Source organism: Paenibacillus sp. FSL P2-0136 (assembly GCF_037975325.1).
Taxonomy (GTDB): Bacteria; Bacillota; Bacilli; order Paenibacillales; family Paenibacillaceae; genus Paenibacillus_AQ; species Paenibacillus_AQ silagei.
Map to the genome: position 1 here is coordinate 5648881 of NZ_CP150244.1, position 57671 is coordinate 5706551.

A 57671-nucleotide genomic window follows, 5' to 3' on the forward strand; every position below is an offset into this window, starting at 1 on the left:
ATTTAAAGAGCTTATCTGTTCAAGAAAACTCCCTACAATATAATCGCTATCCATTTCAGGCATACATTTTATTACTTCCTCAAATGTAATTTTTTTCCCTTTATTTTCAACAATAAATTTTCTGCAATTTTCTATTTCTTTTTCAATATCCAAACTTTTTTCATTTACTATAAAAAGCAATGGATATTTTTTCAGATACTTAATTGAAGGATCGTTTTGGATTTTACTGAAGTGAATTATTGGTTTTCCCATAGACATATATTCAAATATTTTACCTGGTGTTTGAAAAACTACTGTGTTGCCTATATTCACCAATATGTCTGAATCTAACATAGTAGCATGTGCAATTTCTTTGTTTTGGCCTGAATAAAAATTTAAAGAAGACATTTTTTTTATTTCTTTTTTCAAAAACCTTACTCTAGAATTCGACATAATTGTAACATTAACAATATCATTTAATTCTTGTAAAAAACTCATCATAAATACTGGGTTCCGTATTGTTTTTAACAATGCTCCTCCGTAAACTGCATCATATTTCCCTTCCTGCTTTTTAAGTAGAGATTTTTCACTTTCAAAAGAAATTTCATTCATATTTGGAAAATTAAACTCATGAAATTTCTCAGAAAATTTATTCAGTGGTGTATCTTTATAAAATTCAAATAGTTCGGGCGTCAGGAACACTTTATCACATTGCTTAAACAACTCACTTTCTTGCAAGACTCTTTTCTTTCTATTAAATCTCCCGTACTCATCATCATTGTATGCAAATGGATCGAATTCGAAGATAGCCCATTTAGAAGTTTTAAATTCCTTTTTTAACCCATAGGCTATCCTATGAGTAATAATTGGATGAGATATTGACAAAATAAAATTGTATTTTTGGGTTTCATTTAAATTAATACAAGTATTCATAACCTCCTTAATATCCCAACCTGCATATCTTTGTTCACCATATAAGTCCCTATAGTTGATACTGAAGAATACCTTAGAAATAAAGGATAAAGAATTATTAATAATTTTTAAATATTTATTTGTTTTATTTTTCAACAACTTACTAAATGCAACTGTATTCATAGTCTTATAATCATCAACCCTGATAATATTAAGCCCATTATAAGATTCTTGAGTTGGTAAACTAATGTCATGTCTTCTTGTGACAACATCAACTTCGTAACCTTCATTCAGCAAACCATATAAAAAAGGTTCTACACAATTTGTATTTGAAGAAGGATATGGATAAAATTCCGCTAGAATTACTAAAACACTTTTCATAACTCCTCCAGTAAAAAGATTAATTTATATTTTCTTCCAACTCATTTTAGCTTTTGCAAAAAGATAACAAACAAAAACACAAATCCAAAAGTATGGACTAAAAATTGGAGCTATCATATAGATAGCATCTGATCTCGGTGTATAAAATAGTTGTAACAGTGCATATATAACCAAAGTTGTTAAAACCCACTTATTTTCGTTATATAATCCAAACCAATCCACCATTTTGACCATACCTGCACCTAGAATCAAATTATAAAAGATCAATCCAATCCAACCAATATCATGTATAACTTCTAGTATATGAACAACTCCTACACCGGCGCCTTGCAGATAATTATTTCCCATAAGGACAAATGAAAGATGCGCCTTCATATCATGCCCTAATGCTAATGCATCCAAAGATTGATTATTAATAGAAACTGTATCAAATAAAAGTCTACCAATTAAACTATTATGAATGACGTTGTCATATATGGGACCGAACATATATCCAGGGAATTTGTTTTCAGGCAATAAGTTCATAACATCAAAACCCTGAACCAACACATCGAAAGAAATCCCTTGTTGATACAAAAAATTAGTAATTAAGTTTCCTTCAAATAATTCGACTGCACGTCCAGTCCTCCAGTAATTATACCCATATAAGAATGCCATTAATAAAGGGATACTTATTACAATAACTAATTTTTCAATCTTCCCAATCCATCTTTTCGATTCTTTAAATTTATAAACATCGCGTAAGAAAAAATAAGAAAATATGAACGCAAAGGCAAGCATTGTTGGTGATCTCATACCAACAAATAATTGGGGTAATGTAGAAATTAAAAATAAAGAAAGTGGGAGTAATGCTTTGTTTTTATTAGGCATAGTTGCTAAAAAAATACAAAGAGATGGTTTCATTAGTTGAATTAGGCCCTTAACAATAAAATTCTGTGAAGTCTGGTAACTAATATAATATTGAGTATACGTATGAGACTGCATGAAAATTATTTTTTCCCATCCCTCAATAAAAGAGGCCAGAACCGCAATATAAAATATTATCATTGATATATTCTGTAAATTTTTCATAAATGGATGTTCTAACTCTATAGGTTGCAAATCTTTAACCATCGAATAATCATTAGTTTTAATTAAGATAATTTTATCAAGACAAAAAGCTCCAATATACATAAAAAATAATGATAAATATAAACTAATTAGAGCACTTAAAGTAGCATGTTCACTCCCAACCTGCCACCACTCGCCCCCTCTCATCATTGATACAAAAGGTCTACTTATTAAAAAAACAAACATACAAATATTAAAAATAAAAAACAAGATATATCTTACATTTGTTAAGCCAAAAAAAAGATTTCCCACTAAAAGGAGTAGTATGCTTAATAAAAGCAAATCATAATCAATGAGTAGTAACCCCAAAAGAAATATATTAATCGAAATTAATGCGGAAATAATATGTATTACTTTTTTCATAATATCCACCTAATAGTATTTATTTCTTTGAATTAAAAATAGAAGCTTCCAATAAATCTAACTTAACTTAAAATAATAATCTTCTAAAAATTGCGCGCTTTCTTTAATACTAAATTGTTTTTCAACAATATCCTCCCATGCATTTTGTCTATTTTTATTATTATCAAGTAACTTCAAAACATTATGAGCCCAGTCAGAAGGAGACAACTGTAAATCGAATTGTTCTATTCTTTGAGATAATATTGCCTCTTCTACAATTTCGTTAGATACTATACATTCTAATCCAGCGCATTGAGCTTCAACCAAAACAATACCTAACCCCTCATAAAGCGAAGGGAAAATAAAGCCATCCATTGCTTGCATATAATTGTTTACATTATCTTGACTACCTAAAAAAAGAACTTTATCTGATATATCAAGTTTATCAACTTTGTTTCTACAAAAATCAAACAGTTCACCTTCACCAATTAACAAAAGAACTGAATTTTTTTTTATTTTTGTAATTTCATAAAAAACATCAATAACAAATGAGTGGTTTTTTTGTTCATTGAACCTCCCAACATGCCCTAATACAAGTTTTTCTGATAAATTGTGTTTATCCCTTATTTCCTCACGAATTGTTTTGTTAAATTTAAATTTTTCAATATCAATTCCATTTTTAACAACTACAACTTTACCCATTAAATCATCACCAAACATTACTGATCCAGCCTTTTTTGAACAGGCAAAAAAAGCTGTAGCGTATCTTTTCAAAAAGAACTTTGAGGATCTTTGAAGCAATCTTTTTATAAATGAATTTGAGAATGAATTGGTATTATGACTATGAATTATTCTATGTCTTACACAAAAATACTTAGCTATGACAAGTGCTAAAAAATCAAATGCAACACTTGTGTGCACATGAACTATGTCATACTTTTTCAATCTAAATAATTTAGTCATAAAAGCAAGTTTTTTTACCATTTGCCTTTGTCTAAAAGGCATATCAATCACATTACACCCCAGTAATTCTAAATAGCTTTTTGCTTTTTTATTTTTTATTCCTTGAGTTACAATATCAACCTGAACCTTATTTTTATCTATATTCTCAATCCAGGAAATCACCATTTTTTCTATCCCACCAGTCCCTAAAGATGGAATAAAATATACTACTTTTTTCATATTTCCTCCTGATGTAATTCTATAGTTCATAAGCAGATTTTTTTGGAAGGATAGTATTAAAGCTAGCTTTCACCAAATCCCTAGAGGTTATAAATGTTTCTTCGTCCATATCGACATCATTTAGACATAACATGGAACCTTGTTGTTTAGAAATAAATTCACAAGCTGCTTTTATATCATAAGCAGCGATAGACTTCCCGATATTATATTTTCTTGGATAAAACTGTCCGCTTGCATTTTGCCATCCCTTTATGAGCCATTGATTGACATCTAACATATGTCTAAATTTATTTTTACATGTTTCATGGAGTACTTCAAACTCCTTGTTCCAAAGTATACTAAAAACTTCTTTTGAAAACGAAGTTGGCAAATGTTGCTGTAATAGTCCTGGAAATCTAGGACATGGTAGGAGATAAAAATTCCGAAGTACATTTAAACCATATTTAAAATTAAACCATTTTGTAGGACTCTTTTTTAAAACTTCTTTCATTTTAAAATGTTTATTAATTATCCCAATATTCCTAAAGGGTGTCATTATAAACATTTCCTCTATATTGTAGCAATGAACATTCATTATTGCTGAATCACATGGAAGATTATTTTTAAAAAACACATTTTCGTTTACATCTTTAATTAAAAACATATCATCATTAAAATATACAAAATTGTTAGATAGACCATCAATCCTATGAAGGTTAAGTTCAATTGGATTGGCACTAAATGTTGGAAGATACTCTTTTGGAATAAAATCCTCATGCTTTACAATTTTAAGCTTGGGATGTTTAATATTTAACCATGAGGGCAGATGCCCCCATGTAACAAAATAAATATTATTCACCCATGGAGCAAATTTTTCAACTCCCCTAAACCAATATTGCAAATTATCCCAATCTCTATATCTATGTACATTAGTATCATTAGTAAAATCAGATTTGTAATTTGATCTAACTTCTCTCCACTTATCATCATTTCCATCTACCCAAATAATCACAAAATCTATTTTATCATTCACACTAAATCTCTCACTTTCTCCAAACCAACTTATTTATGATGCCTGTATAACTTTGAATTAACTTAACTATCTTTGTGCTAACATTTTCATCAATATAATCTGGTACAGAAACTCCAAAATCTCCATTATTACTCATAGTAACTGACATATTTACGGCTTGTAGTACTTGTTCGACTGAGATACTCCCAATAACAAAATTCCCCTTATCAAGAGCTTCCGGTCTTTCTGTGCTCGTCCTTACAGATACTGCTGGGAATTGAAAAAATGAAGCTTCCTCAGGAAGTGTACCACTATCAGAAACTACACAAAACGAGTGTTTTTGGAGGTAATTGTAGTCCCAAAAACCAAACGGTTCAAGTGTTCTAACTAATGGATGGAATTTAAATCCTCTTTGATTTATTATGTTTTTGCTCCTTGGATGTGTACTATAAACAACTGGAATTTCATATGTCTTAGCCATTTTATTGATAGCATTCATTAATGCAAAGAAATTTTGTTCATTATCTATATTTTCTTCTCTATGTGCTGAAAGTAAAATATATTTTTTCTTTTCCAATTTCAAAATATCAAGAACATTACTTTTATTAATATTTGCAATATTAGCTGATAAAACTTCTGCCATAGGCGAACCCACTACATAAGTACGTTCCTTTGGTACTCCAGAAGAATTAAGATATCTTCTTGCATGTTCCGAATAACATAGATTAACATCACTTGTAACATCAACAATTCTCCGATTAATTTCTTCAGGAAGATTCTCATCAAAACACCTATTCCCAGCCTCCATATGAAAAATAGGGATTTTGAGTCTTTTAGCTGAAATGACACTTAAACAGGAATTAGTATCTCCCAAAACTAATAGTGCATCTGGAGCCTGATCAACCATTATTTCATAAGATTTTGAGAGAACATTTCCCATAGTTTGGCCTAGATTATCTCCAACAACTCCCAAATAAAAATCAGGCTCTCTTAAGCCTAATTCTTTGAAAAAAATCTCATTAAGAGTAAAATCATAATTTTGACCTGTATGTACTAATATATGTTCAAAGTATTTATCACATTTCTTTATGATTTCAGAAAGTTTAATGATTTCAGGTCGTGTACCCACAATTGTCATTAATTTTAATTTTTTCATTTTGTGTCTCCTTCTTTTCAGAAATAATGTGCATATAAATCTTTATGGTCTTCAATCCATACTTTCATCTCAGAAACCATTTGTTCGTAACTGGGGACCACAAATGAAAAATCGTTTCTATTATTGATAAGAGATTTATCAACTGAAATTGCATCGCTTTGCAAAATAGTTAATCTATCATTTTTGAAATATTGGTTGAACAGTTTAAGTAATTCAAATTTATTAATGTTGCAATTATTAACTAAATTATATATACCAGTTAAATTTTCTTCGAGAGCTCTCTCCATTGCTTTAGCTAAAGTTAACGTTGTTACTCCAGTCCATATGGCTTTAGTAAACCCATTAACTTCTCCCTCTTGCTTCATAAACCAATTAAATAGACCAATTCCATTCATATTTCGATCTGGTCCAATTATTGAATTTCTAAAAGTTAGATCCTTATTATTCTCAAGCTCACCTAATGCCTTTGATCTATCGTAGAAAGTTTCACCGTCTCTAAAAGAATTTTCTATATACCCACCCTTTTTTCCGGAAAACACACAATCAGTACTCATTTGAATAACTTTAGTGCTCATATTTTTTGTTGCATTCACCAAATAATGCGGCAAATAACTATTTATAAGAACTGCCAAATCTTTGTTGTCTTCGGCATCTTTATTTAAGATACCAATAGCATTTATAATTGCATCGTAGTTCCCTTCCTCTACTACCCTATTGAGATAACTAAAATCAGTTATATCACCATTAATATTTTCATCACAATATCCAATTTCATTTCTACTAAAACCAGTTACCACATGCCCTTTTTCTTTGAAAAAGAGCGAAATTGTATGTCCTGCCATACCGGCTGCTCCAAGAACAAGTACTTTCATTAGAATTTCCCTTTCCAAGTTCTTAATTCATTTTGAATATATTCAAGTTCCATTAATTTATTTTTGATCTCAGTAACTCCAAGCCTTTCAGTGTTATGTGAGTTGTAATCCTCAACTTGATGAATTTGCTTATTCCCTTCAACAAAATACTTATCATAATTAAGATCCCTTTTGTCCGCGGGAACTCTATAAAATCCTCCAAGATCTTCTGCCACTACATGCTCTTCCTTAGTAAGAAGAGTTTCGTATAATTTTTCTCCATGACGTGTGCCTATAATCTTTATTTCATTATTCACATTAAACAATTCAACTAGTGCTTGTGCTAGATCTCTAATAGTTGAAGCCGGAGATTTTTGCACCATTATGTCCCCTGTTTCTGCGTTCTGAAAAGCAAATACAACGAGTTCAACAGCTTCCTCTAGACTCATGAGGAATCTAGTCATATTAGGATCAGTAATAGTTAACGGTTCACCACTCTTAATTTGATCGACAAAAAGTGGAATCACTGAACCTCTAGACGCCATTACATTACCATAACGCGTTCCACAGATTAATGTTTTATCAGGGCTAACAGTATTAGATTTAGCCACAAACACTTTCTCCATCATTGCTTTTGAAATCCCCATTGCATTTATTGGGTAGGCTGCTTTATCAGTTGATAAACATATGACTTTCCTTACCCCCATCTCAATGGCACCAGTTATAACATTATCTGTTCCAATTACATTAGTTTTCACAGCTTCTAGCGGAAAAAATTCACACGATGGTACTTGCTTTAGAGCTGCTGCATGAAATACATAATCTACATCATGCATAGCATTTTTAACGCTCGCTAAATCTCGAACATCACCAATATAAAACTTCAACTTTTCATTTCTATATAGTTTCCGCATATCATCCTGTTTTTTTTCATCTCGTGAAAATATTCTAATTTCTTGAACATTTGTATCTAAAAATCTTCTCATAACTGCATTTCCGAATGATCCAGTACCACCAGTTATTAATAAAGTTTTATCCGTAAACATTCACATTATCTCCAATCAACTTTAATTAGTTTAACCAAAAATCCATTCGATTCAAAAGCTTTTCTTTGTTAAAGTGAGTATGATAATATCGTAGAGCATTTTGAGCCATATCCTCACGATCACCCTTTGTAGACGATACCATCCTTAATATGTTTTCAGCTAAACCACCAGCGTCTCCAGCATTGCTACAAAAACCTGCCTCGGCTTCACTTATAACTTTTTGAATTTCTCCATCTGCAGAAACTAATATCGGAATTCCACAAGCGAGACAAGATTGAGTTTTAGCGGGCAACGTTATAGAGAATACTTTACTTCTGGAAAGACATATCAAAGTGGCATCACAAACGGACATAAAATCAGGTATAAGTAAACTAGGTTGTTTGTCAATAAAATTGAACATATTATCGACACCATACTCTTTTACCAAATTAATTAAAGTTTCTTTGTATCGTCCTTCACCCACAATATTAAATCTAACTTTTGCACCTACCTCTTTAAGTTTTAGAGCAGTATCAGCCAATACATCTAACCCCTGAGCAACACCAATATTCCCAGCAAAGATTATATTAAATTTTCCATCCTGTGGTATTTCACTTACATGAACATTTCCATTATTTATTGGGACATAAAAATCCTCAGCGTACTGAGGCCAAAATTCTATTTTATTATTTTCTATACCTCGTTCGGATATAGCCTCTATAAAACTTTCAGAAGAGGTGAAAATTCTATTGCAACGTTTATATATATAATCAACCATAATACCTATACTTTTTAGAATACGTTGATTTTTAATCCCAGCCACAATCTCAACATTCTCTGGCCATAAATCTGTAACGTACAAATAACAGGGTATTTTTATTCTTTTCGCATACCAAACACCAGGTAATGCTTGAGTCATTGGCGATACTTCATAAATAAAAACATAATCTGCTTTAATTCTAGTAAAAACACTCCAAAAGAAGCCTGATATAACAAAAGAGAGATAGTTCATCATTAACATAATCGAACTTTTACCACGGGGAATCAGTGGAATCCTCAGAATATTTATACCGTTATATATTTCTTTTCTTTTTTTGAAAATTCCATAACCTTTATAATATTCACCTTGAGGATAATTAGGAATACCAGTAACTACTGTGACTTCATAACCCTTTTTCACCCATTCCGAGCAAATATCATTTATCCTAAATTGTTCTGGAAAGAAGTATTGTGCAATAACTAGAATTTTCTTTTTCAATTTCATGTCTCATTCCTGTTTATAATTTCTGATAACTTGATTGACTCCTTTAAAGTTCTAATTTGATAATTCTCTTTGTAAACACTAATCTTCTGATCATAAATTAGATCTCCAAATATCTTTCGAAATATGCTTATTTTTTTTACTGTTATTTTCATAACCGGATTAAACATCTTTGTGAAATGAATTTTGTTTCCATGGACAAGAGATATTAGCCTAACCATTTCTGTTGTTGAAGAATACTCTTTATTTTGGGGATAAAAGAACCCTTTATCTTCATTATTTATGATAAGTCTCAATAACTCACACAAATTATCAATATGTAGCATACTTCTTTTATTATAGAAATCAGGGAAAACTCGAATTTTTCTTGATATTCGAGCCATTTTCCTATAGTTGCCCTTAGAATCTTTTCCATATATCATTGGGGGCCTTAATATTGCTATTTTAAACTTCTCTTCCTCAAGTCCTCGTATACCCTTTTCAGCTTGTAGTTTACTCCTCCCATAAAAATTACTAGGATTCGCTGGGGTATCACTATCGATAAGTGTAACCCTACCATTATCTTCATACACAATAATACTACTCATAAAAATAAACTGCTTTACCTTCTCTTGCTTTGCCTTTCTAGCAACTTCTATCGTTAAATCACGATTAACTCTATAGTACTCCTGCTCCATACTTGGATCAGTCGACACATGCGCTATACCAGCTACGTGCAGCACAACATCATAAACTGAGAAATCATGCTCTCTCCAGGCTTCACCTCGTACTGACAACTCTTCAACTTCGTATTGCTCGGGCCATTGCTTTACCCAGTTGATGAAGCTTGTACCTACATAACTCCCCTTACCTGTGATAAGAATTCTTTTTTTCTCCATTTATAACGAGGCTCCTTTGGTGTTGGGGGGGGCTTCTGTGCTCACTGCGCCTTCTCTAACCCCATCTGACTTCAGCACACTGAGGATCGTCATACAGAATACTTTAAGATCCAATCCTAGAGAGATTCTCTGTGTGTACTCTCCATCAAGCTTAGCCTTCACTTCATTCGGTAGTTCATCCCGCCCATTAATCTGCGCCCATCCCGTAAGCCCAGGCTTAATCTCATTCGCTCCATACTTATCTCGCTCCGCGATCAGGTCATATTGATTCCACAGCGCAGGGCGCGGGCCTACTATGCTCATGTCGCCTTTGAGAATATTTATAATCTGAGGAAGCTCATCCAAGCTTGTCTTCCTAAGGAATTTGCCCACTTTGGTAATGAAAAAGTCTGGGTCTTGCAACAGATGTGTAGGCATATCGCTTGGTGTATCTGTACGCATGGTTCTGAACTTGAGAATATAAAACTCTTTCTTGTTCCTGCCTAACCGCTTTTGCCGGAATAGAACAGGTCCTTTAGATGTGGACTTGATCACCACGGCAATAATCAAGAAAAAAGGCCATAACAGGAGCATTCCAATTAGAGCCAATATGAAATCTAAAGTTTGTTTGACGATAATATAAGGCTTCATACGCTCACCTTGTCCTTGAGATACTATGGTTTACAGCTACGGTTGAATAGAATGCATCCTACAACTGTAAACCATGTTTGTTCTGATATTGATACTTTTTTTAAATCTATTATTTCCCCAAACCCTCAGCTGCAGCTCTTCCATTATCCAGTTCAGCCTCAAAGGCAGCTCTATATTGAGCAATAATAGCTGTGCTATATCCATTAGTGTTTAGTTTTTGTTCAGCGTCAGCGATTATACTGTTAAATGAAGCTTTAAAAGAAGCTAGTTGCTCTATCCCTTTGGCCTTAATACTTTGCTTAGTTGCAGCATCTGTAGCATTCACATATTCCAAAGCAATTCCAAACAAAGTAGAAGTACTTTGTGATTTTAGCGCATTTAACTTCGCCTCAGTCTCACTAGTGATACTCTCATAAGAAACCTTACCGGACCCTGTTCCTGCCGATCCTGAACCGCCTGCTGCTCCACCTGATTCAGCTGTTGGAGTTGCTGCTGGTGCCGGTGTTGCACTTGCAGATGGGCTAGGACCCTTGTCGGTTGGTTTCGCAGAAGCCGTATTTTCTTCGTAGTTCTTGGAATTTGCTGTAATGGTCTTTGTTTTCGGATTCCAGCTAATGGAATTTCCTACAGATTCCGATAAGAATCTTAGAGGGACATAGATCGAGCCGTTCAGCAGATAACTGGACTGGCCTTGGGGCAATGCCTTCGTACTCCCGTTAAATACATAACTTGCCTTAACGTTGTTCAGCGTAATATTCTTGGCTGTAAAAGAAGGACTGGAAGTCGCATTCATCAGGTATTCCTTAATGACTACCATCTCTGAGCTGCTTGGCTCCGCTACGGTTACCTTTAGGTTTTTGGCATCCCAGCTTACGCTCTTCTGCAGGGCATACGACATGAAGCGCAAAGGGACATAAGTGGTGTTATTGTACATGAACACATGTTGTCCGGCTGGCGGCTGCAGTGCTACACCATCGAATAGCATCGTCACATCCACATTCTGTACTTTGATGGAATTGGATGCTTTGATAGGTGCTGCTGTTGCAGTGGCTACAGGAATAGGTGCTGCTGTTGCAGTGGCTACAGGAGTAGCCGCCGCTACAGTAACTGGAGCCGATGCCGTCAGGGGCTCACAGCCCATTAAGGCTACGCTCAGAAGTGCTGCTGCTGGAATCTTGATCTTGAACATGCCTATTCACTTCCTTTTTCTTGGGCTTTGAGTTTCTCTTCTTCAGCCAGAATCTGATCCCGGGTCTTGCCTTGGCTAACGCCGTACTTCTTGGCAATCTGAGCTAATTCGTTATATTGCTCCTCTGTGACCTTGCCGAGGATAATGCTGCGGGCTTCCCGCTTCTCTTCTGTTGTTAGTCCGCCTTGGGCTAACTCTTGCAATCTCTTGATATCTGAGACACTGAGCTGCTTAGCTACGATTGCTGCCACATTCGCTTTATCTGTGATCGTTACGTTCTCTTGAACTTCCTTGGCCTTGTCCGTTGAGATATGGGCTAATCCATCCACACCCGCAGGTGTTGGAGCAGGAGTGCTTGCAGGCTTGTCCGTGCTGGCAGCTGCCGGCTCACCGGCATTACTGGAAGCAGGCGTACTATCTGGTGTAGCGGTTGAAGAAGGATCAACGGAAGCTGCTGGCTCTGCAGACGGGTCGCTATCTGCTACCACAGGCTCAATCACTTGTCCCTGAGGAACACTAGGCGTATTGCCAGCTTCCACATCGAAGCCGCCAGCCATAGAATTCATCAGCTTGTCGACAGCATAATTGGCTGCGAATAGTCCGCCAACCCCTAACACCACGATGACCGACAGCGTCCAGATCAATACTTTTTTCCATCTTTTCACTTCAGGTACCTCCACATCTCTAATTAGCTAATGGCTGCCTGGATCACTGGCTGCATCGGTACGATCTGGTTAATCACTTCGCGGATGGCTTCTGCATCTTCGGTGATCACCCGTTCTAACCGTTTGAATTCCAGCTCCATCTGGCTCCGGGTGATGACATTAGGTCTGCCGATGAAAATCCGGTCATGCTGAGTGGAACCCAGGTTCTCCTCATCGGTCAGCAGTTCTTCATACAGCTTCTCGCCTTCACGGACGCCTGAGAAGGTGATGTCGATGTCCTTGTAAGGCTCGTAACCCGACAGTGTTATAAGATCCTCCGCAAGCGTCAGGATCTTAACCGGTTCACCCATATCCAGAACAAAGACTTCTCCGCCATTCGCGAAGGAACCGGACTGGATCACCAGTTGAACAGCCTCGGGAATAGTCATGAAGTAACGGACCATCTCGGGATGCGTTACGGTGACAGGTCCACCGGCTGCAATCTGCTGCTTGAAGGCGGGAATGACGCTGCCCCGGCTGCCCAATACGTTACCGAAGCGTACCGCAGAGAACTTGGTAGGACTTGTTACATTAAGACTCTGTACATACATCTCCGCAATCCGCTTCGTAGCCCCCATGACGCTGGTCGGGTTCACGGCCTTGTCGGAAGAGATCATCACGAAGCGCTCTGCACCATACATGTCAGCACAGTCGGCTACATTGCGGGTCCCGAAGACATTATTCTTGATGGCCTCGGAAGGGTTGCGCTCCATCAGAGGAACGTGCTTATGTGCTGCTGCATGAAAGACCACCTGCGGCTTGTAGCTCTGGAATACATCCATTAACCGGGTGCGGTCCTGAATATCAGCAATTACGGTCACGATCTCCAGGTAAGGGAAGCTCTTGCGCAGCTCCATCTCAATCGTATAGATACTGTTCTCGCCGTGTCCCAGAATCAGCAGCTTGTCCGGTGCAAAAGGGGATATCTGGCGGCATAGCTCGGATCCGATCGAACCGCCTGCCCCCGTAACCAGTACGGTCTTGTTATGAACATAGCCCAGAATACTGTTCATGTCTGCAACAATCGGCTCACGGCCCAGAAGGTCTTCTACGCTGACATCGCGGAGCTTCTTGACAGAGATCTTGCCAGCGATCAGGTCATTCAGTGCCGGAATAATCTTCAGCTTCGCACCTGTAGCCTTGGCCAGATTAATAATCTCGGATATTTGGGTTCTGGAGACCGAGGGCATCGCGATAATAATCTCGTGAATCTCCTTCTCCTTCACAATCCGCGGAATATCATAACGGTTACCCAGTACAGGTACACCCAGTATGGACAAGTGATATTTATCGGCGCTGTCATCAATGAATCCAACCAGCCGGGTGTCCGCGAAAGAAGGTCCCGTCAGTTCTTTGGCAATCAGGATTCCGCAATCTCCGGCCCCGACAATAAGTGTATGAAGCTCTGTATTCTTATTATTGCTCCGGTCACTTCGGAAGACTCTCCAGAAGAAGCGGACGCCTCCCACCAGCAGCAGAACCGTCTCCATCGACCGGACTTCTATGCTGAATGGCACGCGCTCGGGCAGGATCAGATATGCGGCAGCGTAAGATAACACCGCTCCTACTACAATAGCTTTGAGAACCGATATAATCTCGTTAATACTGGCATATTGCCACATTCTGCGGTAGAGTCCGAAATAGACCAGGCTTCCCCCGATGGCCACCGTGGAGATTACGCCGAACACGATCATCTGTACCACATATTCCGGCGGAATCTCATTGTAGAACCGGAACAGGTAGGACGTCACGATGCTGAACCATATGATCGCAACATCGATCATGAATAATACCAACACTCTGGTTTTCGCTGTCATTTTCAGTGCCTCCAAAAACAACATTTTATCTATTAAACAATTCAATTGCCATAGTAGTAATAGTAGTAGCCTTCACTGGCCTTGCGCTTCACATTGTTAAGGACCACGCCCAGCATCTTGGCCCCGACCCGGTCCAGATTGGCCTTCGCCTTAGCTGCAATATCGCGCTTCACCTTACCGTAGCTGACCACCATAATTACGCCATCACTCTTGGAGGCAACAATCTGTGCATCTGTAACGGCCAATAGCGGCGGAGTATCAATCAGAATCACATCATATAATTGACGCAGCTCCTGCAGCACCGCACTCATCCGGTTGGAGGCCATCATCTCAGCGGGATTCGGAGGAATCGGGCCAGATGTCATCAGATACAGGTTGTTCACACCGGATTCCTGAATCACATCGGACAGATTCGCCTGCTGCGAGAGCAAGGAGGACAACCCATACCGGTTACTCAGTGTAAAAGTCTTATGCGCTGTAGGCTTACGCAAGTCACCGTCGATCAGCAGCACCTTCTTATCCGCTTGCGCGTACGCAGCGGCCAGGTTGGCAGTAACGGTTGATTTTCCTTCCTCCGGTCCGGAAGAAGTGACCATAATAATTTGGATCTGTTCATCTACAGAGGAGAAATCTATGTTCGTGCGCAGTGCCCGAAAGGCTTCGGATACCGGCGAACGCGGGTTGGTCACGGTGATCAGATGACGTTGTTTATTTGGCTGCTGTGACATGCTCGAGTTCCCCCGCCTTTCTGCTCTGTGTCTGAGCCTGCTGCCCGGTGGTCTTGGTTTCTTCCTGGCCCAGCCGGGTAATCATAGCTATAGTCGGAAGTCCAAGGTATTTCTTAATGTCGTCTTCTGTCTTCAGCGTATCATCGAGATACTCCAGCAGGAAGGCGATCCCCAGACCAATCATCAGGGATACGATAAAAGCAATGGCGAGGTTCATGACCACATTCGGCTCTACCGGTCCGGGTGCAACTGGCGGATTAAGCTTGGCTTCGTTGAGGATGGACACATTCTGTACGTTGAACAAGGACGGAATCTCCTGCTTAAATACAAGTGATATGGCATTCACGATCTCTGCGGCTCTCTGGTATGAATTATCTCGAACGACAAGTGTCATCACCTGCGTATTATTTACAGAACTCACGTTAACCTTCTTCAGCATTTCCTCTGCCGTAATCCCGAACTGCGGGTAGTTCTTAGCCACAACATCGAGGATCGCCGGAGTCTTGATAATTTCCTTGTACGTATTGATCAGCTGAATGTTGGTATTGATCTGATTCAGATCCAGCTGTGCTGCCGTAGCTTGGGTAGGCGTCTGATTAACAATGATCTTCGTTGAAGCTTCGTAGACAGGATTCTTGATATATAAGCTGTAGATCCCGGCAAGAACACAAGCCACGATAACAATGCTAATAATCATCCACAGTCTCTTCCTGACAATCTGGAAATAATCGCGCAAATCCAATTCTTGTGCTGACAAGTGCATTTCCCTCCAAGCTGTAAATTCTTATACCCTATATCCTAAAAAAGTGCCTCCTCTCTATACGACGAGAGGAGGCTCTCCACAATACTATTTACTTACTTGAAGTTGATTGTACGGTAGATAATAACTGCAGCTTCAGCACGTGTAGCTGTGTTGTTAGGGTTAAACTTGCCGGCGTTACCGATCACCAGGTTGTTGCTGGCAGCGAAGGCTACTCCGTCTTTCAGGGAAGCAGCGATCTTGCCTGCATCGGAGAATTTGCTGAGGGAGCTGACATTCGTTGCAGCTTCCGGCTTCTGCGACTTCACGGCACGGGCAATCATCGTTGCCATCTCAGCACGGGTAATCGTTGCATTAGGATCGAACTGGGCTGCACTGCGTCCAGTAATGATTCCCTTCTCAGCAGCAACAGCTACGTAAGGAGCATACCAGGCAGTGGAGCTTACATCACCGAAGCTCTGCTTCGCGGAGTTGTTCTCCAGGTTCAGTGCGCGGATCAGCATCTTGGCGAATTCTGCACGGGTCACATTGTTCTTCGGAGCAAAGTTGCCGTTGCCTACGCCTTCAATAGCGCCCTTGGCTGCTACGACTGAGATCTGTCTTCCAGCCCAAGCCTGAACACTTGCAACATCCTTGAAGCTGACTTTGTTCTCCAGTACAGCGTAGGAAGAGAAGCCGTCACGTGGTTCAGTGATGTAATCACCATCTACAACACCGCCCTGGTATTGCAATTCTTTGTAGACTACCTTCGCAACGGACAGCAGTTCACGGTCAAGGCCTTCTGTATTCTTAAGCGGCAGCTTGATGATGATTGGCTCCTTGAAAGTGGTTGTAACCACACCGCCCACAGTCAGTTCGAAGTCATATACGCTGGATGCCAGCTTCATGCTGGACAAGGAAGTTACGGTTGTATCTGCTACAGTGGAAGTAGTCAGTGTAATAGCTTCACTGAACTGTCCTACCGGAATCGTTACGGTCAAGCCGTTGAAAGTAATCGCAATGTTGGCAATGCCTTTCGCCTTGGCTGCTTCGATGATTGCTTTGGACAATGGCACTTCTACGGTTGCCGCGTTCACTGTACCCAGGTTCAGGGTAAGTGTAAGACCTGTCTTACCGGCATTGGCAGCAACCAGTGCATCGAAGGCTTTCAGTACGTCAGCATCTACGAGCTTCAGGGTTGCTTTGTCGCCCACAATCGTTACCAGCTTAGATACATCGTACAGACCTGGTGTAGCTGTAGGGTTCGTAACCGGAGCAGTTACTGTGCCGCCACCGCCACCGCCACCTGTGCCAGTTCCAGGAGGGTTAGTAGTACCGCCATCGCTGAAGCCGTAAGCTTTGATATAAGCTGTAGCAAGGGCTTTCACTGCTGGCTTCGTTGCTGGAACTGCAATATTCAGGTTCTTCAGGCTCTCCTTAACATCATCAGGAGAAATGTGAAGATTGTACACTACCTGGCTTACTGTAAGGGCTCCAGTACCTGTGTTATGGTTAAGTACTGTAGTAATAGCATCATTAATCAATTTATCCTGGCTTGCAGGATTAGCAACAATCTCCAGCAGTTCAGCACTTGTCTTGCTGCTGACCAATGCGCGAAGCTCAGCTTCAACACCGTTATCTCCGAACAGGAATTCAATGAAATGATCCGTTGTAAGATTCTTTACGCCAGCCTCAGCTGCAATCTTCTTCAACAGGGCTACGTTATCCACATTGTAGCGGATATCCTTAATTGCAGTGTAATCCTTATCATATACATCATAGACTACACTGGATACGCTCTTGAATGCTGCATGGGCAGTCACCACGTCCGCGTCATTTAGGAAGGTGAGATTCTCAAGTACTGGCTTGAAAATTTCTCTGAATGCTGCAAGATCCACAGCGTTTGCTTGATTTTTGTAATTCAGAAGCGCTAATCTGTCGGCTTCTGTCAGCTGAGCATAAATCTTCTCAACCTTCGCCTTCACATCTGCCTGCGATACTGCTGCTGCGGAAGCTGTACTCACTCCAAAATGTTCAGCCAGCCCCTTGCTGCTGAACGGGAATCCGGCAACGGATGCCGCTGCCATGCTTACTGCTAGTGTAGATACTGCTAATTTTTTCTTCAAAGTCACTTGTCATCCACCTCTTGGTATGTATTTGTATTAATACTAGTGCAAGAATCCAGTAATACCCATTCTACCATTAATGACACGGAAGGTCACCCTTTACGAGAAAAAAATCCGAACAATCTATGAAGTTTGCTGTTAGATTGAATAGAATTCACTCGATTAATCTCGTTATTTGCAAGCACATCGCGCGCATTTTGTAGAAAAAAGTCGACTGACTCTTCTCCCAATTCCCGCCGCACCACTCCGTAAGCCTCGCTTAATCCAAAGGGTCGATGCATAGAATCATGCGCATCCGATGCAATAATATGCACGGCATGCTGCCGGCATAATTCGAGCGACAGCTTCTGCAGCTTACTGCCGAAGACGCCGGCTATACTCTGTGCGGTTACCTGTCCCAGGGCGCCAAGCTCTATTAAACGCAGCAGCTTAGACGGATCGGCAGCAACCTCCGCATTGCGCTCCGGGTGGGCGATAACCGGCACCATTCCCTGGATGACCAGCTCATGGCAGGTCTCCTCCATCGTGCGGGGCACCCGCGAAGAGGGCATCTCCAGCAGAATATACCGGGAACCGGCAAGCGTCAGCAGTTGTCCGCGCTCCAGATCATCGAGCAGTTCTCCGTAGATCCGGATCTCCTGCCCGGGCAGCACGACCAGCGGATTGCCTGCCTCCTGCAGCTTCGCGTTCAGCACCCGCACCGCCGCCTCAATCTCCGGAGCCGGATTCATATAGACTCCGTTCGCATGGTGGGGGGTAGCCACTACAGTTGTAATACCATCGTTATGGGCGTCAAGCGCCATGGCGAGAGCGGCGTCGTAATCAGCGGCTCCGTCATCCATGAAGGGTAGAATGTGGCTATGGATATCTATCATATGTTGTTTATCGGTCCTTTCGTAGAGGATATGTATAGTTTTCGCAAAAAAATACAACCATTTCACTAGGAAATGATTGCCAAATTTTAAAACAATATCATTTATGCTTCCAGTCGGAACAGCCGGACGGCCGCCTCTGCAAGTCTCTCATCGACTTCCTTAATTACTGCCTCTTGCTGACTACGGTTGCGCATATCGAGCAGTCTATCAATCTCTTGACGGAGCTGCTCAATCTCACATTCTATCGTCTGACGCTTGTAGACAGCCAGCATCTCTGCCACTGAATATTTATGCTGATAGATCAGCTTGGTGCCGCCCGGTCTCACTTCCGAGATCCGGCGCACCGAGCCGCCTTCATAGTAGTACATCATTGTAAGATCCTTATAAATCCGGTTTACGGTCCCCGTGCCCTTATACATGAAGAATAGTTTGCGGACTGCATTAATCAGATGAGGATTCACCACCCTGCAGGACAAGGAACCCATATAGATGCCGCCTTTGCGTTCAAAAGACAGATGGACCTCCTCGCCTCCGGCCTCCTCCAGCACAATCTCCTGTTCGCCCGCGCCTAGTACCTTCACACGGTGACTGATATAGCTGGTATCAGCGGTCAGCAGAAACTGGTTCAGCTGAAATTCGGTCATTTGCATCGTTGCATTCACATATTCCATCGCCAGACGCTGAGCCATAAACATCCCTCAATTCTTAATGACAAACCCTTAAGTCTCGGAAGGCGCTTCGTGCTGCGGTTCATCCCCGGAATCCTGATCATCCGGTTCTGCCGGAAGCTCTTCTTCGGTGGGTAGAGTATGTCTATCTATAAGTTCCCATAATTCGTCTTTGCCAAGTCCAATCTCTGATGAATACGCAATGAAGCTGTCTCCCGGCAGCACACCGAGCTCCTGCTTCATTACCTTGATATGCTTCGGCCAGCGGGTCTTCGGAATTTTGTCCGCTTTGGTAGCCACTACGCAGAGCGGCAGATCGTAGTGCTTCAGCCAGTCAAACATCATCTTGTCATTGGCTGTCGGCGGATGGCGCAGATCCACGACAAGCAGGACCATCTTCAGCGTCTCGCGCTCTGCCATGTACTTCTCGACCATTTTGCCCCAGGAGGCGCGCTGTGTCTTCGAGACCTTGGCGTAGCCATAGCCCGGGAAGTCAACGAAATACATGCTCTCATTCACAAGATAATAGTTCATATGCTGCGTCTTGCCCGGTGTAGAACTGGTGCGGGCCAGATTCTTGCGGTTAATCATCCGGTTGATCAGAGAGGACTTCCCTACATTGGAGCGCCCTGCCAGAGCAATCTCCGGCAAGGCATCCACTGGGTATTGGTCAGGGCCTACGGCACTGATAATAAATTCGGCGTTGTTAACTTTCATAAGACTTCCTTTCTAATGCACACTACTGGGCGCTTCAATGCTTATTTCTGTATCTGAATCTGAGCCGGTGTTAACTTCTTCTGCGTGGTCTACGAGCGCGTGCTGCAGCACCTGGTCCATATGGGATACCGGCACGAACTCGACATCATTACGGACACTCTCAGGAATATCCTTGAGGTCGCGTTCATTGTCCTTCGGCATAAGAATCTTCTTGTAGCCTGCACGGTGGGCTGCCAGGGACTTCTCTTTCAGACCTCCGATCGGCAATACGCGTCCGCGCAGCGTGATCTCGCCGGTCATGGCCACATGCTTGGAGACATAACGCTTGGTGAGCGCGGAGATCAGCGCCGTGGCGATTGTAATCCCTGCGGACGGGCCGTCCTTGGGAATCGCACCTTCGGGAATATGGATGTGAATATCGTTCTTCTCGTGAAAATCAGGGGCAAGCCCCAGCTCCTCCGCCTTCGAGCGGGTATAGCTGAAGGCGGCCTGCGCCGACTCCTTCATTACATCGCCGAGCTGTCCGGTCAGCGTCAGCTTCCCGGTGCCCTGAACCACCGTGACTTCAATCAGCAGCGTATCGCCGCCAACCTCTGTCCAGGCCAGCCCGGTAACGGTACCGATCTGATCCTCCAGCTCAGCCATTCCATAACGAAACTTGGAGGCTCCCAAGTAATCCTTGATCTCCTCCGGAAGAATGCTGACGCGTTCCTTCTCTTCCGAGACAATCTGCTTCGCCGCCTTGCGGCAGAGGGCAGCAATCTGCTGCTCCAGATTCCGCACCCCGGATTCGCGGGTGTACTCGCGGACAATCTTCAGCAGCGTATCGTCTCCGATGGACAGCTGCTCTTCCGCAAGGCCATGGCTCTTGCGCTGCTTCGGCAGCAGATAACGGCTGGCAATCTGCAGCTTCTCCAGCTCCGTATAGCCGGGAATGAACAGCATCTCCATCCGGTCCAGCAGCGGACGCGGAATGTTGTGCACGGCATTCGCCGTAGTGACGAACATGACGTTCGACAGGTCGAACGGCAGCTCTACGAAGTGATCGCTGAACGTATTGTTCTGTTCCGGGTCCAGCACCTCCAGCAGGGCCGCCGACGGATCGCCGCGGAAGTCCGCTGCCATCTTGTCGATCTCATCCAGCAGGAAGACCGGGTTGATGCTGCCTGCCGTCTTCATCCCCTGGATGATCCGGCCCGGCATTGCACCGACATACGTGCGGCGGTGACCCCGGATCTCGGCTTCATCCCGCACGCCGCCCAGCGAGATGCGGACGAACTTGCGGTTCAGGGAGCGGGCGATGGAGCGGGCGAGCGAGGTTTTGCCGACACCCGGAGGACCTACCAGACACAGAATCGGCCCCTTCAGACCCTTGACCAGCTTCTGCACGGCCAGGTATTCCAGTACCCGTTCCTTCGGCTTCTCCAGACCGTAGTGGTCTGCGTCCAGCACCTCTTCCGCCTTACGGATATCCAGATCATCTTCCGTGGCTTCACTCCAGGGCAGACCGAGCAGCCAATCCACGTAGTTGCGGATGACGCTGCCTTCGGCCGAGCTTGCCGGCATTTTCTCCAGACGGTCGATCTCCTTCAGGATCTTCTCCTGCACCCGCTCCGGCAGATTCTTCTCTTCCATCTGGGTGCGCAGCTCATCGGCTTCACCGGCCCGGCCTTCCTTCTCGCCAAGCTCCTTCTGGATCGCTTTCATCTGTTCACGCAGGTAATATTCCTTCTGGGTCTTCTCCATCTGCTTCTTCACACGCTGGCTGATCTTACGTTCCAGCTCCAGCACTTCTCGCTCATTATTGAGGATATCGAGCAGCTTCTCCAGACGCTTGCTGACGTCAATGGTTTCCAGGATCTCCTGTTTGTCCTTGATCTTCAGCGCCAGATGACTGGTGATGACATCCGCCAGCCGCCCAGGCTCCTCAATATCGGAGACCGCAGCGAGCGTCTCCGGCGTTACTTTTTTGGACAAAGTGATGTAGTGTTCGAACTGGCTCAGCACGCTGCGCATCAGGGCATCGCTCTCCTGGTCCACATCCTCCTGCTCCGGCAGCTCACGCGCCATCACCTCGTAGTACTCCTCGTTGTCCGTATAATGAATGATCTCAGCCCGCTCTACGCCTTCCACCAGCACACGGATCGTACCATTGGGAAGCTTCAGCATCTGCCGCACATTCGCCACTGTACCCACGCGGAATATATCCTCTTGCCCCGGCTCCTCAATATTAACTTCTGATTGGGAGCAGAGGAGAATAAGATTATCTTCAACCATAGCTTTCTCTAGTGCCCGGACGGACTTCTCACGGCCTACATCCAGATGCAGAACCATACTGGGATATACAAGAAGACCTCTAAGCGGTAATAAAGGAAAACGACGACCTTTGGATTTATTTTGTATCATCGCTTTCGCACCTCCCATGGTTCATAAGTAGTGTCATATGCATTCATTCTAACAAAAGCCGCATGAAAACACCAACAACCCGTGTCCGCAATTGGCGTTATTGGCACGCTCACCCATCGGTATGTAGTATTCGCCGAACATTCGTGTCCTATGCCGCTGCTGCTCCCCCTCCTAATCCGTCAAAAAAAATCCCCCGGCAGCTACCCGCCAGGGGATTCTACTCTGTGCCCGTCTTACCCGGGCAGACTCTCGCCCGAAGCATCCGCCTTCAGCAGTGAAGGCGCCGAAGAGAAGGTCTCGCCGGATACGGCGGGCATTCTGATGTCTGCCGTATCGGTGCCGAACAGGTGGCGGAAGACTTCCTCCACCGTGTCTACCGGGATCACCCGCAGCGCGCCGAGATCGGCGAACAGCGACTGCCAGTTCTCCTTCGGAATCAGCACAGTCGTTGCTCCCGCCTGGAAGGCAGCCTCCACCTTGGCGACTACGCCGCCGACCGGCTTCACCCGGCCATGGATGCCGACCTCGCCGGTAATCGCCACCGTGTTGTCCACCGGCAGCTGCCGGATGGCAGAGACGATGGCTACCGCCATGGCCACCCCGGCGGACGGGCCGTCAATCGGCGTCCCGCCGGGGAAGTTAATGTGCAGGTCATACTTGTCCGGCTCCAGCTTCATGGAGCGCAGGACGGTCAGCACATTCTCAATCGAACCCCGGGCCATGCTCTTGCGCCGCACAGTCCGCGAGCCTCCGCGTGTCTCCTCTTCATCGACTACCCCGGTGATATTCAGCCTGCCCGGCCCATTAAGGGCTGGCGCGGCTGAGACCTCAATCTCCAGCAGTGTGCCCATGCCGGGCCCGTAGACGGCAAGGCCGTTGACCAGTCCGACCTGCGGGGCGGATGGTATCTTGCGCTCCGTCCGCAGCGGCAGCTGGCTGCTGCTGGCGACCCATTCCACTTCCGCAGCGCTCAGCGTATCCCGGCCTTCGGTCAAGGCAAGGCCCGCAGCCAGCTGAATCATATTCACCGCCTCGCGGCCGTTCGTAGCGTACTGCTGCACGACCTCGACCGCTTCGGGGCTTGGCTTCAGCCCGATCTTCTGGACGGCATCCCGTCCGATCACGGCAATCTCCTCCGGCAGCAGCGGACGGAAATAAATCTCCATGCAGCGCGAACGCAGCGCCGGCGAGATCTCGTCCGGCGAACGTGTCGTGGCTCCGACCAGCCGGAAATCGGCAGGCAGGCCATTTTGGAAAATATCATGGATATACGCTGGTGTATTGCTGTCTTCCGAGTTGTAATAGGCGCTCTCCAGCAGCACCTTGCGGTCTTCCAGCACCTTCAGCAGCTTATTCATCTGAATCGGATGCAGCTCGCCAATCTCATCGAGGAACAGAATTCCCCCATGCGCCTTGGTTACTGCGCCCGGCTTCGGCTGTGGGACTCCGGCCACCCCCATGGCCCCCGCTCCCTGATAGATCGGATCATGCACAGAGCCGATCAGCGGATCGGCAATGCCGCGCTCGTCGAAGCGCGCCGTAGTGGCGTCGATCTCGGTGAATTTGGCATCGCGTTTGAATGGCGATAACGTATTCTTCTTCGCTTCTTCCATAACTACCCGCGCCGCTGCCGTCTTGCCTACACCCGGCGGCCCGTAGATAATAACATGCTGCGGATTGGCACTGCATAACGCGGCCTTCAAGGCGCGCAGCCCATCCTTCTGTCCGACGATATCGTCGATGGAGGCGGGGCGTGTCTTTTCCGAGAGCGGCTTGGTCAGTGAGATCATTCGCATCTTCCGCAGCTTGTCCAGCTCCTTGCGCGATTCCCTGTCCACCGCTGTCTTGTTCGTCTTCTGTCCCCGCAGCAGATTCCAAAAATAAACGCCGATGACCAGCGCGAAAAAGAGCTGCACGACCATCAGCAATATACTTAGTTCCATAGGTCACCCTCCTGTATCCTTCCGTCTGCCTATTCTGTATTCAGCTACTACTAGGTAGTATAGCCGTTTCAGACATTCGTAAACTCCCGCAGCAAAAAAACCGCAGCCCCGTCTCCTTCCTTGCCGATAGATTGCATAGGATCACCTCATACGGAGAGACTATACGGGATGATGGGAGGCGAATGAACATGACACAGCTGGAGAACGCAGGCTCGCCGCAGGAGAAACTGCCGGACTCTCTGTCCGCTTTTATAGAGGGAATACAAGTCCGTCTGGGCACAAGTACAGATATCATCTACCGATTCATTACACTCGGACCCTCGTCTGTAGTGGTTGTATATATTGAAGGAATGGCTGATCCGCAGGCTCTGATGAAGGCCATTCATGAAGACGCGGGCCAGTTCAATGAGTTCAGTGAACCGCAGCCGGAGCGCTGCCTGAAGCTGCTGCAGGACAGAACACTCTCCCTCGGCAAGGTTGGAGGGATTACTAATTATACAGAGGTAGAGACGGAGCTGCTGGCCGGCAACTCGGTCATCTATATCGATGGAAGCACGCATGCGTTATCTGCCGGTACAGAAGCGCTGAAGCAGCGTTCAGTGGAAGACGCGGTATCCCAATCTGTAGTAAGAGGGCCGCGTGAAGGCTTCACCGAATCCCTGCGGGAGAACACGGCGCTGATCCGCCGGCGTATCCAGAACCCCAAGCTGCGTATTGAACAGCGGAAGCTTGGAGAGCAGACCCAGACCAATGTCGCAGTGATGTATATTGAAGGCAATGCCGATCCCGAAGTGCTGCAGGAGCTGCGCAGGCGGCTGGATGCCGCTAAGCTCGACAGTGTGCTGGAGAGTAACTATATCGAGGAGATGATTCAGGACCAGCGCTACAGCCCCTTTCCGACTGTCTATAATACGGAGCGGCCGGATTCGGCCGCATCCGCACTGCTGGAAGGCCGGATCGCCATTCTGGTGGAGGGCACCCCGTTTATCCTGGTGGTTCCAGCGCTATTAGTGCAGTTCTTCCAGTCCAGTGAGGATTATTACCAGCGGAGTGATTTTGCCACTCTGGTCCGGATGCTTCGCTTCTTCTGCTTTGCCATCGCACTGTTGACTCCCTCCTTCTATATAGCGATCACTACCTTCCACCAGGAGATGATTCCGACCACCCTGCTGATCAGTCTGATCGGGCAGCGCGAGGGGATTCCTTTTCCGGCCTTCCTTGAAGCCTTCATCATGGAGATTACCTTCGAGATTCTGCGCGAGGCCGGCATCCGTCTGCCCAAGTCGATCGGCCAGTCGGTGTCCATCGTCGGAACGCTGGTGATTGGTCAAGCGGCGGTCGATGCAGGGCTTGTCTCGGCGGCCATGGTTATCGTCGTATCCATTACAGCCATCGCCAATTTCACCTTGCCTGCCTTCAATGTGGGGATTTCCGTGCGGATGCTGCGGTTTGTCCTGATGGTTATTGCCGCTTCCTTCGGTCTATTCGGAATCATCATTGCCTTGATTATTCTGGGATTGCATCTGTGCAGCCTTGAATCTATGGGCATCCCTTACATGACCTCTTTTGCCCCCATGCGCCGGCAGAGCCAGAAAGATACGTTCATCCGCTTATCCCGGCGCACCATGAAGAAGTATTTTGGGCAGAATTAGCAGTGCGACATGAACTCTCTTCAACGAAAGGACTGCTGGCCATGTGGAGAAAATTCCTGTGTATCCTTCTGATCATCAGCCTTACCTTGCTCACCGGATGCTGGAGCCGCAAAGAGCTGAATGATCTGGCGCTCGTCATGGCGCTCGGCATTGATCTCGATCCGGGCGGCTATGCCGTCACTGTTCAGGTGATGAATCCCGGGGAGGCGGGCAACCAGAAGGGAGGCAGCTCCGGGGGGGTGCCTGTGGTGACTTATCAGGCCATTGGCAGAACTGTTCCCGATGCGTTGCAGCGTATGTTGAGCATGACTCCGCGTATGCTGTATCTGGCCCACATCCGCGTGTTAGTCATCGGAGAGGCCTTGGCCCGCAGGGGAGTCAGCGATGTGCTGGATTTCATCTCACGCAACCATGAGCTGCGTACGGATTTCTTCCTGCTGGTGGCGAAGGAATCCAAGGCTTCCAAGATACTGGAAATTATCACTCCATTCGAGCATATTCCGGCGAACTCCCTGTATTCTTCGATTCTGGTCTCGCATAAAAAATGGGCAGCCACCGGGAAAGTGACCCTCCAGCAGTTCATTACCGAGCTGGAGCGCGGCGGCTCCAATCCGGTGATGTCCGGTGTGCAACTGAATGGAGACGGGCAGAATGGAGGGTCCGTGAATAATGTGGATACGATCAGCCCGAAGACCATGATCGAGCATGCGGGAATCGCAGTGTTCAAAAAAGACAAGCTGGTTGGCTGGCTGGACGAACCTGGCAGCAAAACGGTCAATTATGTCCTGGATGAAGTAGACTCCACAGTTAGCAATGAACACAGTCCCGGAGGCGGACTTGCAGGCTTCATAATAACCCGTTCAGACAGCAATCTGGACGTCCGGCTAGATGCACAGGGCAAGCCTGAATTTACGGTAAGGCTAAATATTGAAGCCAATCTCACCACGATTCAAGGCAAGCTTAATCTGAATAATCCGGCCAGCATCGAAGATATTCAGAGGAATCTGGAGCAGGATTATGACCTCAGCCTCACGCAAAATATCCGGGAGGTCCAGCAGAAATACGGCGCTGACATCTTCGGGTTCGGCGAAGCCCTACACCGGAAGTATCCCCGTCTGTGGCGAACGTACCGCGAGAATTGGGAGGACAGCTTCAGAACCGTCAAGGTAAAAGTACGCTCCAAGATAGTGATTCAGCGCATCGGTTCGATCATCCAACCCTTGAAACAGGAGATAGAGGAAAAATGACTTGGAATCTGATTCTGCTGTTCTTTCTGTTACTGGTATTGATCCTGAAGACACCTGCCGTAATTAGGCTACGGTCACTGCGGGATGCAGCCGCCTTCTATAGTCTCTGGAGTCTTACGGTTGCGGCAACCTTACTGGACATGGCAGACTTGCCTCAGTTCAGGCCGCTCGACTGGGTACGCAGTATCATGCAGCTTCTGTCCTGAAATAACTTTCATGAGCGAGGGAGTGAACCACCTGTGAAGAATCGTTCGGGTATTTCCTTACGGCAGTTCTATATCATGACCTTCGGACTCACCATCGGAACTTCCATTCTGATCATCCCAAGCGGATTAGCACATACTGCAAGAGAAGATGCCTGGGTCGCTGCTCTTTGCAGCCTCCTGATTAATCTGATTATGGTCATCCTGTATCTCGCGGTTGCCCGCCTGTATCCCGGCAGAGATCTCTATGAAATACTCGAAGCGGGTTTCGGCAAATGGGTTGGCAAAATTGTCTCGCTACTGTATCTGTTCTATTTCATGATTCTCACCGGTACGCTGCTGGGCGACCTCGGCTTCTTCATCACCAGTGAGATTCTGCCCGAAACACCAATTGAAGCGGTCCAGATTATCTTCCTGATCGCTGCCATAGTGAGTGTCAGTTCAGGGGTAGTCGTATTTGCCAGAGTATGCGAATTATTATTCCCCTGGGTGCTGTTCCTGTTCCTGATTCTTGTGCTGGCCCTGATTCCCAAAATCGAATGGAATCATATCAAGCCGGTCCTGGAAGGGGGGTTACCTCCTATCCTCCTTGGCGGCTATCAATCCGCTGTGTTTCAGGAACTCATCGTGCTGATGACCTTCCTGCCACTCGTCAGGAAGCCAAAAAGCGGGGAGCGGGCCTTTCTGCTGGGCACGTTCACAGGCGGCATGGTCCTTAGCATCATTGTACTGCTCAGCTTGCTCATTCTTGGGATTGAACAGACGGAGAACAGCACCTTCCCCGCCTATGCACTGGCCAAAACGATCAATATCGGAAATATTCTGCAGCGGGTCGAAGGCATTCTGATCACCATTTGGGTACTGACCTTTTTCATCAAAATCTCGTTGCTCTACTTCTCCATTCTGAAGGGGCTGCAATCCGTCTTCCATCTGCGGAAGCAGGACTATCTCATCTATCCCCTGGCTGTATTGTTCATCATCATCGCTTGGAATACTTATATCAATACCGTTTATGTTAATGAAATCATTGCAAAAGTATGGGGGAATTTCGCGTTCATCTTCTTGGTGATTCTTCCCTTACTGCTCTATATGCTAACTTTGTTGAAGAAGACTATACGTAAGATTCGCATAAAAAAACGCCCCGGTGCAAACGTCTGATTGGACAGACTTCTGCAGCGGGGCACTTCAGGTACATGGACATAATTATAATTAGGACAGGGTTCGTAACGAACGGGGCGTTCTGTTAATTCCCGTTCTCCGAATTGCTGAGCGCAGCGGCCGGAGCCAGTCCGGCATGACTGCGGCCGGGAATCTCGCCGGTCGCCTCGAAATGCTCCACAATAATGTCAATCTCCTTCTTCAGCTCGGAGACCAGCTCCGCCTCAGGCACCTTGCGGATCATCTTGCCGTAACGGAACAACAGCCCTTCTCCGCGCGCACCGGCGATGCCGATGTCCGCTTCTCTGGCTTCCCCCGGACCATTCACCGCACAGCCGAGGACGGATACCTTAATCGGCACCTTCAGCTTGGAGATGTACTCCTCCACTTCGTTCGCAATCGAGAAGAGGTCAATATCCAGGCGTCCGCAGGTCGGGCAGGAGATCAGAGTTGCCGCATTCGAGATGAGACCGAAGGTCTTCAGCAGTTCACGCGCTACCTTCACTTCCTCCACCGGATCAGCACTCAGGGAGATCCGCACTGTACTGCCGATGCCCATGGAGAGCAGCGCGCCGATCCCGGCGGAGCTCTTCACTGTTCCTGCGAACAGAGTACCGGACTCGGTAATCCCCAGATGCAGCGGATAAGGAATGACCTCCGCTGCCTTGCGGTAGGCTTCGATGGCCATCGGCACATCGGACGCCTTCAGCGATACGATAATATCGTGGAAGTCCAGCTCCTCCAGAATGCCGATATGGTACAAGGCACTCTCCACCATCGCCTCCGGTGTAGGATAACCATATTTCTCCAGCAGGTGATTCTCCAGTGAACCGGCGTTAACGCCGATACGGATCGGTATCCCCTTCTCCTTACAGGCCTTAACGACAGCTTCCACCTTATCACGGCGTCCGATATTACCGGGATTGATCCGCACCTTGTCGATGCCGTTCTCAATCGCCAGCAGGGCCAGCTTGTAATTGAAATGAATATCCGCTACGAGCGGGATATGAATCTGCTTCTTGATTTCCTTAATTGCTGCTGCCGCTTCTTCATTGTTGACCGTTACGCGCACGAGCTGACAGCCGGCTTCCTCCAGCCGCAGAATCTCGGCCACGGTTGCTTCTACATCGGCGGTCTTGGTCGTACACATGCTTTGGATGGCAACCTCGTTGTTACCCCCGATAATCACTCCGCCAACATTGACGGGACGGGTCTGGTGTCTCAGGAACATGGTTTTCTCCCCCATAACGATCAAAGCTCCACCCTCCCCGCCCCCGCAGGTCATGCGGGGTGTGCGGGAGAAAGTGGAGACCCTGAGCTGTATTGTTAAGCCGTGTCAGGCCCGGTTATTTAAGCCTGGCTTACGCGCTTTCTTCTTTTTTCTTATCCTTCTTGAGACTAAGCTCCGGCAGGGACTTCTCCTTAACAACCTCCTCGGTAATGACACAATCCTTAATGTCATCCCGTGAAGGCACCTCGTACATCACATCAAGCATAATGCTCTCGATGATGGCACGCAGTCCGCGGGCACCAGTGTTGCGCTTGATCGCTTCCTTCGCAATCGCTTCAAGAGCAAGCGGTTCGAACTTCAGAGCTACATTATCCATCTCCAGCAGCTTCACATACTGCTTCACGAGCGCATTCTTAGGCTCGGAGAGAATACGTACCAGGGTGCTCTCATCAAGCGGCTCCAAGGTCGAGATCACCGGCAGACGGCCGACGAACTCTGGGATAAGACCGAACTTCAGCAGGTCCTCAGGCAATACCATGGACAGGTATTCACCGGCCTTGAGGTCCTTCTGTCCTTCAACCGCAGCGTTGAAGCCGATGACTTTTTTGCCGATACGGCGCTTGATCATCTGCTCCAGGCCGTCGAAGGCACCGCCCACGATGAACAGAATGTTCGTAGTATCGATCTGAATGAATTCCTGATGAGGATGCTTGCGTCCGCCTTGCGGTGGAACCGAAGCGACTGTACCTTCCAGAATCTTCAGCAGCGCCTGCTGAACGCCTTCACCGGATACGTCACGGGTAATGGACGGGTTCTCGGATTTACGCGCTACCTTGTCAATTTCGTCTATATAGATAATGCCGCGTTCGGCTTTCTCCACATCATAATCAGCCGCTTGAATCAGCTTCAGGAGAATGTTCTCAACGTCTTCACCCACATAACCGGCTTCCGTAAGGGAAGTGGCATCTGCAATGGCAAAAGGCACGTTGATGATCTTCGCCATCGTCTGCGCCAGCAGGGTCTTACCGGAGCCTGTAGGTCCGAGCAGCAGAATGTTGCTCTTCGTCAGCTCCACATCTTCAATCTTGCTCTGGCTGTTGACACGCTTGTAGTGATTGTATACAGCAACGGAGAGCGATTTCTTCGCTTGCTCCTGGCCGATAACGTATTGATCCAAGATATCACGGATTTCCTTCGGTTTCGGAATATCCTTCATATCCAGCTCTTCTTCGTGGCCCAGCTCCTCTTCCACAATCTCCGTGCACAGCTCGATGCATTCGTCACATATATAAACGCCAGGTCCCGCTACGAGCTTACGAACCTGCTCTTGTGATTTCCCGCAAAAGGAACATTTCAATTGTCCTTTTTCATCGTTAAATTTAAACATCTTACCACCCCTTTAAGATATGATCGGTGAAGAGAGTACCTGGTCAATGAGCCCGTATTCCTTCGCTTCTTCCGCGCTCATGAAGTTATCGCGGTCTGTATCCCGTTCGATTTTGTCAAGGGGCTGACCTGTGCGCTCTACATAAATCTGATTCAGCTTCGCCTTGGTCTTGAGAATCCAGTCGGTATGAATCCAGATGTCGGACGCCTGCCCCTGAACGCCGCCAAGCGGCTGATGAATCATGACCTCGCTGTTGGTCAGCGCATATCTCTTGCCGGGCGCTCCGGCTGTCAGGAGCAATGATCCCATACTGGCTGCCATCCCTACGCAAATCGTTGAAACATCCGGTTTGATATATTGCATCGTATCATATATACCCATGCCGGCTGTGACAGAACCACCGGGCGAGTTGAGGTACAAGTGAATGTCTTTTTCGGGGTCATCTGCTGCCAGGAACAGCAACTGCGCAATAACCAGATTGGCGACATCATCGTCAATCGCACTGCTCAGGAAGATGATGCGATCCTTGAGCAATCTGGAATAGATATCGTATGAGCGTTCTCCCCGGCTTGTCGTTTCCACAACCATTGGTACCAGACTCATGCCACCAACCTCTTTTCTCTATACAGATTAGTCTTTCCGTTTCAGAAATATTTTAACACGTTCAAAGCGGGATGTCATTTATTCACTGTGCCCCTAAACCGCATTGCTCATGTGCATGCCATTATAACGCAATTCCACGGACAATGCCAATTGACGGATTCATGATATGTACTACCAAACGCCCGGCCCCCGATAAAAATAAGGCACGTAACAAAAACTTACGTGCCTTATCAAATCTCTATGGAGGCTAATGGATAGCCGTTCTAGGTAAAGGATTGAAGCTTACTCAGCCTTTGCTTCTTCTGCTGCCGCTTCTTCTGCAGCTGCTGCCGGAGCTTCAACTTCCACGCTGTTGCTAACGAGGAATTCGATGGTCTTGCGCAGGGAGATCTCATCGTTCAGGCTGCTCAGGGAACCGTTGGCTGCCAGAATGCTGCGGATCTCTTCAGGAGTACGCTTGTAAGCTTCAGCCATAGTAGCCAGCTCTTGCGTAACTTCTTCTTCCGACACTTCGATCTTCTCTTCCTTGGCAATAACTTCCAGAACAAGGTTGTTACGAACGCGCTTCTCAGCATCGCCCTTCATTTGTCCCTGCAGGTCTTCACGAGTCTGGCCCGAGAAGCTGAGGAACATATCCATGTTCATGCCCTGCTGGCGGAGACGGGTATCGAAGTCACGAACCATGTTCTCCACTTCGCTGGCGATCATGGCTTCAGGAATTTCCACTTCAGCATTAGCTGCTGCTGCGTCGACTACCGCGGATTCACGAACGCTCTTCAGCTCTTCCTGCTTACGGGATTCGAGCTGTGCTTTCAGGTCTGCTTTGTATTCTTCCAGTGTGTCGAATTCACTAACATCCTTGGCGAATTCATCATCCAGCTCAGGAAGCTGTTTGCGCTTGATTTCGTGCAGCTTCACTTTGAATACAGCAGCTTTGCCTGCGAGTTCAGCAGCGTGGTAAGTCTCAGGGAAGGTTACTTCAACATCCTTGAAGTCTCCAGTGGACATGCCCACTACCTGCTCTTCGAATCCTGGAATGAAGGAATTGCTGCCCAGCTCCAGGGAATGACGCTCAGCCTGTCCGCCTTCGAATGGAACGCCGTCAACGGAACCATCAAAATCAATTACTGTGATGTCGCCGTTCGCTGCTGCTCCTTCTTCAATGACAACAAGCTCAGCGTGACGCTCTTGCAGACGCTTCAGTTCAGCATCCAGCTCTTCGTCAGTAACTTCTGCCTTCTGTACTGGAACTTCCAGACCTTTGTACTCGCCCAGCTTCACTTCTGGCTTAACTGTGATCTTCGCTTTGAAGATGAACGGCTGGCCCTTGGCGAATTGCTCGATGTCCACTTCAGGACGGTCTACAGGGAAGATGTCAGTCTGTTCAACGGCTTCGCCGTAAGCTTCAGGAAGAAGAATGTCGATAGCATCCTGATACAGGCTTTCAACACCGAAACGGGATTCAAAAATCGGCCGCGGTACTTTACCTTTACGGAATCCAGGTACGTTTGCTTTCTTTACCACTTTATTAAAGGCTTTGTCGAGTGCTGCAGCTACGCGGTCTGCTTCTACTTCGACTTCAAGAACTCCGAGGTTCTTCTCTATCTTTTCCCAAGTTGCTTTCATAATATACTTTTCCCTCCAAAAATAGGTTACATGTTTACTTAAATAGTCCAACATTTCACGCACAGAATAACCACTATATTATATACAACATTACTTTATTTATCAAGTAGAGAACTCTTCACGAATCCCCTGAGCGAACGGTAGGCCCCCTCAAATTGGAAGCGCATGCTATCGGTGATGCCGTACATCCCCCGTGTTTCCTCTTCTTTGCGGTTCCCGTTCAGGCTCTCCGACACCATCTGGTGCAGGGCCCCCGCCCAAATATCCAGCTCCGAATACTCCCCATCCAGCAGCTTGCGGTAATCCGCCGTCCCGTAGATGGACATGACGAACTGCCCCCACAGCTCCTGGGCAAAATAATACAGCGTCGGCTCATGCACCTCCGCCTGCTCTGCCACCCGTTCCAGCACCTGGCTGATCTGCGGCGGGAATTCGTCGTTCTGCAGCGGCACGGTCTCGATCTCCACCTCAGCAGCCTCATGGCCCCGGCTCAGCCTGATTGCCCCCTGAGCCCCTCTGCGCCGCAGCGTCTGCAGCGTACGGAATTGCAGCAGGGGGTGCACCTCCGCCTGCTGCAGCCAGCCGGTCAGCGCTTCATCCACCCCGCTCCCCTCCAGGTAGGAGAGCTGCTCCAGCGCCAGCACTGTCGCTTCAGACAGCGGTTCGTTCATCACCCGCTTCAGCAGCTTATCCGGGTATTCCGCATCCTCCTCCAGCTTGGATCTGGCCAGAATCCGGGCCATGTCCTCTTCCCCCAGATCCATATCCTCCGCATCCGGGGCATCGTCCCCGTCACCGCCCTGCGCCGCGTAGGGGAAGGCCGCCACCAGCCATTCCAGCAGCGACCGCCATTCCTCGTAGTGCCGCTCTTCCTGTCCCTGGCACTGCAGCAAAAAACGCAACAGCTCCATCGCTTCCCCGTAACGTTCATTCTCCAGCATAACTGTGAGCTGAATCTGGTAGTAATCCAGGGTCTTGGGAAACAGCACGATGTTCTCTTTGGCGGGGGAATTGAATTGATTCATGAGGGCACCTCCTTTTCTCCGAACTGTAATCGCTTCTGAACCTTAATCAATTGTAGATTATAGCATATCCCTGCACGGTTTCAAAAAAACAAGTTGAAAAAGTTAACTATGTATGATAACATAATTTTTGCTTGCTTTTCAGTCAGTCTTCATGTCCCGGTAGCTCAGTTGGATAGAGCATGCGCCTTCTAAGCGCACGGTCGGGGGTTCGAATCCCTTCCGGGACGTCATAGAAACAGCCTTCCTTCGGGAGGGCTGTTTTGTCGTCCGGAGGGATGAGAACCCAGCGCGTCAGCGAGGGGACGTTGGAGCATACGCTTCAATAGCACTACTTCGCAATCAGCCCGAATGGGCTGTCTCCCTTCCGGGACGTCAAAACAAGGGGCTGTCCCAAAAGCCATGAAATGGCTGCTTGGGACAGCTTTTTATTTTGGAGTAGGATCAACGTGAGCACTTGGGTGGACGCTTCGCGAACGGACCGTTGTTTCAATCGCTGTGGTCTCCAGATTTTTTTCATTCCCCTTAGCGGTGAAAATCCGGAGACCAAGGCGACCGCTGCCGCTTTTGCGCGGGTCGTTCCGTCCTCTCCGCTGTTTAAGCGGGAAAAGTTTCTTCAAATCTTTCTAAAATCACAAAAAGAAACCTCTCTTTTGTTAAAATGGAGTTACCACACAACCATTTCAAAGGAGAGGTTTCTTTTGTACATTCAATATACCATGGACCAGCTTTGCTTGCCAATGGATCTGGAAGAAGATATCCCGGAAAATCACCTCGTTCGCGTCGTGAATGCCGCCGTCAATCGGCTGGACAACGCCATTTTTGACGCGGCCTATCCCGGCGGCGGCCGTGACAGCTACCATCCTAAAATGCTCACCAAAGTCATCATCTACGCTTACACTCAGCGAATCTATTCGTCTCGCCAAATCGCCAAAGCGGTCCGGGAGAACATTCCCTTCATGTGGCTGGCCGGACGGCAGCGACCCGACTTCCGCACGCTGAATCGCTTCCGTTCCCAGCGGATGAGAAAGGTCCTCGAAACGGTATTTACCGCCGTGCTTCAGTTTCTGGCTGACGAAAAATACGTGTCTCTGGAGCATTATTTTGTGGACGGAACTAAGATCGAAGCGAATGCCAATCGCTACACCTTTGTCTGGAGCAAAGCGGTCAGCAAACACAAAGCGAAACTGCAAGATAAGGTACAGGCCCTATTCGCTGACATTGAAGCAGCGGAAGAGCAGGAAGAACAAGAGAATCAGGGCAAAGATCTGGCTGAACTCAGCACGGGTTCGCAAATGGACAGTGAGAAACTCGAACAAGCCGTGCAAAAGCTTGAAGCTCAGCTTGCCGAAAAACCGAAAGACAAGCCCCTAAAAAAGACGGTTCGGAAGTTGCGTAAGGATTTGCTCCCTCGACTGCAGAAGTACGAACAATATCAAAAGCTGCTTGGGGACCGGAATAGTTTCAGCAAGACCGATCCCGAGGCAACGTTTATGCGGATGAAAGAAGATCACATGCAAAATGGCCAACTGAAGCCAGGTTACAATCTACAGATCGGGACCGAAAACCAATTTATTTTAACCTACAGTCTCCATCAAAGACCGGGTGACACCCGCTGTTTAGAACCACATCTGGCAAAAACAAAGCAATTCCTCGGAAAACTTCCAAAGACGGTCATTGCAGATGCCGGCTATGGAAGTGAAGAAAACTACGCCTATCTGGAAAAGAGCGAGATACAGGCCGTCGTGAAATACAGCACCTACCACAAAGAAAAGAGCAAAGCCTGGAAAGCCGACGTCGGAAAAATCGAGAACTGGACCTACGACGCATCCGAGGATCGCTGGACGTGTTTAGCTGGATACCCGCTGTATTTCCAACGAGAGAGCAAGGAAACCACAGAGAGTGGATACGAAATTACGAAGCGTCATTACCAAAGTCAAAGCTGCGGAGGGTGTCCGCTAAAAGAAAACTGCACGAAGGGAAGCGGAAACCGGGAAATCGCAGTCAGTTTGGAGCGGCTTAGATACCAGAAACAGGCGAAAGAAATCCTCCGAAGCGAGGAAGGCTATCTATTGGCCGTACGTCGAATGACGGAGCCGGAAAGTGTATTTGGACAATTAAAAAATAACCGGGGCTTCCGGCGCTTTCTGCTTCGCGGCATGGAAAAAGTGACGCTAGAGGTCGGTTGGCTTTCGCTTGCTCACAACCTGCTGAAGCAAGCAGCGAATGACCAGAAACGCAAGGGAGCGATCCTCCAATAACGGAGAATCGCTCCCTTTCTTACAAATTAATCCTTTAAGAAGGCATGGAATTTTTCCCCACCAGTAGAGTATCTACTTTTGGGACAGCCCCTTTTGTCGTCCGGAGGATGAGAACCCTTGGCGCCAGCCGGGGACGTTGGAGCATACGCTTCGTTAGCACTACTTCGCAATCAGCCGAATTTTGGCTGTATCCCTTCCGGGACGTCATAGAAACAGCCTTCCTTCGGGAGGGCTGTTTTGTTGTCCGGAGGGATGAGAACCCCCTTTTATTTTGAGCGGGATGTTCTTTTGTCGCTTGGGTGAACGCTGCGCGAACGGACCGTTGTTACAATCGCTGTTGTCTCCAGATTTTATTTATTTACCTAATCGGTAAAAATCCGGAGACAAAGGCGACCGCTATCGCTTTTCCGCGGGTCGTTCCGTCCTCTCCGCTGTTTGAGCGGGAAATGAACTCCACAGACTCGCCCTCACTCTTTAGTAGTGGAGGAATAAGAACCATGCACGAACATTGCGGACTGGAGATCCCTTATTCCGGCGGATTCCGCCTGTCCACAGGGCTATGCGGACCCACAGAGGCCGTTAAGTAACCCGGTTCTCCGCTTTTTTGCTCGAATGAACAGTTTAACGTCCTCTGAGTCCGTTTAAGACAGAAAAGTTGGTTTTTTCGGCGAATAGCGTACCCTCAGTCCGTATACATCTGCTGGTGGCTACGTTCTATTTGTTCAACATGAACCGGCTCTAGTCCCACCCATTAAGCGTTAGCACCACAGCATTTCTTGAACTTCTTCCCGCTTCCGCAGGAGCAGGGGTCGTTACGGCCTACTTTTGCCGGGCTTATATAAGTTTTGTCAGTTCCGTTAAGTCTGTTATAAGTTCCTATAGGGGCTTTAACTCTAGACATCCGGTCTACTTCTTTCCTGCGCTTGGCCATCCGTGCCTCTTCCGCATCAAGCTTCTTCTTCCACTGCGGCAGTGACGGGTGAGCCGTATCAGAAATTACACAGTAAGCATAGATGGACTCTGTGAGATTCAAGTACCCCTCGTCATAGCCTTCCTCCACCATCGCCTCAACCAGCGGAAGTCCTTTTACCGATCCCAATTGACAAAGATCATCAGCCAGTTTAGTCGCATTGGTAATATCACGTTCTTCCGGCAATAAGGCGAGCAGCGCCTCCTCGGAGTCCGGCAGCTTAATTCTTCCGAATACATCGGCGGCAAATATCCGGAAGAATTCCTGTGAAGCAGAGACATATTGCTCGGTTAACGTCTTGATCACCCCGGCTGTGCCTATTTGAGCCAGCGCGTCTACGGAAGTGGTTGGAAGCAAATCATCATCTGTACCCAAAAAACTGCACAGCACAGGGATAGCCGTCTCCAGCTTCATCTGACCTGCCAGTTGGATTAGATAGTGGACTTCGTAGCTCGGAGAATCCGGGTCGTTATCGCGCAGCTTTTCCAGCACAGTATCAGCGTCCAGACACTGTCTAAGCGCCAGCTCATTCACTAGCTCATCCCCGTACACATTATCGAACTCATCCCAGTATTTCCCTGAACACTGCTCCAGAAATAAGCTGAATTCGTCCAACAGCTCCTGGTCTGTCATCTTTGAGAGGCGAATCTTCTGATCAACCTTAATTTTCCATTCCGGAATTTCCTGGACAGACTCCATGAACGGGTCCAATAGCCGAAGATCACAATTCTTCAAAATTCCCAGCACCAGAAATCTTGTATTATAGTGGGTGGAAGGAGATTGGTACCAAGCCAGCAGCTCACGGATCGTTTCCTCGGTCTGCGGGAACTTATAGGCATGAAACAGGTGAACCTCTTCGGTATCCTTGCATTGCTTCAGCTTTTGTAACACAAGCGGCATCAGCGTATTATCGTGCTCATACAAGAAACTGTCGGCAAAATACCTCAAAGCGGTATTGCTCACAGCCGGCTCCGGATGGAGAATAAAGCTTTTTACTTGTTCGGTATTGAACATTAGCAGGTCCCCCTCTTATTATGTTGCTTACTCACCCTTCGGCTGCATATTCCCACTAGTCAACGATGGATTTCGAGGTACCTCCTGCTTAGCCGGCACATAATGAGTAGCGTAATGTTTCTCAACATTGGGATCTCCGGACTTTGAAAAGCGGAGCGGTCGCTTCGGGCCTTTGCCCCACCTCATATAGGCGGTGTAAGACGGCTTCAAATGAAGCTCCCGCGCGTTCTCGCGAAGCAGCGACATGATAAAGCTGAATTGAGACAGATTGCCCTGAAGCACACGTTCCAAATATGGCACTCTTCCGAAGCGCCACTCTTCTACGAGCTTAGGAGTGATTTTTCCGATCCTCAAGAATACATCCAGGGGACTTACGAAACCCTTCTCCGAAACGATTTCATTGACCACATGGCGTACCTTCGTTCGCAGTTCAAGCCTATTCATGCAAGGACTCCTCCTGATGCAGGCAATCGGGACACTTCTCCGGAAAGTAAATGCCATCTGCCCGGTAGCAGCTAAAATCAAGGTGATCGAATACAAACGGACCGTCGCATTCCTGACACACAAGTATAACGGGATCGCGCGAACGTACAATCAGTGATTGCGCACGTTCCCGCAGCAGCTCATGCCACTCCATCTCCACCAGCCGTTCGCGCTCATTCAGGTCTGCTATTACCTGCCTGATCTCAGCCTGTACCTTCTTGAACTCTATGGGCTGCCATTGCTGTAAAAAAGGAATGTATTTCCGGTCACCGGAACAAAGGATTTTGAACAGGAACATCAGAATCATCCCCCGGTTCCGGTCCTTCAGATACTCCATACTGACCGGCGTGATCCCTTGGTCCAGCCAGTTCTCCCACTCCCGCAGCAGCTCCTCCGTCGCCCGCTCCCGCCGGACGGTCCAGCCGTAGACGGTGAATTCGATCATGGGAAGCTTCCCGGACAGCTCGGTCTTCAGGTAACCGGCCTCAATGAGGACGTCCACCTTCTCCATGATCTGCTCCATCGTCAGTTCGCGGAAGAAGCCATAGGCAGGAGTGTGATCCAAGCCGAGTTCAAGCAGCTTCTTCTCCTTCGAGCCCTTCAGGATCTTGGCCAAAAGCGTACGCCCCCCGGCGGCGATAATCTCATCGGCTGCCTGCAGAATGGCTAGCAGCTCCGGCCTCGGCAGCGGTGTATTCAAGGGATACTCGGTCGTCTGCTTCCGGTTCGGCTTACGGCGACTCTTCTTCTGCGTACTCACAGCGTTCTGCCTCCTTGTCCTTTATAATGGGCACAGGCTAGTGCAGCCGGCACGTATTTTATAGTCGAATTATACCATATCAAGACCGGGAAACAGGAAATTTAGAGGTGAGTTACAGCGCTTTCCTGAGCACTCCGAAGCTTCCTCCATTACACAGCAAACAGGCTGCCCGCCATGAGACTTCCATAGCAGAGCAGCCTGTTCTTACAGGGTTATAGCGATAGCGTGAATCCGCGCATCCGCATCCCTCTCAGCGTCCCCGGCGGCGGTTGCCCAGCCACAGCGGGAAGCGGAACATAAAGTTGATCAGCAGCACGACAAAGACCAGCACAGCGGCAGACTTATCCGCGATTTGCCGCGCATCCTCGACGATGGCCTCAGACTGCACGTACCACAGATGCACAGCCAGCGTCTCGCCCGGTGAGAAGAGGTTGAAGTCCCACATCTCGCCGGAGGTGCTGAGTCCGGCGGTCAGGATAATGACCGCCGACTCCCCGAAGGCGCGTCCGGCCACCAGGCAGACGCCTGTTACGATGGCCGGAAGGGCTACTGGCACAACCACCTTGCGGATGACATGGAACTTCGTCATGCCGAGGGCGTAGCCGGCTTCACGGATCTCGCCGGGAACCGCGCGCACCGCTTCCTCTGTGACGCGGGCCAGCATCGGCAGATTCAGCAGCGCCAGGCTGACTCCCCCACCGAGGATCGTCAGGCCAACACCGAAGTACTCGGCGAAGATCGCCAGGCCCAGCAGACCGAACACGATGGACGGCACCGAGGACAGGGATTCCACGCAAATGCGCAGCGCACCCGTGAAGGCATTATCCGGCGCATACTCCGCCATATAGATCCCTGCCCCGATCCCGATCGGAACGGAGATCAGGAGGGAGATGAACAGGATATAGAAGGAGTTGAACAGGACGGGACCAATCCCGCCGCCGGGATCGATCTCCTCCGGCTGCTTGAGCAGGAAGTCCAGTCTGAGCGAAGGCAAGCCTTTGCTTAGAATGGTGAACAGCAGCCAGAAGATCAGCAGCATGACCAGAACGCCCAGCGTATAGAAGCCGATGGTCGCCAGTTTATTGCGCCGCTGGGCTCTGGCTGTATGTCGTGTGCGCGTGAATCCGTTCATCAGGCGTCCCTCCGTTTGCGGCCCAGGAGCCGGATAATCAGAATCAGTACAAACGAGATCAGCAGCAGCAGGAAGGCCATCATATGCAGGGAATAGTTCCAGGTGGAGTCGAACTCCACGTTGGAGATCTGCATCACGATATTACTGGTCAGCACCGAGGTGGGTGCGAACAGGCTTTTCGCCAGCTGCGGCGTATTGCCGATGACCATCACCACCGCCATGGTCTCCCCCACTGCACGGGTCATGCCAAGAATGACCGCCGAGATAATGCCCCGGCTGGCCGCGGGCAGAACGACGCGCATAATGACCTGAAGCCGGGTCGATCCGAGCGCATAGGCAGCGTCACGGTATTTGCGCGGAACAGAGACAATCGCATCATCGCTGATCCGGCAGATGGTGGGCAGCACCATCAATGCCAGCACGAGTGCGGCTGCAAGCAGTCCGTCCCCGAGACCTTCTCCGCTGACTCTGCGCAGGAAGGGCAGCAGCACGGTCAAGCCCAGATAGCCGTATACAATAGAAGGAATACCGACCAGCAGATCAAGCACCGGACGGATGAAGCTCTTCAGCCAATTCGGGGCAATCTCCGCACAGAGCACAGCCATCCCGACCGAGATGGGCACGGCAATGACCAGGGTCAGCGCGGTAAGCGACAATGTATTTACGATGAAGGCGGCGGCGCCGAAGGCATCCTCTTCCGGCGTCCAGTTGAACGAGAAGAAGAAGTCCTGCGGGGAGATGCGGGTGAAGAGCAGCAGCGCCGTTTTGCCAATGAATACAATAACTAGTCCCAGCACAAGACAGAGCGCAAGGATACTGAATAAGAAATAATAACGGGAGATGCTGTTGCCCAGCAGATGTCTGCGGTGCCGCTTGGTGTTACGTTTAACTTCCTCTAGGCTTGTCTGTGTCTTTGCTGTCAGGCCATGAACCGGTGCCCCCATACTTTCCCTCCTGTAAGAGGCCAACCCCGTATATCCCGGAGCTGGCCGCTGTTACCTATCCATCTATTATGCTTGCTTGTCTTGAGCGTTCTTAGGATTGCATCGCAGAGATTGGAATGAACTTAAGCTTCTTAAGCGAGCCCTGCTGGAACTTCTTGCTCTGTACATATTCGATGAATTCTTTGGTCGCGCCGGTCGGCTGGCCCTTCGTCATGTAGTAGCCGTAAGCCCAGATCTTGTACGAGCCGTTGATTACGTTATCCGTGTTAGCTTCCACACCGTTGAACTTCACAGCCTTGATATCGCCGCCCGTTACATAGACAAGGTCGATGTAGCCGATAGCGTTAGGCGTTGTACCTACAGCTGTTTTCATGTCGCCGCTGGAGCCGGTTTCCTTGTAGTTCTTCTCTTTCTTCACGATATCTCCGCCGCCCAGCGCCTTGGCCTGATAGTTAACGCGCGTACCGGAGCCGAAGGCACGGGTGATCACTACGATATTCGCGTCCGATCCGCCGACCTCTTTCCAGTTGGTGATTTTACCTGCGTAGATGCCTTTGAGCTGCTCTGTAGTCAGGTTGTCTACTCCGACATTCTTATTAACGATGGTTGCAAAAGGAATCACCGCGACCTTATTCGCTACCTGTCCGTCAAAAGCCTTGAAGCCCGGAACATCAATGCTGGCATCCCAGTCGCAGGCTCCGATATCGGCAATCCCCTTCTTCACGGCCTGCGGTCCAGTCACGGAGCCCTTGCCGGAAGCGGCAATCTTCACTTTAGGGTGAAGCTTCTGGAATTCCTTAGCGGCCTGCAGCGTCAGCGGAAGCAGGGCCGTAGAACCGTTAACGGTGATTTTACCCTTGAGGCTGTCCGCTGCTGCGGCTGCCCCTGCAAAGGATGCGGTAACCGCGATCACCGCGGTAAGTGCTGTAACTGTGAATTTTTTGAACATCTTCATGTCTGAATTCTCCTCCCGGCGGTGTGCGCCGATTAAATGTTGTAATTAATTAGCAGCTTCCGGTGAGACTGACAATTGCAGCGCTTTGCCGTTCTGAATGACCAGTACCTTGCCGTCGCTGATAATAGCCAGCTTGCTGCCGTCTGCCGATACCGCCACTTCCGATACATCTTCAGCTGTCCGGTACAGTTCAACCGGAGCTGCACTGCCTGCAATAGAGTAAATTACCGTGTTGTCGTCCGCTGTAGTCCCGTAGACAACGAGGCCCGTGCTAACGCCTGTGGACCAGTTCACCTCTGCACCGAGGGTGACATCTGTGCTTTTACCGTCTGCTGTGATCAGCTTCAGCGTGTTAGCGGCATTGCCGTCCGCATCCGCACTCAGGTAGGACACGCTGCCGTTCGCCAGAATCTCAGGATACAACTTGTTGTCAGGCGTAGTAGTCAAGGCTGCCGGCTTAGCACCTTTGGTCGTAAGATCCAGCTTATAGAGCTGTTCTCCAGCCTTGCTGAAGTCTACGGTAAGTGAATCTTCTGTGCTGTCGGCATCATTCTTCGCGGTACCGGTGATGTTGACGATGTATACTGCACTTTTGCCGTCTGCCGATATGCGAAGCTCCGATTTGTTCTCCACTTTATCTTCAAGCAGAGCCTTGATCTCTCCGGTCTCTACTGAAATCTGTGCCAGCTTCTCCTGCTTGTCGCCCTGGACGAAATAGAGCGTCTTGCCGTCACTGGACCACACGATATCTGTCTTCACGCTGGTGTCCTTGCCGAGCGGACTGATTAAGCCGGTGGACAGGTTGATCAGCTTCAGCTGGCCGGTCTCATCGCTGAATGCGCCCCACTGCTGGTCGGCGGAGACTGCGAAATCCACCGCGCCTTCGCTGGAAGAGAACAGATCATAGTTGCCTGGAGTCTGGGTGAATTTATAGAGCAGTGTGGACTCAGCGTCGCTTCTATTCGCAATCAGGCTGCCGTCAGCGCTCCAGTGAAGGGTATCAAATGAACCGGCGGGCCGGGCAAAGCTCAGAATCGTGTGGGCATCGGCCGCAAGCTCACCGCCAAGCGCCGTAACCAGCTTCGTCAGCTCCACATACGTTTTGCCGTTACGTACAACCGGGGCCACTGTGAATTCCAGGGCTTCGCCATCCACCTGATAGCTTTTTACGCCAGGCTGGAGCTGCACACTATGTAGACCTTTGCTGTCATTCAGCTGGATTCCGCTGCTGCCGTGCACAAGTCCTGCTCCCAGCTCTGCGGCTACCTGGCTCAATGAATAGAGCTTGTATCCGCCGCTGTTAATTGTGCTGAGTGTAACCGGCGTACCGTTGATGCTCCAGGACATGCTGCCCTCTACGGCTGCTGTGTTCACAGCTGCGGCACTTACTTGGCTGCTTGTGGCCAGAACACTAACAGCTCCCCCTGTTACGAGAAGTGCAGAAGCCAGAGCCGCGCCGATCCATTTACTATTCTTCAATTAGATTCACCCTTTTCCTATAGGTAACTGCTAATGTTATTTTCGTCTACGAGTGTCAATTCTGTTGCGCAGGAATGTTATGGAAATATTAACTGTAAAAATAATTACAAGCCCAAACCAAAGAAGACCCGCCCGGGAACCCTCCCGGACCGGCCTATTGTAAATCCTGTGTTAATTCACAATCCACGTCACGATAATCTCGTTCCCGCCGCGCTCTGATTCCGAGGGACTGCCAATAATAGAATACGAATAAGAGCCGTTCACTTTGCCGTTAATCAGCAGGTTATGGCTGTCGACAATCTCTGTCCCGAGTTCCAGCTCCTTCTCTCTTACATACTTCTGATATGTAGTTCCAAGAGCGGCCATACTCTCCTTCGTCTGATAGACCAGCATGGAGGATTTCTTCCCCTCTGACTGTTCACCTTGGGTAAAAGTAATGCCTGCCCCTTCGGGAATCGGCAGATCCTCCGGCAAATATTGCCTTGCCTCCGTCTTCTCGTCTGCCAAGGTATGAAACCGTCCGCCACTGCCGGACTTGTCCGCATCGCCGCAGCCGCTAAGTCCAGCCGCAGCCAGCAGAGCTGCCAGAGGAAGGAGCAGCTTATGTCCTGCCATAATTCCACCGCCTTTAGTGAATTGGGTTTCAGGATGCCGGTAACCATAGGATGTCCCTTTTATTACCCGGATCAAGAGCAGGAGTAACGGATAATCCTTACAATTTTATTTACTTTTAAGCAGGGAATCATTAGTATAATGAGTGAGCGCTCACTCATTATTATGGCGAATGGAGGAGATTGGTATGGATGAGGGGAAGCCTGTCATTGCGGTTACTCATGTGAACCGGGCTTTTGGTGATAAAACAGTGTTGAAGGATATTACGCTTCAGGTGAATCAGGCAGAGACCTTCGGGATTCTGGGGCCATCCGGCTCCGGCAAAACCACGCTGGTCAAGCTGCTTACGGGCATAGACGAGGTAAGCTCCGGTGAGGTCACCGTGCTGGGGGTGCGGATGCCGAAGCTTGCCATGCTCCAGCAGATCGGATATATGGCCCAGTCGGATGCCTTGTATACGGAGCTTAGCGCCAAGGAGAATCTGGAGTTCTTCGCCGCGCTCTATGGACTGAAGGGCGGCAACCGCACGCGGCGGATCGGGGATGTGATGGAGCTGGTGAACCTGCAGGAGCATCTGCGGAAGCGGGTGGACCAATATTCCGGCGGCATGAAGCGCCGCCTGTCCCTGGCGATTGCCCTGCTGCACGAGCCGCCGCTGCTGCTGCTGGATGAACCGACGGTCGGCATCGATCCGGTGCTGCGCCAGTCTATCTGGAAGGAGCTGAAGGCGCTGAACCGCAAAGGAACGACGATTGTGCTGACCACACATGTGATGGATGAGGCGGAGAAATGTGACCGGCTGGCGATGATCCGGGACGGCGTGCTGCTGGCGGCTGATACTCCGGCCGGACTGCTTCAGGCTACCGGCACCGCCAGTATTGAAGAAGCCTTCCTCTGCTATGGAGGTGTACGCCGATGAGAATCCGGGCCATTACCCTGAGAATTCTGCAGCAATTCATCCATGACCGGAGAACCATGGCGCTGATGTTCATCGCTCCCCTGCTGGTGCTTAGCCTGATGAGCCTGGTGTTCGGCAGCGATGCTTATGAGCCTAGGATCGGCGTCTCCGGCGGCGCGGCAGTGTTCAGTTCAGCGCTGGAAGCCGAGCAGGCTGAGGTTACCAGCTATGCTGATGAAGCATCCGGGCAGGCCGCCCTGAAGGCGGGAGCCATCGATGCTCTCCTTACAATGAAGGGAGACGCTCCTGCTATTGTCCTTGAAGGCAGCAATCCGGCGGCTAACCGCGCTGTGATCATGGCATTGCAGGAAGCTGCGCAGAGCCTCCGGCCGCAAGCTCCGGGCGGCGGGCAGCTCCAGCCGCAGATCAGCTATCTCTACGGCGCGGAGGATATGAAGACGATTGACCGCTTCGGCCCGATTATGATCGGGGTGTTCGTGTTCTTCTTTGTCTTCCTGATTGCCGGTGTCTCCTTCCTGCGCGAACGGACCACGGGCACACTGGAGCGTCTGCTCTCCACCCCGCTGAAGCGCTGGGAGATCGTCACCGGATATGTGTGCGGCTTCGGCATCTTCACCGTCTTCCAGGCCCTGCTGATCTCCTGGTTCTCCATCCAGGTGCTGGGGATTATGATGACGGGCAGCTTCGGCTACGTACTGCTGATGACGCTGCTGCTGTCGATGTCGGCGCTGACCCTCGGCACCCTGCTCTCGGCATTCGCCGCCAATGAGCTGCAGATGATCCAGTTCATCCCCCTGGTCATTGTGCCGCAGATCTTCCTGAGCGGATTATTTCCGCTGGATACCCTCCCGCTCTGGCTCCAGCGCATTGGACTCGCCACTCCCATGTACTACGGTTCACAGGCGCTGATGGATATCATGGTGCGCGGCAGAGGCTGGAGTGATATCGCCGGGGATGTGTTCATGCTGATCGGCTTCTCCCTGCTGTTCATGCTGCTGAATGTACTGGCTCTGCGCAAGCACCGCAGAATGTAAAGGGTGAACAGGCTATGGTACACTAGGAGGAACTGCAAGAGTCTGGAGGTTCTATTGATGGAGAATAACCCTGCTGCCGGTCAGGGGCAGCTGGAGCAAGACCAGTGGGTCCAGGAGCTGCTGGACCTCAGCGAGAAGGAGCAGGTCACGCCCAAGCAGCTGTCCATTCTGCGGGCGGCGATTGATGTTTTTGCAGAGAAGGGATTCTCGGCGGCCGCCACTAGTGAGATTGCCCAGAAGGCCGGCGTGGCCGAAGGCACGATCTTCCGTTATTACCGGACCAAAAAAGATCTGCTGCTCGCCATCGTTGTGCCCACCATGAGCCGGATGATCGCCCCGTTCGTGCTGCGCAACTTCAGCGGTGTGCTGGATGTGCCGTTCGAGAGCTACGAAGCCTTCCTTAAGGCCTTCATGGTGAACCGGCTGGCGTTCGTCCGCAGGAATCTGAAAATCGTCAAAATTCTCATTCAGGAGATCCCCTTCCAGCCTGCGCTGAAGGAGCAGCTGACCGAGAATATCTTCGAGCAGGTTCTGGCGCGTGTCACTGCAATTACCGAGCACTTCAAAGCGGAAGGTGAAGTGATTGATGCGCCCACTCCTGCGATTATCCGCTTTACCATCTCCGCGATTGCCGGATACCTGCTGACCCGGCTGGTGCTGATGCCGGAGCAGGACTGGAATGATGAGGCAGAGATTGAACAGACGATAAGCTTCATTCTGCACGGGATCGGCGGGAATGGATAATCTTTAAGTACGATATCCCCCGTGGGGGTGGCTTAGACAGAAGCAATAAAAGGAAGTGAGTATACGTGGGTTATCAGGTGCCGGAACGGGTAATCAAGCTGCTGTGCGGCAATGCTGCTTTTGACCAGGGAGCGGCTTATTATCATGCCCATAAGGTGGATCTTGTCTATACGGAGCATAACGAGGAAGACGAATATTCCAAATACCGCGCTGAGGTCCATGGGCTGGAGAGCCATGAGATCGCGCTGATTATCGACAGTGACGGAGATGTGCAGGGGGAATGCACCTGCCCGGCTTACTATCGCGGCGGCCCCTTCTGCAAGCATATTGCGGCGGCGCTGGTGGCGGTCCTCTACCGCAGCCGGGCGGCCGGAGCTGAACAGGCTGCGGATATGCAGGCAGATGCAGAGGAGACTTATCCCGCAAGGGACGGCAGTCTGCCGCTCGTGCAAGGCAGCTCTCCCCTCTCCGGGGCAGAGCACAAGGAGCGAAGCGCAGACCGGCAGCTGGTGAGCAGCATGCTCGGAATATTCACCGGAGGGCGGCAGCTGCCAAGCGGTGCCGGCACGTATATCGACCTGCGGACTCCGCTCCAGGTCGAGTTCATCTGCCGGCCCTTCAGCATCGGCTACAGCAGCACGATGCTTGGAATCGAAGTGAAGCTGGGCCCCAAGCGCCTCTATATCGCGCAGAAGATCAGACCTTTTCTGGAGCAGGTTCGCCGGGGCGAGCCTTTTGAGTTCACAGCGCACTTCAGCTATGATCCCGCCCTGCACAGCTTCTCCAAGGAAGATAATGAGGTCCTGCTGAAGCTGATTGAGATCATGCAGAATGAGAAAGTCTACAACAGCCTCAACAATCCGTATGCTGCCGGCTCCAGCCATCCGGGAAATGACCGGCTGCTGCCGGTGGCCCCTTTTTTCTGGAAGAGTCTGTACCCCCTGCTGGAAGCCGTGCCTGCCGTACGCCTTCAGCATGGACAGCTTCAACTTGACCGCTTGTCGGTCTCGGAGGAGCCGCTGCCGCTCAGCTTCCAGTTCGACCAGGCACAGGAGGAGGGCTACCGGCTGGATGTCCGGGGGCTTGAGCAGCTTACGATTCTGGAGAGCTATGGACTGGTCTTGACCGAAGACAGGCTGCTGAAGCTCCCGGCGCAGGAATGCGGGCGTCTCGCAGAGCTGAAGCGGATGCTCAGCAGCAGCCGGCGGGATAGCCTGGCGATTGCGCCTGAGCAGATGGAGCCCTTCATGGACAGGGTCATACCCGGCCTGAAGAAGCTGGGCAGAGTAAGCATTGCCGACGCCATCGCGGACCGGATCGTCCAGACCCGGCTACACGCCAGACTCTACCTGGACCGGGTAAGGGACCGGCTGCTGGCCGGGCTGGAATTCCAGTACGGCGGGATTGTCATCAATCCGCTGGAGGACAAGGCGCATGAGCGGAGCAGCGAGGTCATTCTGATGCGGGACGGGGAAGCGGAGCGGCGGATTCTGGACCTGATGGCCCATGAGTCCTTCTCGCGGACGGAGAGCGGGTATATCATGCGTGACGAGGACGGGGAATTCGACTTCCTTCACCATACCATCCCGCTCTTGGAACCGCTGCTTCAGGTCTATGCGACCACTGCGGTCAAGGAGCGGGTGCTTACGGAGCATGCAGCGCCCAAGGTCAGCCTGAGCTGGAACGAGAAGACCGACTGGCTGGACTTCAAGTTCGCCATGGAGGGCATCACGGAGAATGACATTACCGCGGTCCTGAAATCTCTCCAGGAAAAACGTAAATATCACCGGCTCAAGGACGGAGCTCTGCTCCCGCTGGATACCGCTGAGTTCCAGGAGATTATCGCGCTGATGAACGAGCTCGGCGTCCGCAGCGTGGATATCCGGAGTACGGAGTTCTCATTGCCGCTGGTCCGTGCCCTCCATCTCCATGCAGGTACCTTCCAGGGGCAGACCATCGAGACCGGACGCTCCTTCCGGCGGCTGCTGGCCAACATGGCGAGTCCCGAAAACCTGGACTTCCCAGTGCCGGAGAGTCTGGCTCCTGTGCTGCGGGATTACCAGCAGTACGGCTTCCAGTGGATGAGGACGCTGGCCCATTACCGCTTCGGCGGGATTCTGGCGGATGATATGGGCCTTGGCAAAACATTGCAGAGCATCACCTTCCTGCTCTCTGAGCTGGAGGACATCCGGAAGAGCGGCGTACCTGCGCTGGTGGTTGCCCCTGCTTCCCTAGTCTATAACTGGCTCAATGAGCTGAAGCGCTTCGCCCCGGAGATTAAGGCAGTCATTGCTGACGGCAACTCTGGTGAGCGCAGCCGGACCGTGCGGAACACGGCCGGGCATGATGTCATCATCACCTCGTACCCGCTGCTGCGCAGAGATGTGGATGAGTATGCCAAGCAGTCGTTCCATACGCTCATTCTGGATGAAGCGCAGATGATCAAGAATCATGAGACCCAGACTTCGCAGGCGGTCAGATTGCTTCAGGCCCGCTACCGCTTTGCGCTGACCGGTACGCCGGTGGAGAATGCGCTGGAGGACCTGTGGTCGATCTTCAGTGTCGTTTTCCCTGGACTGTTCCCCGGAAAGAAGGCGTTCCATGACCTTCCCCGGGAGACGGTCGCCAGGCGCGCCCGCCCCTTCCTGCTGCGCCGCCTGAAGAGCGATGTGCTGAAGGAGCTGCCGGACAAAATCGAGTCCCTCCAGGCCTCCGAGCTGCTGCCGGAGCAGAAACGGCTCTATGTCGCCTACCTGGCCAGATTGCGCAAAGAAGCGCTTAAGCATCTGGACAGCGACAGCTTCGGGAACGGCCGGCTCAAGGTGCTGGCCGGACTGACCCGGCTGCGCCAGCTGTGCTGCCATCCCGCCCTGTTCGTGGACGGGTACACAGGAGGCTCCGGCAAATTCGAGCAGCTACTGGAGATTATAGACGAATGCCGGAGCTCCGGCAAACGGATGCTGATCTTCTCGCAGTTCACGCAAATGCTCGGCATGATCAGTCGTGAACTGGCGCTGCTGGGGATTACGCATTTCTATCTCGACGGACAGACCCCGGCCTCCCAGCGGGTTGAGCTGTGCAGCCGCTTCAATGAAGGCGAGCGCGACCTGTTCCTGATCTCGCTGAAGGCGGGCGGTACCGGCCTCAACCTGACCGGCGCCGATACGGTCATTCTCTATGACCTGTGGTGGAACCCTGCGGTCGAACAGCAGGCCGCCGACCGCGCCCACCGGATCGGGCAGAAAAAGATCGTCCAGGTCATCCGCCTGGTAGCCCAGGGTACGGTGGAGGATAAAATGTACGAGCTGCAGCAGAAAAAGAAAAACCTGATTGACGAGGTGATCCAGCCGGGGCAGGAGGCGTTGTCGAGCCTGAGCGAGCATGATATACGTGAAATCCTCTCGATCTGAGTTGAACAACCTGTTGTAGCCCGTTCTGCTCTATTCGCAATATAAACAGGGACCTTCTGAGCGAGTAGCTCTGAAAGGTCCCTGTTTCATTTTACAACTGGCAAGTCCAGAATAATACCCTAACCCTCTATACGTCTGAGCTTAATTTCTCATGCGTCACTACACGATGTGCATTCACCAGCTGACCGGTTGATGTCTTGCCCCACACGGATATTCCAATCTCATCTTCGTCTACTTCTCCAGTGATGAACACAAATTCATAGGCATTCAGATCGGCAAAATAATCCCGGGTTACCACTTGATTCGGAGCAACATCAATCACCTCACTGACATACAGCGTTCTGGTAGCGCCCAGCACATATCCCTGAATACTAATAGAGGCGCTGCCTGGGGCATTCCGCTTCACTATTCTTACCGTCACCGTCTGCGTAGGTCTGACTCCCGAAACGGCATTGTTCTCTATCGGTCCTGTTGACAAAATCGCCATCCTGTCTCGTCCTCCCTTGAAGTTCTAGTGTCAAAGTACGATATATTCATATTCGGACTTTCCTGTAACGGTGTGGACACAGGCCTGAGCCTATTCACCAATGACCGCAGGCACGCATATTCTTGAATAAGGAAAGACCGCCCATGGGCCGCGCTTTCTCCATACGAACGCCGAACGGAAGAAGGGAGTCCCATGCCCCCTCCAGGAAAAGGAAAGAAGCCCGCCGCCAAAAAAACACCGTCCAGCTCCAAAACCCAGACACCTAAGGGGCTTGAATTTGCTGTAGCTGCACTTCTGTTGACCGGCAAGCTGAAAGTAGACTCCATCCAGATGTACACGGACGCATCCATGTTCGTCAGTCTGGTGGGCAAATATAAAACCTTAAGTGATTTGAGCAATGACAATGTCGATAAGCTGGTCAGCTTCCTAGATAACAACAGCAGCCTTACGCTGAACGAGATCATGACCGCTTTGAAAAAGAAAGCCGAAAACACCTGAACACATACGCAAGTGAAAGTGAGGGACGGGGCTATGGACAGTTTTGACGGAGAGGGATTTGCCGGTGGACTCCTGCTGGTCATTGTAATAGTGCTGCTGATTTATGGTTCAACAGACATCAAGAACCTGACAGGAGCGCCCAATGACGAGTAATTCTTAACCGGAGGACTCCTGCTGCACAGCAATCTGCTCTTGCTTTCTTTCAGAATTTCGCTATACTGATACAAATCCATATTTAATCGATGACCGGGAGAGTAATGGTCTTATATCTAGTCCCCAGCGAGCCGGGTTAGTGGAAGCCGGTACAGATTAGAACCATGAAGCGCACCCGTGAGATGGACTTCTGAACCCTGAGAGTAGGAAGCCCCGGCTGAGGACCGTTAACCTGTAAGGTGGCTGAACCGTAAGGCTCAGCAACGAGAGTGGTACCGCGAGCGCAGAAGCCTCGTCTCTTAGGAGATGAAGGCTTTTTTTGTCGTTATTTTATTCAGGAGGTTGTTATTCATGCCAATGCTAAGTGAGCTAATCCAAGAGAGCTTGAAGCAGTCTGTTCACAAAATCGCGCTAACCCTGGGCGTGCCCGCCATCGCTGAAGTACATGTTGCCCTGGAGCAGCCGGCGAGTGCCGACCACGGGGATTATTCAAGCAATATCGCCATGCAGCTGGCCCGCCCCCTGCGCAAAGCTCCACTGGCTATCGCCGGGCTGATCGTTGCCGAGCTTGAAGCTTCGGGCTCTGTTCACGGACTGGTGCTGAGAACCGAGGTCGCCGGACCGGGGTTTATTAATATGTATCTGGATTGGCAGGCCTGGGCACGGTCGAAGGGGAGTTTCACGCTGCCCCAGCATGCGGGAGGGTCGAAAGTGATTGTAGAGCATACCTCGGTCAACCCGAATAAAAGTATGCATATAGGCCACCTGAGAAACTCATGTATCGGGGACGCGCTGGTGAGGGTACTGCGGGCGACCGGCCATACCGTTGAGGTGCACAACTATGTGGATGATCTGGGCAATCAGCTGGCAGACACCGTAGCCGGTCTGCTGAATGTTCCGCTGGCGGGAGAGCATATGCGGTTCGGAGATTACTGCTGGGACATCTATGCCGAGATTAACAAAACGTACGCGCAGCAGCCGAAGATGGTGCAGAAGCGGACCGAAATTCTTCATGCGCTGGAGGAAGGCCACGGCAACACTGCCTGGATTGGTAACCTCGTCGCCGGGCAGATTGTGAGAGAGCATGTAGAGGAGATGCGTGGGTTCGGCATTGACTACGATCTGCTGGTGTGGGAGAGCAGCATTCTGAAGGAGGGCTTCTGGGCCTCGGCATTCGAGCTTCTGTCGCAGACGGAGATCTTCGTGCAGGAGACGGAAGGCAAGCTGGCAGGCTGCTGGATTCTGAAGCAACCCGCTGAAGACGCTACACCAGACACGCTGGAGGAGCATCAGAAGGATAAGGTGCTGGTGCGCTCGAATGGAATTCTGACCTATACCGCCAAGGACATCGCCTATCATCTGTGGAAGTTCGGACTGCTGGAGAAGGACTTTAGCTACAGCGAATTTCAGAGCGGACTGTGGACGACCGGCTTGAGCGGACAGGCTCTGCCTTTTGGACGGGCGGACCAGGTCGTGAACGTCATCGATTACCGGCAGGAATATCCGCAGCTGATGGTCAAGCAGGCGCTCCAGGCACTGGGATTCGGTGCGCAGGCAGACGCGCTGCATCATGTCAGCTATGGGGTAGTTTCGCTGAGTCCCGCTTCTGCGGCCGGTCTGGGCATTGATACCTCCAGCGGCAAAAGCTCCTACGCCATGTCCGGGCGCCAGGGAATCGGCATTAAGGTAACGGAGCTCGTCCGGCTCATGGAAGACATGATTGAATCCACCCGTTCGGACAAAAACGGTCTGTCCAGCCGGCTCATCGCCACCGCTGCCATCCGTTACTACCTGCTGCGCTTCAATCTGGGCACCGAGATTGTGTTCGACTTCAAGCAGGCAATGGAAATCTCCGGCAACACCGGCGTCTACCTGATGTACGCCTATGCCCGGGCGCAGCGCGTGCTTAGTAAGGCCGCTGCGGCAGGTGGCGGGAACGGTGTTAGCGAGTCCGGCGCTAGCGAGTCCGGTGTGGGCGAGTTCGGTGTGGGCGAGTTCGGTGCTAGCGATTCTGAAGTTGGCGAGTCTGATGTGGGCGAGTTCGGCGCTAGCGATTCTGACGTTGACGGGTCCGTCGTTGACGAGTCTGGCGTTGGCGAGTCTGGCGTTGGCGAGTACGGTGTGGGCGAGTCTGGCGTTGGCGAGTCTGGCGTTGGCGAGTCTGGCGTTGGCGAGTCTGGCGTTGGCGAGTACGGTGTGGGCGAGTCTGGCGTTGGCGGGGTACCGCTGTTCCCGGCGCAGCTCGAAGCGGCTGAGCTTGCCCTGCTGAGACAGCTCAGCTTGTGGCAAGACACACTCTATACAGCAAGCCGGGAGCTTACGCCGAATACGATCTGTAACTATGCCTATTCCCTGGCGTCGTTGTTCAGTAACTTCTACTCCGCTTGTCCAATTCTCAAAGGCGGGGAAGCCAGCATCACCTTCCGCCTGTGGCTGACCCGGAGCTTCACCGATACGCTGGGCGAAGCGCTCGACGTACTCGGTCTGCCTAAGCCGGAGCGGATGTAGACACATTGAGTCTTCATCCTCTTAAGAACCAATTACTCTAGCGGATGAATGAGCAGAACCTATGCGGGTCCGTGCAGCTTGCACAGCTACTCTCCCTTCTCCATCCGCCCACTCCTGGGGGCATCCTCTGAATTCAAGAGAATTCAAGTGTACTTATACACTAGGGGCATTAATGCCCCTCATTTCCGCTCGACGCTGACTTCCGGCACATTCTGGGGCACTTGTGCCCCTCATTTCCGCTCGACGCTGACTTCCGGCACATTCTGGGGCACTTGTGCCTCTCATTTCCGCTCGACGCCGACTTCCGGCACATTCTGGGGCACTTGTGCCCCTCATTTCCGCTCGACGCCGACTTCCGGCACATTCTGGGGCACTTGTGCCCCTCATTTCCGCTCGACGCCGACTTCCGGCACATTCTGGGGCACTAATGCCCCTCATTTCCGTTCGACGCCGACTTCCGGCACATTCTGGGACACTTGTGCCCCTCATTTCCGCTCGACACCCACTTCCGGCACATTCTGGGGCCCCTCATTTCCGCTCGACACCCACTTCCGGCACATTCTGGGGCACTAATGCCCCTCATTTGCTCATTTTCCTCACTATTGGTGAATTCAGGAGCACTTATGTACCTCATTCGCTCATTTGGGCCGCATTCAGTAAATTTAGAGTCAATTGGTCCGTTCTAAATTGAGCGTATTAAGATCGCTCCTTTGGAATGGATGGTTTTTGAGCTTTTTTGGATTGTTATGTATTTTGCACCCCGCTTAAACAGCGGAGCGGACGGAACGATTGTGTAAAAGCGATAGCGGTCGCCTTTGTGTCCGGATTTTCACCGCTAAGGGGAATACATAAAATCTGGACACAACAGCGATTGGAACAACGGTCCGTTTGCGGAGCGTCCACCCAAGTGCCCACGTTGATCCTACTCAAAATAAAAAGGGGGTTCTCATCCCCGGACGTCAAAACAGCCCTCCCGAAGGAAGGCTGCTGTTTTGACGTCCCGGAAGGGATTCGAACCCCCGACCGTGCGCTTAGAAGGCGCATGCTCTATCCAACTGAGCTACCGGGACATGTAGGATAACGTTGTATCACTTGAAGCTTTTGAAGAGATATGTATTAACGCAACGTTATTCATTATACCAAATTCAGCAGAATTAGCAAGACCAAACTCTTCCAGTTAAGAAGCTTCCCGCAACCGCCGTCACGGAAAGCCTCCTGCTCTATGGTCAATCAGGGAAGCTGCCGGAAGTGCTCGCCCAGTTGCCGCTTCAGATCGCCGAAGATCAGCAGCTCGCGCTGGAACTTGGAGCGTTCATCCTCCGGAGTCATCACCGTACTGCCGGTGAAGCCGCTAACCGTAACGTCCTTGAAGGCATCATGCAGATTATTGTCGAACCAGTCGGTGGCCGTATCCGCATCATTCGTCAGAATCCGGACAATTTCATAGCCCTCCTCGCGCTGATCCTCAACAATATACACCAGCAGTGCGGAATCGCCCACAGCTCCAGGCAATACGCCAACCTCTGCGCAAGGCGCGCCGTCATAGTCAGTCATTCTGCGGATTTTGGCGTCTTTAATGTAATACACTTGTCATCATCCCTCCTGGCAAATTTCCCTCTTCCCTAGTGTTCGGATAAGGACATACATTTTATCCCTTCAATCGGCATATATCTGTATTACTTGGCAAAAAAGAAAGGACAGACAACAATCGCACAAAAGAGAGGATGAATCAGACATGTGCGGAATAACCGGATTTGTCCAGTGGCGCGGTGATCTTACCGGGCACTCGCAGCTGCTCGTCAGAATGACCGAAACGTTAGCCAACCGCGGACCGGATGCAGCCGGAACCTGGATTTCAGGGCCTATTGCCTTCGGACACCGCCGACTCAGCGTCATCGATCCCGAGAACGGTGCACAGCCGATGATTGCCCGCCATGAGGATAAGTTATACGCTATAGTATATAACGGCGAGCTATATAATGCCCCTGAGCTGAAAAAAGAGTTGAAGCAGCGCGGGCATCATTTTCTCACGGAATGCGATACCGAGGTTCTGCTGCATGCCTACATCGAATGGGGGCCGGATTGCACGGAGCGGCTCAATGGCATCTTCGCCTTTGCCGTCTGGGACAGCTTACGTGATCAGGTATTCCTGGCCCGTGACCGCCTGGGCGTGAAGCCTCTGTTCTACAGTCAAGTGGAGGACGTCTTCGTCTTCGGGTCCGAGCCCAAAGCGCTGCTGCAGCATCCCCTCGTCCAGCCGAAGGTCGGACCGGAGGGCCTCGCCGAGATTTTCATTATCGGTCCGGCACGGACTCCGGGACAAGGGGTATACAAAGATATATTCGAGCTTCGCCCTGGGTCTGCCATGATTTACAGCCGCAGCGGAATTCGCAGCTATGCTTACTGGAAGCTGGAGAGCGTCCAGCATACCGATAACGTGGATGCGACGGCAGCACGGGTGCGTGAATTGCTTCAGGATACGCTGGAGCGCCAGCTGGTCTCCGATGTTCCAGTCTGCTCACTGCTCTCCGGCGGACTCGATTCCAGCGCCCTGACTGCGCTTGCCGTG

General features: G+C 49.5%; 48 protein-coding genes, 2 tRNA genes and 1 other annotated feature (2 of these 51 only partly in view). Of the genes, 13 read left to right on the plus strand and 37 right to left on the minus strand.

Annotation, left to right across the window (positions count from 1 at the left end; all coding sequences use genetic code 11):
• The 21 genes from NYE26_RS23930 to lonB form a co-directional block, all read right to left on the minus strand.
• Positions 1-1272 carry the 5' portion of a hypothetical protein gene (locus NYE26_RS23930; protein WP_339250624.1) on the minus strand. 3 nt of this gene lie to the left of the window's left edge, so the window shows 1272 of its 1275 coding nt (coding positions 1-1272); the start codon lies at positions 1270-1272; its stop codon lies beyond the left edge, outside the window.
• Positions 1273-1296: 24 nt separating this feature from the next.
• Positions 1297-2745 (minus strand): O-antigen polysaccharide polymerase Wzy family protein, encoded by a 1449-nt coding sequence (locus tag NYE26_RS23935; RefSeq protein WP_339250626.1) that lies wholly within the window; start codon positions 2743-2745, stop codon positions 1297-1299.
• 57 nt (positions 2746-2802) lie between these two features.
• Positions 2803-3906 (minus strand): glycosyltransferase family 1 protein, encoded by a 1104-nt coding sequence (locus NYE26_RS23940; RefSeq protein WP_339250628.1) that lies wholly within the window; start codon positions 3904-3906, stop codon positions 2803-2805.
• 19 nt (positions 3907-3925) lie between these two features.
• Positions 3926-4918, minus strand: coding sequence for a hypothetical protein (locus tag NYE26_RS23945; protein ID WP_339250630.1), 993 nt, complete (start codon positions 4916-4918; stop codon positions 3926-3928).
• A gap of 10 nt (positions 4919-4928) precedes the next feature.
• Complete coding sequence (gene wecB, locus NYE26_RS23950) at positions 4929-6053, minus strand: UDP-N-acetylglucosamine 2-epimerase (non-hydrolyzing) (RefSeq protein ID WP_339250632.1); 1125 nt, start codon at positions 6051-6053, stop codon at positions 4929-4931.
• A gap of 17 nt (positions 6054-6070) precedes the next feature.
• The gene (locus tag NYE26_RS23955) at positions 6071-6925 is read right to left on the minus strand and encodes an SDR family oxidoreductase (RefSeq protein ID WP_339250633.1); all 855 of its coding nucleotides are present in this window, start codon (positions 6923-6925) and stop codon (positions 6071-6073) included.
• Positions 6925-7950, minus strand: a complete 1026-nt coding sequence (locus NYE26_RS23960) for a nucleoside-diphosphate sugar epimerase/dehydratase (RefSeq protein ID WP_339250634.1) — start codon at positions 7948-7950, stop codon at positions 6925-6927. Before NYE26_RS23960 ends, NYE26_RS23955 begins: the two co-directional genes overlap by 1 nt.
• 25 nt (positions 7951-7975) lie before the next feature.
• Positions 7976-9193: a glycosyltransferase family 4 protein gene (locus tag NYE26_RS23965; protein WP_339250635.1), complete on the minus strand. Its 1218-nt coding sequence runs from the start codon at positions 9191-9193 to the stop codon at positions 7976-7978.
• A complete protein-coding gene (locus NYE26_RS23970) occupies positions 9190-10068 on the minus strand; it encodes an NAD-dependent epimerase/dehydratase family protein (protein ID WP_339250636.1) in 879 nt (292 codons plus the stop codon). Before NYE26_RS23970 ends, NYE26_RS23965 begins: the two co-directional genes overlap by 4 nt.
• Positions 10069-10698, minus strand: coding sequence for a sugar transferase (locus NYE26_RS23975; RefSeq protein ID WP_339250637.1), 630 nt, complete (start codon positions 10696-10698; stop codon positions 10069-10071). It abuts the gene before it with no gap.
• 109 nt (positions 10699-10807) lie between these two features.
• A complete protein-coding gene (locus NYE26_RS23980; protein WP_339250638.1) occupies positions 10808-11887 on the minus strand; it encodes a stalk domain-containing protein in 1080 nt (359 codons plus the stop codon).
• A 2-nt stretch (positions 11888-11889) separates the two neighbouring features.
• A complete protein-coding gene (locus tag NYE26_RS23985) occupies positions 11890-12552 on the minus strand; it encodes a hypothetical protein (RefSeq protein ID WP_339250640.1) in 663 nt (220 codons plus the stop codon).
• Positions 12553-12575: 23 nt separating this feature from the next.
• Positions 12576-14408 carry a nucleoside-diphosphate sugar epimerase/dehydratase gene (locus tag NYE26_RS23990; protein ID WP_339250642.1) on the minus strand — a complete coding sequence of 611 codons (1833 nt, stop codon included), beginning with the start codon at positions 14406-14408 and terminating at the stop codon, positions 12576-12578.
• A 41-nt stretch (positions 14409-14449) separates the two neighbouring features.
• Complete coding sequence (locus NYE26_RS23995; RefSeq protein WP_209876903.1) at positions 14450-15136, minus strand: CpsD/CapB family tyrosine-protein kinase; 687 nt, start codon at positions 15134-15136, stop codon at positions 14450-14452.
• Positions 15117-15893 (minus strand): Wzz/FepE/Etk N-terminal domain-containing protein, encoded by a 777-nt coding sequence (locus NYE26_RS24000; RefSeq protein ID WP_083678063.1) that lies wholly within the window; start codon positions 15891-15893, stop codon positions 15117-15119. The genes NYE26_RS23995 and NYE26_RS24000 overlap by 20 nt, the downstream gene beginning before the upstream one ends.
• Positions 15894-15991: 98 nt before the next feature.
• A complete protein-coding gene (locus NYE26_RS24005; RefSeq protein ID WP_339250646.1) occupies positions 15992-18007 on the minus strand; it encodes an S-layer homology domain-containing protein in 2016 nt (671 codons plus the stop codon).
• 86 nt (positions 18008-18093) lie between these two features.
• Entirely contained in the window at positions 18094-18876 is a 783-nt protein-coding gene (locus NYE26_RS24010; protein WP_339250649.1) for a CpsB/CapC family capsule biosynthesis tyrosine phosphatase, read from the minus strand.
• A gap of 101 nt (positions 18877-18977) precedes the next feature.
• Positions 18978-19565 carry a non-ribosomal peptide synthetase module gene (locus NYE26_RS24015; RefSeq protein ID WP_339250651.1) on the minus strand — a complete coding sequence of 196 codons (588 nt, stop codon included), beginning with the start codon at positions 19563-19565 and terminating at the stop codon, positions 18978-18980.
• A 30-nt stretch (positions 19566-19595) separates the two neighbouring features.
• Positions 19596-20261, minus strand: coding sequence for a ribosome biogenesis GTP-binding protein YihA/YsxC (yihA, locus tag NYE26_RS24020; protein ID WP_036726020.1), 666 nt, complete (start codon positions 20259-20261; stop codon positions 19596-19598).
• Positions 20262-20273: 12 nt separating this feature from the next.
• Positions 20274-22667 (minus strand): endopeptidase La, encoded by a 2394-nt coding sequence (gene lon, locus NYE26_RS24025; protein WP_339250653.1) that lies wholly within the window; start codon positions 22665-22667, stop codon positions 20274-20276.
• Positions 22668-22900: 233 nt separating this feature from the next.
• Complete coding sequence (lonB, locus tag NYE26_RS24030; protein ID WP_339250655.1) at positions 22901-24610, minus strand: ATP-dependent protease LonB; 1710 nt, start codon at positions 24608-24610, stop codon at positions 22901-22903.
• 188 nt (positions 24611-24798) lie between these two features.
• On the opposite strand from lonB, the gene NYE26_RS24035 reads away from it, so the two are divergent.
• From NYE26_RS24035 to NYE26_RS24050, 4 genes are read left to right on the plus strand one after another with little or no spacing between them, the layout of a single operon-like run.
• Positions 24799-26262 (plus strand): spore germination protein, encoded by a 1464-nt coding sequence (locus NYE26_RS24035; RefSeq protein ID WP_209876893.1) that lies wholly within the window; start codon positions 24799-24801, stop codon positions 26260-26262.
• 41 nt (positions 26263-26303) lie between these two features.
• Positions 26304-27509 (plus strand): Ger(x)C family spore germination protein, encoded by a 1206-nt coding sequence (locus NYE26_RS24040; protein ID WP_339250658.1) that lies wholly within the window; start codon positions 26304-26306, stop codon positions 27507-27509.
• Positions 27506-27715 (plus strand): hypothetical protein, encoded by a 210-nt coding sequence (locus tag NYE26_RS24045; RefSeq protein ID WP_209876889.1) that lies wholly within the window; start codon positions 27506-27508, stop codon positions 27713-27715. The genes NYE26_RS24040 and NYE26_RS24045 overlap by 4 nt, the downstream gene beginning before the upstream one ends.
• Before the next feature lie 33 nt (positions 27716-27748).
• The gene (locus NYE26_RS24050) at positions 27749-28870 is read left to right on the plus strand and encodes an endospore germination permease (RefSeq protein ID WP_339250661.1); all 1122 of its coding nucleotides are present in this window, start codon (positions 27749-27751) and stop codon (positions 28868-28870) included.
• An 85-nt stretch (positions 28871-28955) separates the two neighbouring features.
• Here the strand turns inward: NYE26_RS24050 and ispG are convergent, their stop codons facing one another.
• The 5 genes from ispG to NYE26_RS24075 all read right to left on the minus strand — a co-directional run bounded on the left by ispG (position 28956) and on the right by NYE26_RS24075 (position 34742).
• Positions 28956-30101, minus strand: a complete 1146-nt coding sequence (ispG, locus tag NYE26_RS24055) for a flavodoxin-dependent (E)-4-hydroxy-3-methylbut-2-enyl-diphosphate synthase (protein ID WP_209877026.1) — start codon at positions 30099-30101, stop codon at positions 28956-28958.
• Between the two features lie 130 nt (positions 30102-30231).
• Positions 30232-31488, minus strand: coding sequence for an ATP-dependent Clp protease ATP-binding subunit ClpX (gene clpX, locus NYE26_RS24060; protein ID WP_209876883.1), 1257 nt, complete (start codon positions 31486-31488; stop codon positions 30232-30234).
• 12 nt (positions 31489-31500) lie between these two features.
• Entirely contained in the window at positions 31501-32091 is a 591-nt protein-coding gene (clpP, locus tag NYE26_RS24065; protein WP_036726029.1) for an ATP-dependent Clp endopeptidase proteolytic subunit ClpP, read from the minus strand.
• Between the two features lie 282 nt (positions 32092-32373).
• Positions 32374-33717 (minus strand): trigger factor, encoded by a 1344-nt coding sequence (gene tig, locus NYE26_RS24070; RefSeq protein ID WP_339250664.1) that lies wholly within the window; start codon positions 33715-33717, stop codon positions 32374-32376.
• Between the two features lie 95 nt (positions 33718-33812).
• A complete protein-coding gene (locus tag NYE26_RS24075; protein WP_339250666.1) occupies positions 33813-34742 on the minus strand; it encodes a hypothetical protein in 930 nt (309 codons plus the stop codon).
• Between the two features lie 153 nt (positions 34743-34895).
• Here NYE26_RS24075 and NYE26_RS24080 point away from each other — a divergent pair.
• Both NYE26_RS24080 and NYE26_RS24085 read left to right on the plus strand, forming a co-directional pair.
• A tRNA-Arg gene (locus tag NYE26_RS24080) sits at positions 34896-34969 on the plus strand.
• Between the two features lie 471 nt (positions 34970-35440).
• Complete coding sequence (locus NYE26_RS24085; protein ID WP_339257603.1) at positions 35441-37000, plus strand: IS1182 family transposase; 1560 nt, start codon at positions 35441-35443, stop codon at positions 36998-37000.
• A 751-nt stretch (positions 37001-37751) separates the two neighbouring features.
• Here the strand turns inward: NYE26_RS24085 and NYE26_RS24090 are convergent.
• From NYE26_RS24090 to NYE26_RS24125, 8 genes are all read right to left on the minus strand, one after another.
• Entirely contained in the window at positions 37752-38984 is a 1233-nt protein-coding gene (locus tag NYE26_RS24090; protein ID WP_339250668.1) for an SEC-C metal-binding domain-containing protein, read from the minus strand.
• A 27-nt stretch (positions 38985-39011) separates the two neighbouring features.
• Entirely contained in the window at positions 39012-39428 is a 417-nt protein-coding gene (locus tag NYE26_RS24095; protein ID WP_339250670.1) for a hypothetical protein, read from the minus strand.
• Positions 39421-40227, minus strand: coding sequence for an RQC-minor-1 family DNA-binding protein (locus NYE26_RS24100; protein WP_339250672.1), 807 nt, complete (start codon positions 40225-40227; stop codon positions 39421-39423). Before NYE26_RS24100 ends, NYE26_RS24095 begins: the two co-directional genes overlap by 8 nt.
• A 250-nt stretch (positions 40228-40477) precedes the next feature.
• Entirely contained in the window at positions 40478-41359 is an 882-nt protein-coding gene (gene pstA / locus NYE26_RS24105; protein WP_076086486.1) for a phosphate ABC transporter permease PstA, read from the minus strand.
• Positions 41359-42303, minus strand: a complete 945-nt coding sequence (gene pstC, locus NYE26_RS24110) for a phosphate ABC transporter permease subunit PstC (RefSeq protein ID WP_339250674.1) — start codon at positions 42301-42303, stop codon at positions 41359-41361. Before pstC ends, pstA begins: the two co-directional genes overlap by 1 nt.
• Positions 42304-42394: 91 nt before the next feature.
• Positions 42395-43258 carry a phosphate ABC transporter substrate-binding protein gene (locus NYE26_RS24115; RefSeq protein ID WP_036726036.1) on the minus strand — a complete coding sequence of 288 codons (864 nt, stop codon included), beginning with the start codon at positions 43256-43258 and terminating at the stop codon, positions 42395-42397.
• Between the two features lie 45 nt (positions 43259-43303).
• Entirely contained in the window at positions 43304-44737 is a 1434-nt protein-coding gene (locus NYE26_RS24120) for a stalk domain-containing protein (RefSeq protein WP_339250677.1), read from the minus strand.
• Between the two features lie 171 nt (positions 44738-44908).
• Positions 44909-45352: a hypothetical protein gene (locus NYE26_RS24125; RefSeq protein WP_339250679.1), complete on the minus strand. Its 444-nt coding sequence runs from the start codon at positions 45350-45352 to the stop codon at positions 44909-44911.
• A 184-nt stretch (positions 45353-45536) separates the two neighbouring features.
• Between NYE26_RS24125 and NYE26_RS24130 the strand changes: the two genes are divergently transcribed.
• The 4 genes from NYE26_RS24130 to NYE26_RS24145 all read left to right on the plus strand — a co-directional run bounded on the left by NYE26_RS24130 (position 45537) and on the right by NYE26_RS24145 (position 51456).
• Positions 45537-46268, plus strand: coding sequence for an ABC transporter ATP-binding protein (locus tag NYE26_RS24130; RefSeq protein WP_339250681.1), 732 nt, complete (start codon positions 45537-45539; stop codon positions 46266-46268).
• A complete protein-coding gene (locus NYE26_RS24135; RefSeq protein WP_339250683.1) occupies positions 46265-47302 on the plus strand; it encodes an ABC transporter permease in 1038 nt (345 codons plus the stop codon). The genes NYE26_RS24130 and NYE26_RS24135 overlap by 4 nt, the downstream gene beginning before the upstream one ends.
• 57 nt (positions 47303-47359) lie before the next feature.
• Positions 47360-48046: a helix-turn-helix domain-containing protein gene (locus NYE26_RS24140; protein ID WP_339250685.1), complete on the plus strand. Its 687-nt coding sequence runs from the start codon at positions 47360-47362 to the stop codon at positions 48044-48046.
• A gap of 65 nt (positions 48047-48111) precedes the next feature.
• Positions 48112-51456, plus strand: coding sequence for an SNF2 helicase associated domain-containing protein (locus NYE26_RS24145; protein WP_339250687.1), 3345 nt, complete (start codon positions 48112-48114; stop codon positions 51454-51456).
• 127 nt (positions 51457-51583) lie between these two features.
• Here NYE26_RS24145 and NYE26_RS24150 read toward each other — a convergent pair whose 3' ends face one another.
• Complete coding sequence (locus NYE26_RS24150) at positions 51584-51943, minus strand: hypothetical protein (protein ID WP_339250689.1); 360 nt, start codon at positions 51941-51943, stop codon at positions 51584-51586.
• Positions 51944-52135: 192 nt separating this feature from the next.
• Between NYE26_RS24150 and NYE26_RS24155 the strand changes: the two genes are divergently transcribed.
• Both NYE26_RS24155 and argS read left to right on the plus strand, forming a co-directional pair.
• Positions 52136-52441, plus strand: coding sequence for a hypothetical protein (locus NYE26_RS24155; RefSeq protein WP_339250691.1), 306 nt, complete (start codon positions 52136-52138; stop codon positions 52439-52441).
• A 233-nt stretch (positions 52442-52674) separates the two neighbouring features.
• Positions 52675-52897 (plus strand) — a binding site (T-box leader).
• 54 nt (positions 52898-52951) lie between these two features.
• Entirely contained in the window at positions 52952-55102 is a 2151-nt protein-coding gene (gene argS / locus NYE26_RS24160; RefSeq protein ID WP_339257605.1) for an arginine--tRNA ligase, read from the plus strand.
• A gap of 996 nt (positions 55103-56098) precedes the next feature.
• Here argS and NYE26_RS24165 read toward each other — a convergent pair.
• Both NYE26_RS24165 and NYE26_RS24170 read right to left on the minus strand, forming a co-directional pair.
• Positions 56099-56172, minus strand: a tRNA-Arg gene (locus NYE26_RS24165).
• 160 nt (positions 56173-56332) lie between these two features.
• A complete protein-coding gene (locus tag NYE26_RS24170; protein WP_036726047.1) occupies positions 56333-56689 on the minus strand; it encodes a hypothetical protein in 357 nt (118 codons plus the stop codon).
• 148 nt (positions 56690-56837) lie between these two features.
• On the opposite strand from NYE26_RS24170, the gene asnB reads away from it, so the two are divergent.
• Positions 56838-57671 carry the 5' portion of an asparagine synthase (glutamine-hydrolyzing) gene (gene asnB / locus NYE26_RS24175; protein ID WP_339250693.1) on the plus strand. 1011 nt of this gene lie beyond the right edge of the window, so the window shows 834 of its 1845 coding nt (coding positions 1-834); the start codon lies at positions 56838-56840; the stop codon falls past the right edge of the window.

Excerpts from the sequence above, each read along its gene's own strand:
- NYE26_RS23935 (WP_339250626.1), bottom strand. The coding sequence starts at position 2,745 with ATGAAAAAAGTAATACATATTATTTCCGCATTAATTTCGATTAATATA.
- NYE26_RS23940 (WP_339250628.1), bottom strand. The coding sequence starts at position 3,906 with ATGAAAAAAGTAGTATATTTTATTCCATCTTTAGGGACTGGTGGGATA.
- wecB (WP_339250632.1), bottom strand. The coding sequence starts at position 6,053 with ATGAAAAAATTAAAATTAATGACAATTGTGGGTACACGACCTGAAATC.
- NYE26_RS23955 (WP_339250633.1), bottom strand. The coding sequence starts at position 6,925 with ATGAAAGTACTTGTTCTTGGAGCAGCCGGTATGGCAGGACATACAATT.
- NYE26_RS23960 (WP_339250634.1), bottom strand. The coding sequence starts at position 7,950 with ATGTTTACGGATAAAACTTTATTAATAACTGGTGGTACTGGATCATTC.
- NYE26_RS23965 (WP_339250635.1), bottom strand. The coding sequence starts at position 9,193 with ATGAAATTGAAAAAGAAAATTCTAGTTATTGCACAATACTTCTTTCCA.
- NYE26_RS23970 (WP_339250636.1), bottom strand. The coding sequence starts at position 10,068 with ATGGAGAAAAAAAGAATTCTTATCACAGGTAAGGGGAGTTATGTAGGT.
- NYE26_RS23975 (WP_339250637.1), bottom strand. The coding sequence starts at position 10,698 with ATGAAGCCTTATATTATCGTCAAACAAACTTTAGATTTCATATTGGCT.
- NYE26_RS23980 (WP_339250638.1), bottom strand. The coding sequence starts at position 11,887 with ATGTTCAAGATCAAGATTCCAGCAGCAGCACTTCTGAGCGTAGCCTTA.
- NYE26_RS23990 (WP_339250642.1), bottom strand. The coding sequence starts at position 14,408 with ATGACAGCGAAAACCAGAGTGTTGGTATTATTCATGATCGATGTTGCG.
- NYE26_RS23995 (WP_209876903.1), bottom strand. The coding sequence starts at position 15,136 with ATGTCACAGCAGCCAAATAAACAACGTCATCTGATCACCGTGACCAAC.
- NYE26_RS24010 (WP_339250649.1), bottom strand. The coding sequence starts at position 18,876 with ATGATAGATATCCATAGCCACATTCTACCCTTCATGGATGACGGAGCC.
- NYE26_RS24015 (WP_339250651.1), bottom strand. The coding sequence starts at position 19,565 with ATGGCTCAGCGTCTGGCGATGGAATATGTGAATGCAACGATGCAAATG.
- yihA (WP_036726020.1), bottom strand. The coding sequence starts at position 20,261 with ATGAAAGTTAACAACGCCGAATTTATTATCAGTGCCGTAGGCCCTGAC.
- lon (WP_339250653.1), bottom strand. The coding sequence starts at position 22,667 with ATGATACAAAATAAATCCAAAGGTCGTCGTTTTCCTTTATTACCGCTT.
- lonB (WP_339250655.1), bottom strand. The coding sequence starts at position 24,610 with ATGGAACTAAGTATATTGCTGATGGTCGTGCAGCTCTTTTTCGCGCTG.
- NYE26_RS24035 (WP_209876893.1), top strand. The coding sequence starts at position 24,799 with ATGACACAGCTGGAGAACGCAGGCTCGCCGCAGGAGAAACTGCCGGAC.
- NYE26_RS24040 (WP_339250658.1), top strand. The coding sequence starts at position 26,304 with ATGTGGAGAAAATTCCTGTGTATCCTTCTGATCATCAGCCTTACCTTG.
- NYE26_RS24045 (WP_209876889.1), top strand. The coding sequence starts at position 27,506 with ATGACTTGGAATCTGATTCTGCTGTTCTTTCTGTTACTGGTATTGATC.
- ispG (WP_209877026.1), bottom strand. The coding sequence starts at position 30,101 with ATGTTCCTGAGACACCAGACCCGTCCCGTCAATGTTGGCGGAGTGATT.
- clpX (WP_209876883.1), bottom strand. The coding sequence starts at position 31,488 with ATGTTTAAATTTAACGATGAAAAAGGACAATTGAAATGTTCCTTTTGC.
- clpP (WP_036726029.1), bottom strand. The coding sequence starts at position 32,091 with ATGAGTCTGGTACCAATGGTTGTGGAAACGACAAGCCGGGGAGAACGC.
- tig (WP_339250664.1), bottom strand. The coding sequence starts at position 33,717 with ATGAAAGCAACTTGGGAAAAGATAGAGAAGAACCTCGGAGTTCTTGAA.
- NYE26_RS24075 (WP_339250666.1), bottom strand. The coding sequence starts at position 34,742 with ATGAATCAATTCAATTCCCCCGCCAAAGAGAACATCGTGCTGTTTCCC.
- NYE26_RS24090 (WP_339250668.1), bottom strand. The coding sequence starts at position 38,984 with ATGTTCAATACCGAACAAGTAAAAAGCTTTATTCTCCATCCGGAGCCG.
- NYE26_RS24095 (WP_339250670.1), bottom strand. The coding sequence starts at position 39,428 with ATGAATAGGCTTGAACTGCGAACGAAGGTACGCCATGTGGTCAATGAA.
- pstA (WP_076086486.1), bottom strand. The coding sequence starts at position 41,359 with ATGAACGGATTCACGCGCACACGACATACAGCCAGAGCCCAGCGGCGC.
- pstC (WP_339250674.1), bottom strand. The coding sequence starts at position 42,303 with ATGGGGGCACCGGTTCATGGCCTGACAGCAAAGACACAGACAAGCCTA.
- NYE26_RS24115 (WP_036726036.1), bottom strand. The coding sequence starts at position 43,258 with ATGAAGATGTTCAAAAAATTCACAGTTACAGCACTTACCGCGGTGATC.
- NYE26_RS24125 (WP_339250679.1), bottom strand. The coding sequence starts at position 45,352 with ATGGCAGGACATAAGCTGCTCCTTCCTCTGGCAGCTCTGCTGGCTGCG.
- NYE26_RS24130 (WP_339250681.1), top strand. The coding sequence starts at position 45,537 with ATGGATGAGGGGAAGCCTGTCATTGCGGTTACTCATGTGAACCGGGCT.
- NYE26_RS24135 (WP_339250683.1), top strand. The coding sequence starts at position 46,265 with ATGAGAATCCGGGCCATTACCCTGAGAATTCTGCAGCAATTCATCCAT.
- NYE26_RS24140 (WP_339250685.1), top strand. The coding sequence starts at position 47,360 with ATGGAGAATAACCCTGCTGCCGGTCAGGGGCAGCTGGAGCAAGACCAG.
- NYE26_RS24150 (WP_339250689.1), bottom strand. The coding sequence starts at position 51,943 with ATGGCGATTTTGTCAACAGGACCGATAGAGAACAATGCCGTTTCGGGA.
- NYE26_RS24155 (WP_339250691.1), top strand. The coding sequence starts at position 52,136 with ATGCCCCCTCCAGGAAAAGGAAAGAAGCCCGCCGCCAAAAAAACACCG.
- argS (WP_339257605.1), top strand. The coding sequence starts at position 52,952 with ATGCTAAGTGAGCTAATCCAAGAGAGCTTGAAGCAGTCTGTTCACAAA.